At 67.1% G+C, this 40,477-nt stretch carries 37 protein-coding genes and 1 tRNA gene; 23 read left to right on the plus strand and 15 right to left on the minus strand.

What is annotated here, in order from left to right; genetic code table 11:
* Both AC3WRI_RS25935 and AC3WRI_RS25940 read right to left on the minus strand, forming a co-directional pair.
* On the minus strand, positions 1-489 hold a 489-nt coding region (locus AC3WRI_RS25935; protein WP_492294344.1), incomplete at its 3' end, for a single-stranded DNA-binding protein.
* A 182-nt stretch (positions 490-671) separates the two neighbouring features.
* Positions 672-1,922, minus strand: a complete 1,251-nt coding sequence (locus AC3WRI_RS25940; protein WP_492294346.1) for an MFS transporter — start codon at positions 1,920-1,922, stop codon at positions 672-674.
* Between the two features lie 366 nt (positions 1,923-2,288).
* Here AC3WRI_RS25940 and uvrA point away from each other — a divergent pair, with 366 nt between their 5' ends.
* The gene (uvrA, locus tag AC3WRI_RS25945; RefSeq protein ID WP_010814400.1) at positions 2,289-5,150 is read left to right on the plus strand and encodes an excinuclease ABC subunit UvrA; all 2,862 of its coding nucleotides are present in this window, start codon (positions 2,289-2,291) and stop codon (positions 5,148-5,150) included.
* Between the two features lie 125 nt (positions 5,151-5,275).
* Here uvrA and AC3WRI_RS25950 read toward each other — a convergent pair whose 3' ends face one another.
* Positions 5,276-5,869: a histidine phosphatase family protein gene (locus AC3WRI_RS25950; protein ID WP_010814399.1), complete on the minus strand. Its 594-nt coding sequence runs from the start codon at positions 5,867-5,869 to the stop codon at positions 5,276-5,278.
* 142 nt (positions 5,870-6,011) lie between these two features.
* Here AC3WRI_RS25950 and AC3WRI_RS25955 point away from each other — a divergent pair, with 142 nt between their 5' ends.
* On the plus strand, positions 6,012-6,497 hold the full coding sequence (locus AC3WRI_RS25955; RefSeq protein WP_010814398.1) for an adenosine-specific kinase: 486 nt from the start codon (positions 6,012-6,014) through the stop codon (positions 6,495-6,497).
* 9 nt (positions 6,498-6,506) lie between these two features.
* Here AC3WRI_RS25955 and AC3WRI_RS25960 read toward each other — a convergent pair whose 3' ends face one another.
* From AC3WRI_RS25960 to AC3WRI_RS25970, 3 genes are all read right to left on the minus strand, one after another.
* Positions 6,507-8,186: a Na/Pi cotransporter family protein gene (locus AC3WRI_RS25960; RefSeq protein ID WP_010814397.1), complete on the minus strand. Its 1,680-nt coding sequence runs from the start codon at positions 8,184-8,186 to the stop codon at positions 6,507-6,509.
* A gap of 169 nt (positions 8,187-8,355) precedes the next feature.
* Complete coding sequence (locus AC3WRI_RS25965; RefSeq protein WP_492294348.1) at positions 8,356-8,967, minus strand: LysE family translocator; 612 nt, start codon at positions 8,965-8,967, stop codon at positions 8,356-8,358.
* A gap of 43 nt (positions 8,968-9,010) precedes the next feature.
* The gene (locus AC3WRI_RS25970; protein ID WP_011614490.1) at positions 9,011-9,583 is read right to left on the minus strand and encodes an adenine phosphoribosyltransferase; all 573 of its coding nucleotides are present in this window, start codon (positions 9,581-9,583) and stop codon (positions 9,011-9,013) included.
* A 216-nt stretch (positions 9,584-9,799) separates the two neighbouring features.
* Here AC3WRI_RS25970 and AC3WRI_RS25975 point away from each other — a divergent pair, with 216 nt between their 5' ends.
* A complete protein-coding gene (locus AC3WRI_RS25975; protein WP_010814394.1) occupies positions 9,800-10,378 on the plus strand; it encodes a DJ-1/PfpI family protein in 579 nt (192 codons plus the stop codon).
* Positions 10,379-10,478: 100 nt separating this feature from the next.
* Positions 10,479-10,853: a ribbon-helix-helix domain-containing protein gene (locus tag AC3WRI_RS25980; protein WP_010814393.1), complete on the plus strand. Its 375-nt coding sequence runs from the start codon at positions 10,479-10,481 to the stop codon at positions 10,851-10,853.
* An 18-nt stretch (positions 10,854-10,871) separates the two neighbouring features.
* Here AC3WRI_RS25980 and AC3WRI_RS25985 read toward each other — a convergent pair whose 3' ends face one another.
* Positions 10,872-12,851, minus strand: coding sequence for a monovalent cation:proton antiporter family protein (locus AC3WRI_RS25985; protein WP_010814392.1), 1,980 nt, complete (start codon positions 12,849-12,851; stop codon positions 10,872-10,874).
* Between the two features lie 141 nt (positions 12,852-12,992).
* Here AC3WRI_RS25985 and AC3WRI_RS25990 point away from each other — a divergent pair, with 141 nt between their 5' ends.
* From AC3WRI_RS25990 to AC3WRI_RS26040, 11 genes are all read left to right on the plus strand, one after another.
* Positions 12,993-13,976, plus strand: coding sequence for a KpsF/GutQ family sugar-phosphate isomerase (locus AC3WRI_RS25990; protein ID WP_010814391.1), 984 nt, complete (start codon positions 12,993-12,995; stop codon positions 13,974-13,976).
* Between the two features lie 43 nt (positions 13,977-14,019).
* Positions 14,020-14,649, plus strand: a complete 630-nt coding sequence (gene lptC, locus AC3WRI_RS25995) for an LPS export ABC transporter periplasmic protein LptC (protein ID WP_010814390.1) — start codon at positions 14,020-14,022, stop codon at positions 14,647-14,649.
* A 67-nt stretch (positions 14,650-14,716) separates the two neighbouring features.
* Positions 14,717-15,367 carry a lipopolysaccharide transport periplasmic protein LptA gene (gene lptA, locus AC3WRI_RS26000; protein ID WP_011614488.1) on the plus strand — a complete coding sequence of 217 codons (651 nt, stop codon included), beginning with the start codon at positions 14,717-14,719 and terminating at the stop codon, positions 15,365-15,367.
* Positions 15,368-15,435: 68 nt separating this feature from the next.
* Positions 15,436-16,236 (plus strand): LPS export ABC transporter ATP-binding protein, encoded by an 801-nt coding sequence (gene lptB / locus AC3WRI_RS26005; protein ID WP_010814388.1) that lies wholly within the window; start codon positions 15,436-15,438, stop codon positions 16,234-16,236.
* A gap of 134 nt (positions 16,237-16,370) precedes the next feature.
* Entirely contained in the window at positions 16,371-17,852 is a 1,482-nt protein-coding gene (locus AC3WRI_RS26010) for an RNA polymerase factor sigma-54 (protein ID WP_058697913.1), read from the plus strand.
* A 48-nt stretch (positions 17,853-17,900) separates the two neighbouring features.
* Positions 17,901-18,251 (plus strand): ribosome hibernation-promoting factor, HPF/YfiA family, encoded by a 351-nt coding sequence (hpf, locus tag AC3WRI_RS26015; protein WP_010814386.1) that lies wholly within the window; start codon positions 17,901-17,903, stop codon positions 18,249-18,251.
* 456 nt (positions 18,252-18,707) lie between these two features.
* A complete protein-coding gene (gene ptsN / locus AC3WRI_RS26020; RefSeq protein WP_010814385.1) occupies positions 18,708-19,163 on the plus strand; it encodes a PTS IIA-like nitrogen regulatory protein PtsN in 456 nt (151 codons plus the stop codon).
* Between the two features lie 81 nt (positions 19,164-19,244).
* On the plus strand, positions 19,245-20,216 hold the full coding sequence (gene hprK, locus AC3WRI_RS26025; RefSeq protein ID WP_010814384.1) for an HPr(Ser) kinase/phosphatase: 972 nt from the start codon (positions 19,245-19,247) through the stop codon (positions 20,214-20,216).
* A 162-nt stretch (positions 20,217-20,378) separates the two neighbouring features.
* Positions 20,379-20,771: a PsiF family protein gene (locus tag AC3WRI_RS26030; RefSeq protein WP_010814383.1), complete on the plus strand. Its 393-nt coding sequence runs from the start codon at positions 20,379-20,381 to the stop codon at positions 20,769-20,771.
* A gap of 118 nt (positions 20,772-20,889) precedes the next feature.
* Positions 20,890-21,774, plus strand: coding sequence for an RNase adapter RapZ (gene rapZ, locus AC3WRI_RS26035; RefSeq protein WP_010814382.1), 885 nt, complete (start codon positions 20,890-20,892; stop codon positions 21,772-21,774).
* Between the two features lie 91 nt (positions 21,775-21,865).
* Positions 21,866-22,525, plus strand: coding sequence for an LON peptidase substrate-binding domain-containing protein (locus tag AC3WRI_RS26040; protein WP_010814381.1), 660 nt, complete (start codon positions 21,866-21,868; stop codon positions 22,523-22,525).
* 4 nt (positions 22,526-22,529) lie between these two features.
* Here the strand turns inward: AC3WRI_RS26040 and mutY are convergent, their stop codons facing one another.
* The 3 genes from mutY to mutM form a co-directional block, all read right to left on the minus strand.
* A complete protein-coding gene (gene mutY / locus AC3WRI_RS26045; RefSeq protein ID WP_492294350.1) occupies positions 22,530-23,708 on the minus strand; it encodes an A/G-specific adenine glycosylase in 1,179 nt (392 codons plus the stop codon).
* A 92-nt stretch (positions 23,709-23,800) separates the two neighbouring features.
* Positions 23,801-25,753, minus strand: a complete 1,953-nt coding sequence (locus tag AC3WRI_RS26050) for a dynamin family protein (protein ID WP_492294351.1) — start codon at positions 25,751-25,753, stop codon at positions 23,801-23,803.
* 278 nt (positions 25,754-26,031) lie between these two features.
* The gene (gene mutM / locus AC3WRI_RS26055; RefSeq protein ID WP_492294353.1) at positions 26,032-26,910 is read right to left on the minus strand and encodes a bifunctional DNA-formamidopyrimidine glycosylase/DNA-(apurinic or apyrimidinic site) lyase; all 879 of its coding nucleotides are present in this window, start codon (positions 26,908-26,910) and stop codon (positions 26,032-26,034) included.
* Positions 26,911-27,064: 154 nt separating this feature from the next.
* Between mutM and AC3WRI_RS26060 the strand changes: the two genes are divergently transcribed.
* The 8 genes from AC3WRI_RS26060 (at position 27,065) to AC3WRI_RS26095 (ending at position 35,323) form a co-directional block, all read left to right on the plus strand.
* The gene (locus AC3WRI_RS26060; protein WP_010814377.1) at positions 27,065-29,020 is read left to right on the plus strand and encodes a tetratricopeptide repeat protein; all 1,956 of its coding nucleotides are present in this window, start codon (positions 27,065-27,067) and stop codon (positions 29,018-29,020) included.
* Between the two features lie 93 nt (positions 29,021-29,113).
* The gene (lolB, locus tag AC3WRI_RS26065) at positions 29,114-29,707 is read left to right on the plus strand and encodes a lipoprotein insertase outer membrane protein LolB (RefSeq protein ID WP_010814376.1); all 594 of its coding nucleotides are present in this window, start codon (positions 29,114-29,116) and stop codon (positions 29,705-29,707) included.
* 8 nt (positions 29,708-29,715) lie between these two features.
* Positions 29,716-30,594 carry a 4-(cytidine 5'-diphospho)-2-C-methyl-D-erythritol kinase gene (ispE, locus tag AC3WRI_RS26070; protein WP_010814375.1) on the plus strand — a complete coding sequence of 293 codons (879 nt, stop codon included), beginning with the start codon at positions 29,716-29,718 and terminating at the stop codon, positions 30,592-30,594.
* 59 nt (positions 30,595-30,653) lie between these two features.
* Positions 30,654-30,730: transfer RNA gene (locus AC3WRI_RS26075), tRNA-Gln, on the plus strand.
* Positions 30,731-30,824: 94 nt separating this feature from the next.
* Positions 30,825-31,778 (plus strand): ribose-phosphate pyrophosphokinase, encoded by a 954-nt coding sequence (locus tag AC3WRI_RS26080; RefSeq protein WP_010814374.1) that lies wholly within the window; start codon positions 30,825-30,827, stop codon positions 31,776-31,778.
* A gap of 132 nt (positions 31,779-31,910) precedes the next feature.
* On the plus strand, positions 31,911-32,528 hold the full coding sequence (locus AC3WRI_RS26085) for a 50S ribosomal protein L25/general stress protein Ctc (protein ID WP_492294355.1): 618 nt from the start codon (positions 31,911-31,913) through the stop codon (positions 32,526-32,528).
* 151 nt (positions 32,529-32,679) lie between these two features.
* On the plus strand, positions 32,680-33,276 hold the full coding sequence (pth, locus tag AC3WRI_RS26090; protein WP_010814372.1) for an aminoacyl-tRNA hydrolase: 597 nt from the start codon (positions 32,680-32,682) through the stop codon (positions 33,274-33,276).
* Positions 33,277-33,472: 196 nt separating this feature from the next.
* Positions 33,473-35,323 carry a PhoX family protein gene (locus tag AC3WRI_RS26095; RefSeq protein ID WP_010814371.1) on the plus strand — a complete coding sequence of 617 codons (1,851 nt, stop codon included), beginning with the start codon at positions 33,473-33,475 and terminating at the stop codon, positions 35,321-35,323.
* A gap of 102 nt (positions 35,324-35,425) precedes the next feature.
* Here AC3WRI_RS26095 and AC3WRI_RS26100 read toward each other — a convergent pair whose 3' ends face one another.
* From AC3WRI_RS26100 to AC3WRI_RS26120, 5 genes are all read right to left on the minus strand, one after another.
* Positions 35,426-35,686: a YfhL family 4Fe-4S dicluster ferredoxin gene (locus AC3WRI_RS26100; RefSeq protein ID WP_010814370.1), complete on the minus strand. Its 261-nt coding sequence runs from the start codon at positions 35,684-35,686 to the stop codon at positions 35,426-35,428.
* Between the two features lie 68 nt (positions 35,687-35,754).
* Entirely contained in the window at positions 35,755-36,240 is a 486-nt protein-coding gene (gene coaD, locus AC3WRI_RS26105) for a pantetheine-phosphate adenylyltransferase (RefSeq protein WP_010814369.1), read from the minus strand.
* 240 nt (positions 36,241-36,480) lie between these two features.
* The gene (gene rsmD / locus AC3WRI_RS26110; protein ID WP_492294357.1) at positions 36,481-37,011 is read right to left on the minus strand and encodes a 16S rRNA (guanine(966)-N(2))-methyltransferase RsmD; all 531 of its coding nucleotides are present in this window, start codon (positions 37,009-37,011) and stop codon (positions 36,481-36,483) included.
* A 245-nt stretch (positions 37,012-37,256) separates the two neighbouring features.
* A complete protein-coding gene (locus AC3WRI_RS26115) occupies positions 37,257-38,639 on the minus strand; it encodes a M16 family metallopeptidase (protein ID WP_010814798.1) in 1,383 nt (460 codons plus the stop codon).
* Positions 38,640-38,648: 9 nt separating this feature from the next.
* Positions 38,649-40,196: a M16 family metallopeptidase gene (locus tag AC3WRI_RS26120; RefSeq protein ID WP_010814799.1), complete on the minus strand. Its 1,548-nt coding sequence runs from the start codon at positions 40,194-40,196 to the stop codon at positions 38,649-38,651.
* Positions 40,197-40,477 lie beyond the last annotated feature (281 nt).

Here is a 40,477-nt window from a genome sequence, read left to right on the forward strand (position 1 = left end):
GCGCGCAGCGCCACCGCTCTGGCCGCCGCCCTGGCCGCCGCGGCCACCGCCGTAGCCGCCGCCCGACGCTTCGCGGCTGTAGCCACCACCGCCACCACCGCCGCCTGCGCCGCCACCGTAGCCGCCTTCGTCACCGCCACCGCCACCACCACCCTGGCGCGAGCCCAGCATCTGCATCTGGTCGGCAACGATTTCAGTGGAGTACTTGTCCTGGCCCGACTGGTCCTGCCACTTGCGGGTGCGGATGCGGCCTTCGATATAGACCGACGATCCCTTGCGCAGGTACTGGCCGGCGATTTCGGCGATCTTGCCGAAGAACGAGACGCGGTGCCATTCGGTGGCCTCCTTCATCTCGCCGCTCTGCTTGTCCTTGTAGCGATCGGTGGTCGCCAGGCGGATATTGGTCACGGCGTCGCCGCTGGGCAGGTAGCGGGTTTCCGGGTCTGCGCCGAGGTTGCCGACGAGAATGACTTTGTTGACCGATGCCATGAAATGTTCTCCAAAAGCCACGCGCCGTGTTGAAAAGCGTGGCAATACGATGACGGTAAAGCGGATGTAGTGTGACGCGATACTGCGGTGACGTAAACGAACATCGCGCCCCCGGCCAGACGTCGGGTGGCGCGATCATGCTAGGCCTTTTCCAGGCCGGATTCTTTACGATGTGATGCGGATCAGGCCGGCGTTGCCGGTGCAGCTTCCTGCCCGCGCGCCGGCGGCGCCTTCATGCTCCAGGCGATTATAAGCCAGAGCAACAGCACCACCGCGCAACCGACGAACACGGCGCTGCGCCCCTCGTGCTTGAGCAGCCAGCCACCGGCCGCGCCGCCCAGGAACAGGCCCAGCGCCTGCGTGGTGTTGTAGACGCCCAGCGCCGCCCCGCGCGCGGCCGCGGCGTAGCGCGACACCAGCGAAGGCTGCATCGCTTCCAGCACGTTGAACGCGACGAAGAAGAGCAGCAGCACGCCGACGATGGCCCACAGCCCGTGCACGGCGGCAAACAGCAGCTGCACCGCGGTCATCAGCGCGACCGCGCCCAGCAGCACCGGGCGCACGCGGCCGTAGCGCTCGGCCGCCATCATCGGGCCCAGCATCAGCACGAAGGACACCAGCACCACCGGCAGGTAGACCTTCCAGTGCTGGTCCAGCGGCATGCCGGCATCGGCCAGCATGGCGGGCACCACCATGAACATGGCCACCTGGGAAGCGTGCAGCGCCAGCACGCCGACGTTCAGGCGCGCCAGGTCGGCGTTGAGCAGCACCTTGCGGAACGGCAGGCGCACCGGATGCGGCGGCGGCGGGGTCGGCACCAGGAACAGCGTCACGCCGATGGCCGCCAGCCCCAGCACCGACATCAGCCCGAAGATGCCGGACATGCCGATGCTGTGCAGCAGCGGCGAGGCAATCACCAGCGACAGCGCGAAGGTCAGGCCGATGCTGCCGCCCACCATCGCCATCGCCTTGGTGCGATGCCGTTCGCGCGTCAGGTCGGCGATGCAGGCAGTGATGGCCGCGGAGATCGCGCCCGTGCCCTGCAGCGCGCGGCCGGCGATGATGCCGCTGAGCGTGTCGGAAAAGGCGGCCACCAGCCCGCCGGCGATGAACAGCAGCAGCCCGGCCACCATCACCGGCTTGCGCCCGATGCGGTCGGACAGCCAGCCCAGCGGGATGTGCAGGAATGCCTGCATCAGGCCATAGATGCCCATGGCCAGGCCCACGCGCTGGGCGTCGTGCCCGTCGGGCAGGCTGTGCGCGTATTCGGCAAAGACGGGCAGGATCAGGAACAGGCCCAGCATGCGCAGCGCGAAGATGCTGGCCAGCGACACGGCGGCGCGCAGCTCGGCGCGGGTCATGCGTTCGCGGGCGGGGGCCTGGGATGCGTCAGCGGCACCCGCACCCGGGGAAGAAGACTGGATCGACGGCATTGCGATCGTGGGATCGTGGAATCTGTCAGGCTGGCTGCCGGTGCATCGCAATGGCAGTTTCGATCGGGATCGCGGGGGGAAGTTGCCGCCCGGAACCCGGGGCCGGCGGCGGCTTCGCCGGGCGCCTGCATGGCGCGGGCCACCCCGGAAACCGAAGTTGGGTATATTAACAGGTTTGCTCCTTCGCGCTTCCCGGGTCACCTGGCCATGCCAGCTGGCCCCCGGGCGTGTGCCCGGGCGCGCATTCCGGCCGTCGCCAGCGGTCGGAAGTGCCAAATACGGTACTTGTTTCTGGGTTTTGCGATTCCTTCAGACAGCCTTGCCAACCCCGGCAGGGCGGCCTGTCTGGCGACGACTTTTCGGCATATGGAAGAAATCAAGATCCGTGGGGCGCGTACCCACAACCTGAAGAACATCAATCTCGACCTGCCGCGCAACCGGCTGATCGTGATCACCGGCCTGTCGGGCTCGGGCAAGTCCTCGCTTGCCTTCGACACGCTCTATGCCGAGGGCCAGCGCCGCTACGTGGAGTCTCTGTCCGCCTATGCCCGCCAGTTCCTGCAGCTGATGGAAAAGCCGGACGTGGACCTGATCGAAGGCCTGTCGCCGGCGATCTCGATCGAGCAGAAGGCCACCAGCCACAACCCGCGTTCGACTGTCGGCACCGTCACCGAGATCCACGACTACCTGCGCCTGCTGTACGCCCGCGCCGGCACGCCCTACTGCCCCGACCACAACCTGCCGCTGCAAGCGCAGAGCGTGTCGCAGATGGTGGACGCCGCGCTGGCGCTGCCCGAGGACACCAAGCTGATGATCCTGGCGCCAGTGGTGGCCGACCGCAAGGGCGAGCATTCGGACCTGTTCGACAGCATGCAGGCGCAGGGCTTCGTGCGCTTTCGCATCCGCTCGGGCGGCGGCACCGCGCACGAGGCCGAGGCCAAGGTCTATGAGGTCGATGCGCTGCCGAAACTGAAGAAGACCGAGAAGCACACCATTGAAGTGGTGGTGGACCGCGTCAAGGTGCGCGCCGACATCAAGCAGCGCCTGGCCGAATCGTTCGAGACCGCGTTGCGCCTGGCCGATGGCCGCGCGCTTGCGCTGGAACTCGACAGCGGCAAGGAGCATATGTTCAGCTCCAAGTTTGCCTGCCCGATCTGCTCGTACTCGCTGCAGGAGCTGGAGCCGCGGCTGTTCTCGTTCAACAACCCGATGGGCGCCTGCCCTAGCTGCGACGGGCTGGGCCAGATCACCTTCTTCGATCCCAAGCGCGTGGTGGCCTTCCCCAACCTGTCGCTGGCCTCGGGCGCGATCAAGGGCTGGGACCGCCGCAACCAGTTCTACTTCCAGATGCTGCAAGGCCTGGCAGCGTACTACGACTTCGACACCGAGACCCCGTTCGAGGAGTTGCCGGAAAACGTGCAGCAGTCGGTGCTGCACGGCTCGGGCGAGCAGGAAATCCCGTTCACCTATATCAACGAACGCGGCCGCACCACCGTGCGCGAGCATGTGTTCGAAGGGATCATCCCCAACCTGGAGCGCCGCTACCGCGAAACCGATTCGGTCGCCGTGCGCGAGGAACTGGCCAAGTACCAGAACAACCAGCCCTGCCCCGCCTGCCAAGGCACCCGCCTGCGCACCGAGGCGCGCCACGTCAAGCTGGGCGAGGGCGAGCAGGCACGCGCGATCTTCGAGATCAACGGCTGGCCGCTGCGCGACGCGCTGACCTACTTCCTGACGCTGGACATGCACGGCGCCAAACGCGAGATCGGCGACAAGATCATCAAGGAGATCTCGGCGCGGCTGAACTTCCTGAACAACGTCGGGCTGGACTACCTGTCACTGGAGCGCAGCGCCGATACGCTGTCGGGCGGCGAGGCCCAGCGCATCCGGCTGGCGTCGCAGATCGGCTCGGGTCTGACCGGCGTGATGTATGTGCTGGACGAGCCCTCGATCGGCCTGCACCAGCGCGACAACGACCGTCTGATCGGCACGCTCAAGCACCTGCGCGACATCGGCAACTCGGTGCTGGTGGTCGAGCACGACGAGGACATGATCCGCGCCTGCGATTACGTGGTCGACATCGGCCCGGGCGCCGGCGTGCACGGCGGCATGATCGTGGCCGAGGGCACGCCGCGGCAGATCGAGGAGTCGCCGGCATCGCTGACCGGCCAGTACCTGTCCGGCCAGCGCCGCATCGAGGTGCCGAAGGAGCGCGCCGCGCCCGACGATGAGCGCCTGCTGCGCATCGTCAACGCCAGCGGCAACAACCTGCGCAACGTCACCGCCGAAGTGCCGGTGGGCCTGCTGACCTGCATCACCGGCGTGTCCGGCTCGGGCAAGTCGACGCTGATCAACGACACGCTCTACCATGCGGTGGCGCGCCACCTGTACGGCTCGACGCCGGAGCCGGCGCCGCACGACCGCATCGAGGGGCTCGAGCATTTCGACAAGGTCATCAACGTCGACCAGAGCCCGATCGGACGCACGCCGCGTTCCAATCCGGCCACCTATACGGGCCTGTTCACGCCCATCCGCGAACTGTTCGCCGGCGTGCCGTCGGCAAAGGAGCGCGGCTACGACCCGGGCCGCTTCTCGTTCAACGTCAAGGGCGGGCGCTGCGAATCGTGCCAGGGCGACGGCGTGCTCAAGGTCGAGATGCACTTCCTGCCCGACGTCTATGTGCCGTGCGATGTCTGCCACGGCAAGCGCTACAACCGCGAGACGCTGGAAGTCCTGTACAAGGGCAAGAACATCTCCGAGGTGCTGGACCTGACCGTCGAGCAGGCGCACGAGTTCTTCAGCGCGGTGCCGGTGGTGCGGCGCAAGCTGCAGACGCTGCTGGACGTGGGCCTGGGCTATATCCGGCTGGGCCAGTCGGCGACCACGCTGTCGGGCGGCGAGGCGCAGCGCGTCAAGCTGTCGCTGGAGCTGTCCAAGCGCGACACCGGGCGCACGCTCTATATCCTGGACGAGCCCACCACCGGGCTGCACTTCCACGATATCGAGCTGCTGCTCAAGGTCATCCACAAGCTGCGCGACCAGGGCAATACCGTGGTCATCATCGAACACAACCTCGATGTCATCAAGACCGCGGACTGGCTGATCGACATGGGGCCGGAAGGCGGCGCCGGTGGCGGCCAGGTGATCGCGCGCGGCACGCCGGAGGATGTGGCCAGGAGCAAGGCGAGCTTTACGGGCAAGTATCTGAAGCCATTGCTGGAGCGGTAAGGCCTTAGGAATTTTCGGATACAGGCCCGGGAAGAATTGTCGCGACTCGCTTACGCAAGCGATTGCACAAGTTGAGGTGTATCAAGATGAGGTGAGCTTGCCGCTGCTGAGGCGGGCCTGCCCCTTCAGTCCAGCCCGGCGTTGGGCAGCACCCGCGCGCGGCGCGGCGCTCCGCCCGGCTGCAGTTCGATCGCGACGCCGCCACCGCTGTCTGCGCCGTGGCCGCTCAGCGCGGTGATCACCACCTGGTGCGTGACCAGCAGGTAAGGCCCGCCGCGCGGATCGAGCCCGTCGATAAAGCGCGAAAGCTGCGCGGTCTGCGCTTCCCGGCGCTGTGCATCCGCGCCAAAAAATGAATTGAGCAATGGCTGGACCCGCACCGGACCCAGGTCGATCAGGCGGGCGGTGTCCTGGCAGCGGCACCAGGCGCTGCTGTAGACCCGCGTCGGCCGGAAGCCCGCCGCCTTCCAGCTGCTACCGAGCCTCGCCGCCTGCTGCCGGCCGTTCGCGTCCAGGTTGCGCTGGGTCGAACAGTCGTCCAGCTTGAAGCCCGGCGGATCGCCGACCCCCGGCGCACTCGCATGCCGCAGCACGACGACGACATTGGGGCGCTTCAGTTCACTGACGGCGATTTCGCCCTGTGATGCCGGAACGACCTGGGCGGCGGCCACGCACGGCGCCATGGCAAGCCATGCGAGGAAGAGGCGAAGAAGCGGCATCGGCGTCTCCGGTGACGGGCCAGTCCATCCGGTATAGCAGGTACGCGTGCCATGCGAGGATCCCTGCCCGCTTGCATTCACCACCCCGCGCCCTACCATGAACCGGATGGCGGCAAGCCGCGCCGCCATTCTGGAGCCAGCCATGGAACTGACGGTCGTACCGGTCACCAAGCCGGAAGCCACCAACTTCATCTTCGGCCATTCGCATTTCATCAAGACCGTGGAAGACCTGCACGAGGCGCTGGTCGGCACGGTGCCGGGCATCCTCTTCGGGCTGGCGTTCTGCGAGGCCTCGGGCAAGCGCCTGGTGCGTTGGTCGGGCACAGATGAAGACCTGATCGACCTGGCCTGCGAGAACGCCCGCGCCATCGGCGCCGGGCATACCTTCGTGATCTTCCTCGGCGACGGGTTCTTTCCGGTCAACGTGCTGGCCGCGGTGCGGGCAGTGCCGGAGGTGTGCCGCATCTTCTGCGCAACGGCCAACCCGACCGAGGTGATCATCGCCCAGACCGATGCCGGACGCGGCGTGGTGGGCGTGATCGATGGTGCCTCGCCGCTGGGGATCGAGACCGATGCCGATGTGGCCGAGCGCAAGGCGCTGTTGCGGAAGTTCGGCTACAAGCTCTAGCGTCGCCGCTCAGTGCTGCGCTGCCTGCACCGCCGGCACCGCCGGCACATCGTCTTCCTTCATCCGGCTGCGGTTGAGCACCCCAGCCTGCTCCAGCACCGGATAAGCCGTCGCACAGAACAGCGAATTCAGCCGTTTGAGCTCGCTGATCACATCCAGGTGCAATGAGCTGGTCTCGATGCTCTCGGCGGTCTGCACCGCCACGCGCTGCAGGTGGGTGCGCGCGTACTTGCGCTCCAGCTCGCGGAAGTTCGCTTTTTCCGCCATCAGCGCCTGGGCGCTCTTGAGGTCGCCGTTGAGAAACACCGACAGGCCCAGCCGCAGATTGGCGACCAGGCGCGCGTGCATCTCGGCGATTTCCTGCATTCCCGCCTCCGAGAACATCAGGTTGTGGGCGATCTTCTTGTCCTTGGTATCGAGCAGGATGCGCTCGATGATGTCGCCCGCGTGTTCCAGGTTGATGGTGAGCGAGATGATCTCGGTCCAGCGCTGGCCGTCGCGCTCGTCCAGCGCTTCCAGGCTGATGCGCGTCAGGTAGAGCTTGATCGCGGTGTAGAGGTCATCCACCTCGTTGTCGATGCGGCAGGTGGCGTCGGCCAGCTTGGCGTCGTTGGTGCGCAGCACGCGCAGCATGTTGTCCAGCATCTGCTCGACGCGGTCGCCGATGCGCAGCACTTCGCGCGCGGCGTTGGCCAGCGCCAGCGTTGGCGTGGACAGCGCGGCCGTATCGAGGTGGCGCGGCGTGACCTGGCTGTCGCCGGTGTTGCGCCCGGGCAGTACCTTCTCGCACAGCCGCGCCAGCGGCGCGGTGGCGCCCAGCAGCAGCACCGCCAGCGCGACGTTGAACAGCAGATGGAAATTGACGATCAGCCGTTGCGGGTCATGGTCCAGCAGCGCCAGCAGCTCCTCGGCCTGGCCCAGCAGCGGCAGCGCCACCAGACAGCCCAGCAGGCGCGACAGCAGGTTGCCCAGCGTCACGCGTTTGCCCGGCTGGTTGTTGCCCGAGGTGGTCAGCAGCGCCGAGATGCCCGAACCCAGGTTGGCCCCCAGCACCAGCGCCAGCGCCACGTGGATCGACACCACGCCGGCCGAGGCCAGCGCGCCGCAGAACAGCACCACGGCCAGGCTGGAATAGCACAGGATGGTCAGGAAGGCGCCGACCAGCATGTCCAGCCCCGCGTCGCCGGTCAGCGAGGCGAACAAGACCTTGACGCCGGCAGCCTGCACCACGGGACGGGTGGCGATGGAGATCAGCTCGAGCGCCAGCGTGATCAGGCCCAGGCCGATCAGCACGCGGCCGACGTGGCCGGCCCTGCTGCCCTTCCAGGTCAGATGGCAGATCACGCCGACAAAGATCAGCAGCGGCGACAGCCAGGACAGGTCCAGCGAGAACACCTGCACCATCAGCGCGGTGCCGACGTTGGCGCCGAGCATGATGGCCAGCGCCGGTGCCACGGCGATCAGGCCCTGGCCGACGAAGGAGCTGACGATGACCGCGGTGGCATTGCTGCTCTGGACCAGCCCGGTGACGCCGAGCCCGGCAAGGAAGGCGGTGAAGCGGTTGGAGACGCTGGTCGACAGGACATGGCGCAGGTTCGCGCCGTAGACGCGCAGGATGCCGACCTTGACGATGTTGGTGCCCCAGACGAGCAGGGCAACGCCTGATAGCAGGTGAAGGAGTACGCCCATGGTGCGCCTTTGTGTGACCAGTGCCGACAAAACCCTGGAGGCTAGGCCCGGTCATCGTGTAGTTGTCAATGAGGCATTATGCGCCCGTCACCCGACAGCGGCAACGGCATGGGCGCGGCGCGCGGACAATGGGCAACACCGGCGCGCGGATGCGCGCCAGCGGCGCCGCTCAGGGCAGCGCGACCTTGATCCCCAGCCCGACGAAGATCGCCCCGGCGGCGCGGTCCAGCCAGCGGCCGGTGGCCGGGCGGCGGCGCAGCCAGGCGCCCAGCCAGCCCGCGCACAGCCCGAACAGCGAGAACACCACCGCCGTCTGCAGCATGAAGACCACGCCCAGCAGCAGGAACTGCAGCCCCGGGTGCGCGGCATCGGCGCGCACGAACTGCGGCAGGAACACCAGGAAGAACAGCGTCACCTTGGGATTCATGATGTTGCCGAGCACGCTCTGGCGGAACACGCGCGCGAGCGGCACCGCATCGACATCACCGCCCTGCGCCACCCCGCCCTTTGCGCGCAGCGCCTGGATGCCGATCCAGATCAGGTAGGCCGCGCCCGCATACTTGATCAGCTGGAACGCCAGCGGCGACGAGCGCAGCACCGCGGCCAGCCCCACCGCCGCAATCACGGTGTGGAACAGGCACCCGACCGAAAAGCCCAGTGCCGCGACCAGCCCCGCGCGCCGGCCCTGCGCCATGCCGCGCGCCAGCACCTGCAGGTTGTCGGGCCCCGGGGCCACAGTCACGGCAATCGAAGTCAGCAGGAACAGCAACAGGTCAGGCATGGGGTCTCCTTGCGTGGAAATCTTGCGGGCCGGTCAGCGTGGCTCAGTGCCCTTCGAACTTGCACACGGTGAACAGCGGCAGCCCGCCGTCCTGCAGCAGCTTCGAGCCGCCCAGTTCGGGCAGGTCGACGATGGCGGCGCCCTCCACCACCGTCGCGCCCAGGCGCTCCAGCAGCTTGAGTCCGGCCATCATGGTACCGCCGGTGGCGATCAGGTCGTCGACCAGCAGCACGCGGTCGCCGGACTTGCAGGCGTCTGCATGGATCTCGACGGTGGCGCTGCCGTATTCCAGCTCGTACTCCTCGGCCACGGTCTGGAACGGCAGCTTGCCCTTCTTGCGGATCGGCACAAAGCCCAGGTTCAGCTCATACGCGACGATCGCGCCCAGGATAAAGCCGCGCGCGTCGATGCCCGCCACCAGGTCGAGCTGCGCATCCATGTAGCGGTGCACGAAGACATCGATCAGCACGCGCAGCGTCTTGGGGTTCTGCAGCAGCGGGGTGATGTCGCGGAACATCACGCCCGGCATGGGCCAGTCCGGCACCGTACGGATGCGCTCGCGCAGGTAGCCGGTGACGTCGCCGAGCTCGGGGGACTGGATGATGGAGTCTGCCATAGGGGTCTGGAAACGGTAGGCGCGCAGCGTGGCGCGCCAATCAGAAAGAGGGGTCGCAGTGGGTCGCGGCAGGATGGCCGCCGGCGCGGTAACCAGTTACCACCCGCGCCATCGGGGCGGCCAGCACAATGGCCCTGCCGGCCCGCTTGGCTGGCCAGGGGCCGGGCTGCCGCGTCCGGCACCCGCCGGACACCCGTAACCATACAGGAGAGCGCGATGGCAAAGAAGATTCTGATGCTGGTGGGCGACTACGCCGAAGACTACGAAACCATGGTGCCGTTCCAGGCACTGCAGATGGTCGGCCACACCGTGCATGCGGCCTGCCCGGACAAGCAGGCGGGCGACGCCTGCGCCACCGCTATCCATGACTTCGAGGGCGACCAAACCTACACCGAGAAGCGCGGCCACAACTTCACCCTCAATGCGAGCTTTGCCGAGATCGACCCCGCCGGTTACGACGCACTGGTCATCCCCGGCGGCCGCGCGCCGGAATACCTGCGCCTGAACGCGCGCGTGCTGGAGATCGTGCGCCACTTCGCCCAGGCGGACAAGCCGATCGCCGCGGTCTGCCACGGCGCCCAGCTGCTGGCCGCGGCAGGCGTGCTCGAAGGCAAGACCTGCTCCGCCTACCCGGCCTGTGCGCCCGAGGTGAAGCTGGCCGGCGGCACCTATGCCGATATTCCCGTCGACCAGGCCCATACCGACGGCAACCTCGTCACGGCCCCGGCCTGGCCCGCGCATCCGGCCTGGCTGGCGCAGTTCCTTGCCGTGCTGGGCACGCGGATCGTACATTAGAGCTTTCCGCACGCGGCGCCCCCACGCGTGAAGGCACGGCCCGCCCCATCCGCGAGCCGTGCACATGCCCGCAGGCTGCGCCGCCCGCACGGGAGCATCCATGTGTGAAATCTTTATCCGCGCCAATCCGGCGTCGTACCAAAGCCAGTCGCGCTCGCTGCGCCTGCATGGCGTGGCCACCAGCATCCGGCTGGAGAGCCTGTTCTGGGAGGTGCTGGAAGAACTGGCGCGGCGCGACGACATGACCGTCAACCAGCTGATCACGCGCCTGCACGATGAACTGACCGAACATCGCGGCAGCGAGGCGGTGGCCGGCAATTTCTCGTCCTTCCTGCGCGTGTGCTGCCTGCGTTACCTGATGCTGCAGGGCGAAGGCCGCATCCCGGCCGATGCCAGCGTGCCGATCCGCTCGCTGGACGCACGCGCCGTGCTCGACAACCTGCCGGAATCCTGGGTCGAGGCGCGTCCGCACTGACGCGCACGACGCCCTGGCTCAGCCGTTCAGGATGCGAGTTTCCGCAGCCTCCAGCGCCTCGGGCGGGCCGCGCAGCACCACGATATCGCCCGGCTCCAGCACGGTCTCGGGCTCCGGATCGAAGGCGCGGATGCCGCGCCGGCGCACTGCGGTCACCTCCACGCCGATCCGCTCCAGCCCCAGCACGCCAAGACGCCGCCCCACCGCCGTGGATTGCGGCCCGAGCGACACGGAATGCAGCCGTACCGAATCGCGCTCGACCATGTCCTCATCATCGTCGCGGCCGTGGAAATAGCCGCGCAGCAGGCTGTAGCGCGCGTCGCGCGCCTCCTGCACGCCGCGCAGCACATGCCGCATCGGCACGCCCAGCAGCACCAGCGCGTGCGAGGCCAGCATCAGGCTGCCCTCGATGATCTCGGGCACCACCTCGGTGGCGCCGGCCTTCTGCAGCGTATCGAGCTCTGAATCGTCCACCGTGCGCACGATCACCGGCAGCGCCGGCGCCAGTTCCTGCACGTGGTGCAGCACCTTGAGCGCCGATGGGGTGTTGGCATAGGTGACGATCAGGGCGGCGGCGCGGTGGATGCCGGCGGCGATCAGCGCCTCGCGCCGGCCCGCGTCGCCGTAGACCACGGTATCGCCGGCCGCGGCGGCCTCGCGCACGCGATCGGGGTCCAGGTCCAGCGCCACGTAGTTGATGCCCTCGCGCTCCAGCATGTGCGCCAGGTTCTGCCCGCTGCGGCCGAAGCCGCAGATGATCGCGTGCTTCTCGGTCTGCAGGCTCTGCGCGGCAATGCGGGTCATGTTCAGCGACTGCATCAGCCATTCGTTGGCGGCAAAGCGCAGCACGATGGCGTCGCTGTACTGGATCAGGAATGGCGCGGCCAGCATCGACAGCAGCATCGATGCCAGGATCACCTGGATAAGCACCGGGTCGACCAGGTTCAGGCCGTCGATCTGGTTCAGCAGCACGAAACCGAATTCGCCGGCCTGCGCCAGCCCCAGCCCGGTGCGGATCGCCACCCCCTGGCGCGAGCCGAAGACCCGCGCCAGCAGCGCGATCAGCACCAGCTTGAACAGCACCGGCACCACCAGCAGCGCCAGCACCAGCCATACGTGGTCGAGCACCACGCGGATATTGAGCAGCATGCCGATGGTGACGAAGAACAGTCCCAGCAGCACGTCGCGGAACGGCTTGATGTCCTCTTCCACCTGGTGGCGGTAGGGCGTCTCGGAGATCAGCATGCCCGCCATGAAGGCGCCCAGCGCCATCGACAGGCCCAGCCGCTCGGTCAGCGCCGCCATGCCCAGCGTCACCAGCAGCAGGTTCAGCATGAACAGTTCCTGCGAGCGGCGCGCCGCCACCACGTGGAACCAGCGGCTCATCAGGCGCTGGCCCAGGAAGAAGATGACGCCCAGGGCCACCACGATCTTGACCGTGGCCAGGCCCAGCGCCACCATCAGGTCGCCCGGATCGCGCGACAGCGCCGGGATCACGATCAGCAGCGGCACCACCGCCAGATCCTGGAACAGCAGGATGCTGATGATATTGCGGCCCTGCTCGCTCTCAAGCTCCATGCGCTCGGACAGCATCTTGGAGACGATCGCGGTGGAAGACATCGCCAGCGCCCCGCCCAGCGCCACCGACGCCTGCCAGGACAGCGGGAACAGCCAGTTGAAAGCCCAGCTGGCCGGCACCACCGCCAGCATCGACAGCACCACCTGCGAGCCGCCCAGGCCGAACACCAGCCGCTTCATCGAGCGCAGCTTGGTCAGGTTGAACTCCAGCCCGATCGAGAACATCAGGAAGACCACGCCGAATTCGGCCAGGTACTTGGTCTGCGCGGTGTCGCTGGCCAGCCCCAGCGCATGGGGGCCGATCAGGATGCCGACGGCCAGGTAGCCGAGCATCGGCGGCAGCTGCAGCATGCGGAATGCGACCACGCCGAAGACGGCGGCGGCCAGCAGCACCAGGGTCAGTTCCAGCGGAGAATGCATCAGGCGGTCTGGGTGACCGGCTAGGCGCGCGTCCGACCCGGCACGGGCACCCAGCCGGCAAAATACGGCGAGCACGGCAAGCACGACGTGCGCCATGGGTCGGGCCAGGCGCCATCGCATTCGTTGGTATACTTCGTCGCCATGATAGCCAATTTCGATGCGGATCGAGCACTCAGGCTCGCCCGCGACACTCTCCAGACCGAAGCCGATGCGGTTTCCGCACTTTCCGGACGCCTGAACGGCGACTTTGCCCGTGCCGTGCTGCTGATCCTGCAATGCACCGGGCGCGTGGTCGTCTCGGGCATCGGCAAGTCCGGCCATATCGGGCGCAAGGTCGCGGCCACGCTGGCCTCTACCGGCACGCCGGCGTTCTTCGTGCACCCGGCCGAAGCCAGCCACGGCGACCTGGGCATGGTCACGCGCGACGACGTGCTGATCGCCTTCTCCAATTCGGGCGAGACCGGCGAGCTGCTGTCGATCATCCCGATCGTCAAGCGCATCGGCGCGCGGCTGATCTCGGTCACCGGCAACCCCGACTCCAACCTGGCCAAGCTGGCCGACGTCCACCTGGACGCGGCGGTCGAGAAAGAAGCCTGCCCGCTGAACCTGGCGCCGACGGCCAGCACCACCGCGGCGCTGGCGCTGGGCGATGCGCTGGCAGTGGCGGTTCTCGATGCGCGCGGCTTTGGCGAGGAAGACTTCGCGCGCTCGCACCCCGGCGGCGCGCTCGGGCGCAAGCTGCTGACCCATGTGCGCGACGTGATGCGCACCGGCAACGCCGTGCCCGAGGTGCGTGAAAACACCCCGCTGGCCCAGGCGCTGATGGAAATCACCCGCAAGGGCATGGCCATGACCGCCGTGGTGGACCCGGACGGACACGCCATCGGCGTCTTCACCGACGGCGACCTGCGCCGCCTTCTGGAAACCCCGCGCGACTGGAAGACCGTTCCCATCGGCGACGTCATGCACCGCAACCCGCACGTGGTCAACGAGAACCAGCTCGCCGTCGAAGCGGTGCAGGTGATGGAGGCCAACCGCATCAACCAGCTGCTGGTGGTGGATGACGACGGCCGCCTGACCGGCGCGCTGCATATCCACGACCTGACCCGCGCCAAGGTCATCTGAGCGGGCGCGGGCCCGGCACAACCGGCACAACGCCAAGGACACCATGCAGGCACTCCTCGCCTCCCTCAGCGGCATCGTCATGCGGCTGCTGCCGCTGCTGCTGATGGCCTTCGTGGCGGGCAGCACGTTCTGGCTGGTCCAGATCAACTCCCCCAAGGAAGACCCGGCCGCGCAAAGCGCCAAGAAGCATGAGCCCGACTACTTCATGGACCGCTTCTCGGCCACTGAGCTGGCGCCGGACGGCAGCACCAAAATCCGCTTTACCGGCGAGCGCATGGTCCATTTCGAGGATGACCAGACCTACGAGGTGACCCGGCCCGCCATGCGCGCGTATGAGCCGGACCGCCCGCCGGTCACCGCCCGCGCCGATATGGGCCGCATGAACGCCGAGGGTTCGGTGATCGACCTGTACGGCAACGGCTTCGTCATGCGCCAGCAGGGCGTGGACGTGTCCAAGGACCCGCAGCTGACCGCCGCATCCAGTTATTTCCAGCTGCTGGTCAATGACGACATCGTCAAGACCGACAAGCCGGTCAAGCTGACGCGCGGCCCGTCGGTGATGACCGCCAACGGCCTGATCTTCAACAACGTCACGCGCGAAGTACAATTGCTCGGCAATGTACGCGGCACCATCATCACCGGGCCGACCCCTGGCCGCGCGCCGGGGTCCTGAGCCCCGGCCCGGGGGCCGCACCAACCCGCACCAACGTACCCAGACGCCCTCAAGCAACCCTGCCAACATGACTGCTTCCCTGACGACATCGTCCCGTCGACGCACCGCCCCGGCCCTGCTCGCCCTGGCCATGGCCTTCGGCCTGCTGGCCCAGCCCGCCCTGGCCGAGCGCGCGGACCGCGACAAGCCGATGGTGCTGGAGGCGGACAACGCCAGCTATGACGACGTCAAGCAGATCTATACGCTGACCGGCAATGTGGTGCTGACCAAGGGCACCATGATCCTGAAGTCCGACGCCGCCGAACTGCGCACCGATCCCGAGGGCTACCAGTTCGCGGTGGCCACCGCCAAGCCGGGCAAGCAGGCCTACATCCGGCAGAAGCGCGAAGGCGTCGACGAATACATCGACGGCTGGGGCGACCGCATCGAGTACGACGGCAAGCAGGAGTACTCCAAGCTGATCGGCAATGCCCGCATGGCGCGCCTGCAGGGCGCCAAGCAGGTCGACGAGATCCGCGGCGCGGTGCTGACCTACGACAGCCGCAAGGAGTTCTACACGGCTGCCGGCGGCGGTAGCGGCGATGCCGCGGCCGCCAATCCGTCCGGCCGCGTGCGCGCGGTGCTGTCGCCGCGCCAGGACCAGAAGGCCGGCGCCACGGGCAGCGGCGGCTCGCCGCTGGACCTGAAGCCGGCGCCCGCGCCTGCCAACAAACCCTGACGCCTGGCGCCGGCTGCGTGCATCGCATGCGGCCGGCGCCAGAAACGCCTGAACGCCAGACTGTGCCAATGACCGATACCGCAACCATCGCCGACAAGCCTTCCGTCGAAGCCTCCACCGTCCTTGCCGGCGGCAGCACGCTGGTCGTGCGCCACCTGAAGAAACGCTATGGCTCGCGCACGGTGGTCAAGGACGTCTCGCTCGACGTGAAGAGCGGCGAGGTGGTCGGCCTGCTCGGGCCCAACGGCGCGGGCAAGACCACCTCCTTCTACATGATCGTGGGCCTGGTGGCGCTGGACGAAGGCGATATCGTGCTCGACGGCGACCACATCAGCGGCCTGCCGATCCACGAGCGCGCGCGCATGGGGCTGTCGTACCTGCCGCAGGAAGCCTCGGTATTCCGCAAGCTCAACGTCGAAGAGAACATCCGCGCGGTGCTGGAGCTGCAGGTGAGCAACGGCAAGCCCCTGCCCAAGGCCGAGATCGAGCGCCGCCTGGATTCGCTGCTCGACGACCTGCAGATCGCGCACCTGCGCAACAACCCGGCGCTGTCGCTGTCGGGCGGCGAGCGCCGCCGCGTGGAAATCGCGCGCGCGCTGGCGTCGTCGCCGCGCTTCATCCTGCTGGACGAACCCTTCGCCGGCGTGGACCCGATCGCCGTGGGCGAGATCCAGCGCATCGTCAGCTTCCTCAAGGCACGCAATATCGGCGTGCTGATCACCGACCACAACGTGCGCGAGACGCTCGGCATCTGCGACCACGCCTACATCATCAGCGAAGGCACGGTGCTGGCCGCGGGCCAGCCCGAGGAAATCATCGCCAATGACGCAGTGCGGCGCGTCTACCTGGGCGAGAACTTCCGCATGTGATGCAGCGGCCTGCCATGGAGCGGCAGGCCTATTCGCGGGCGCACGTGGGCCTGCCACAGCCAGCAGCGATCAGACCGCATAAGCGATAGCAATTTCCGTTCCAACAACGGAAAGATGCGCATAGAATAGGTCGCATGAAACCGTCGCTACAGCTCCGCCTTTCCCAGCATCTGGCCCTGACCCCGCAACTGCAGCAGTCGATCCGGCTGCTGCAGCTTTCCACATTGGAACTGCAGCAAGAGGTCGAACAGGCACTGACGGAAAACCCTCTGCTCGAACGCGAGAACGACTGGATCGAAAGCCCGCTGCGCGTGGCGGCCGACGGCTCGGTCAACCTGCAGAGCGCACCGGCGCCCGCGCCGGCAGAGCCGCAGGGCAATGGCGAGGCCCGCGCCGACGGCGCGGCTGACGACGACAGCTATGGCGACAGCGGCAACGGCGACGACTATGGCAGCAGCGACTGGAGCCTGGACGACTTTGCCCGCCGCCCCCAGGGCGACGAGGACGAAAAAACGCCGATGCAGCTGCGCGAAGCCGAGCCCACGCTGCGCGAGTACCTGATGGAACAGCTCACGCCGCTGAAGATCTCGGCGCGCGACAAGGGCCTGGCCATCTTCCTGATCGAATCGCTCGACGACGATGGCTACCTGAGCGCATCGCTTGAGGAGATCTGCACGGAGTTGCCGGAAGAACTCGAGTTCGAGATCGAGGAGGTCCACGCCATCCTCACGCTGCTGCAGAGCTTCGACCCGCCCGGCGTGGGCGCGCGCAACGCCGCCGAGTGCCTGGCCCTGCAGTTGCGGCGCCTGACGCACCCGCAGCGCGAACTGGCCCTGAACATCGTGACCAACCACCTGGAGTTGCTCGCAGTACGCGACTACACGCGGCTGAAGAAGGCGCTGCAGGTGGATGAAGCGGCGCTGAAGTCCGCACACGAACTGATCCGCTCGCTGGCGCCCTACCCCGGCCATGCATACAGCCGCCCGGAGGCGGACTTCGTGGTGCCGGACGTGTTCGTGCGCAAGGGTGGCGGCGGCTGGATCGCGCAGCTCAATCCGGATGTGATGCCGAGGCTGCGCATCAATGACATGTATGCGCAAATCCTGCGTGGCGCAAAGGGTGAGTCCGGCACCGCCGGGCTGCAGCAGAAGCTGCAGGAGGCGCGCTGGCTGATCAAGAACATCCAGCAGAGGTTCGACACAATCCTGCGTGTCTCACAGGCCATTGTCGAGCGTCAAAAGAACTTTTTCAGCCACGGCGAAATCGCCATGCGCCCCTTGGTTTTGCGGGAGATTGCCGATACACTGGGTTTACACGAGTCAACCATCTCCCGGGTGACGACCAATAAATATATGGCAACGCCGATGGGTACTTTCGAACTGAAGTACTTCTTCGGCAGCCACGTGTCCACCGAAACCGGTGGCGCGGCTTCGTCAACGGCCATCCGCGCCTTGATCAAGCAACTGATAGGAGCCGAAGACCCGAGGAATCCCCTTTCCGACAGTCGCATTGCCGAACTGCTGGGCGAACAAGGCTTCGTTGTCGCACGCCGCACCGTTGCCAAGTATCGCGAAGCCCTGAAGATCCCCGCAGTCAATCTCCGCAAGTCTTTGTAGCCGAGCCCACCGCCTGCCTGGTGAGGCTCTTTCAGAAGGAGAAGCGCTATGAACTTCAAGATCAGTGGACACCACCTGGACATCACGCCCCCTCTGCGTGAGTACGTGGAAACGAAGCTGGAGCGAATCGTCAGGCATTTCGATCAAGTCATTGGCGTTAGTGTGCTGCTCTCTGTCGACAACCATAAGGAAAAGGACCGGCGTCAGTACGCGGAAATCAATCTACATCTCAAGGGCAAGGACATCTTTGTCGAAGCGCATCACGAAGACCTGTATGCAGCGATCGACGCACTCGTCGACAAGCTGGACCGTCAGGTGATCCGCTACAAGGATCGCGTGCAAGGCCACGACCGCGAAGCGGTCAAGTACCAGATGGCCGCAGCGCAAATGCAGCAATGACCGTGCCCGGCAGCCCCGCAGCGGGCTGCTGAATCAGGATTGAACAGGCAAGCCGCGCCAAGAAGCGCGGCTTTTTTGCGCCCTCGCGTTCCCGGTTGCCGCCGGCATGCCGCGCCCGCACTGGCGGCGCGCCCCGGCTGTGGCGCCGGAGCCGATGCTTTTCACCCGAATGAGCAAGGGTGTTCGCAAGCGCTGCGCCAAGGTGTATGCTGCGCCATACAAAGAGAGGGAATCCTGGCCGTGCCCCGCACCGGTGCACCGGCTCCCCGCCGCGGAGGCACCATTGCATCACCATGTATCTTTCTGCACCGGCTTGCCCCGTTGCGCTGCACAATGCGGGAGTAGTCGCTGCTCTATAATGGGCCGGACGCCTCCGGCCAGGCCAACGGCAGGCCGGAGCCAGCCCACTGCCCGGCGGAACGGTCCGCCCGCTAACTGAAATCCTGCGCATCGCCCATGAATCGTTTGGCCAAATTGCTGCCACCCGGCAACATCACCCTCGACGTCAGCGTCACCAGCAAGAAGCGTGTGTTCGAGCAGGCCGGGCTCCTCTTCGAGAACAACCATGGTGTGGCGCGCGCCATCGTGACGGACAACCTGTTCGCGCGCGAGTCGCTTGGATCCACCGGCCTGGGCGCCGGCGTGGCAATCCCGCACGGCCGCATCAAGGGCCTGAAGCAGCCGCTGGCCGCGTTCATGCGCCTGGCCGAACCAATTCCGTTCGAATCGCCCGATGGCAAGCCGGTATCGCTGCTGATCTTCCTGCTGGTGCCCGAACAGGCTACGCAGCAGCACCTGGAAATCCTGTCCGAAATCGCGCAACTGCTTTCCGACCGCGACATGCGTGAAGGGCTGGCCACGCTGCCCACGCCCGATGCCGTCCATCAGTTGCTGATCGCATGGCATCCCTGATCCCCTGATCCCTCAAGCGGGCCGGCACCAGACCGGGCAGGCGCCAAGGCGCTTCGCAAACCGCCCCACCAGTCATACCGCATGGAACTCACCGGCGTCACCTCCCAGTCCATCTTCGACGACAACGCAGCCGACATCAAACTCTCGTGGGTGGCCGGCCTGGAAGGTGCGGATCGCGCCTTCGATGTGGAGTTCGCCCGCGAAGCCACCTCCGCCGCCGACCTGGTGGGCCACCTGAATCTGATCCACCCCAACCGCATCCAGGTGCTCGGCAAGCCCGAGATCACTTATTACCAGCGGCTGGACGACGAGACCCGCAAGCGCCAGATGGGCGAGCTGATCCTGCTGGAGCCGCCCTTCCTGGTGATCGCCGACGGCATGGAGCCGCCGCCCGACCTGGAACTGCGCTGCACGCGCTCGTCCACGCCGCTGTTCACCACGCCGGTGTCGTCGGCCGCGGTGATCGACCACCTGCGCCTGTACCTGTCGCGTATCTCCGCGCCGCGCGTGACCATGCACGGGGTATTCCTCGACATCCTGGGCATGGGCGTGCTGATCATGGGCGAATCGGGCCTGGGCAAGAGCGAACTGGGCCTGGAACTGATCTCGCGCGGCCACGGGCTGGTGGCCGATGATGCCGTGGACTTCGTGCGCCTGGGGCCGGATTTCATTGAAGGCCGCTGCCCGCCGCTGCTGCAGAACCTGCTTGAAGTACGCGGTCTGGGCCTGCTCGACATCAAGACCATCTTCGGTGAGACCGCGGTGCGCCGGAAGATGAAGATCAAGCTGGTGGTGCAGTTGGTGCGTCGCAATGACGGCGAGTTCGAGCGGCTGCCGCTCGATTCGCAATACCTCGACGTGCTGGGCCTGCCGATCCACATGGTCAAGATCCAGGTGGCGGCCGGGCGCAACCTGGCCGTGCTGGTCGAGGCCGCGGTGCGCAACACCATCCTGCGCCTGCGCGGCATCGATACGCTGCGCGACTTCATGGACCGGCAGCGCGCCGCGATGCAGGCCGATGCAGTATCGCGCGGCCAGGGCCGCTTGCTCTGAGCGCCGGCGTTTTCATTTGCTTACAACGGCGTTGACGCAGAACGTCAACGTTCTTCAGGCATGCTCCGTTTTGTGCTGTAATGGGCATCGCGCCCGTTACGGAAGCTGCAACGCCGGCAATGGCGCGCGGCCATGAAGTTTTCCACACCCAGGAGAGCAAGCATGAAGAAATTGATCGCGATGTGCGCGCTGGTCACCCCGATGATCGCCGCCAGCGCTTTTGCACAGACCACCGCCACGCCGGCAACCCCCGCGACGCCAGCCAAGCCGGCGGCCACCGCACCGGCAACGCCGGCCATGCCTGCCACGCCCGCCACCCCGGCTACCCCGGACAAGCCCGCAGCCAACGCCCAGCAGGACAAGATGAAGGCCTGCAATACGCAAGCCGCCGGCAAGAAGGGCGACGAACGCAAGGCGTTCATGAAGGAATGCCTGTCCAAGGGCGCGTCCAAGACCCAGCAGGAGAAGATGGCCTCCTGCAGCAAGTCGGGCAAGGGCAAGAAGGGCGACGAATACAAGGCCTACATGAAGGAATGCCTGTCCAAGGCAGCCTGAGCCGCAACCAGCGCCGCAAGCTGACGACAAAAGCATGGCGAACCGCGAGGTTCGCCATGTTTGCTTTTGCGCGTGGTGTCATGACGCCTTCATCACGTGATGCTATGCTTCAGTTGCTATGCGCATCATCCTCATCACCGGCATATCCGGTTCCGGCAAGTCCGTCGCACTGAACGTGCTCGAAGACGCAGGCTACTACTGCGTGGACAACCTGCCGGCTCAGTTCATCCCGGAACTGACCCGCTATCTCGACAGCCAGGGCTATACGCACCTGGGCGTCGCCACTGACATCCGCAGCCGCGAGTCGCTCGACCAGTTGCCCGACACCGTGCGCGCGCTGGCCGCTGAGCACCAGGTCGAGGTGGTGTTCCTGACCGCCAGCACCGACGCACTGGTGCAGCGCTACTCCGAGACGCGCCGCCGCCACCCGCTCTCGGTCCGTACCGACGGCGTGCCGGGCCCGGGCGGTGAACCCGCCTTCAACGACACCGCGCTGATGGAAGCGATCGAGATGGAGCGTGCGCTGCTGAGCCCGCTGGCCGAGGCCGCGCACCGCATCGACACCAGCAATGTGCGCACCAATACGCTGCGCAGCTGGATCAAGGAGCTGATCCGCGACGACAGCCAGCGGCTGACGCTGCTATTCGAGTCGTTCGGCTTCAAGCACGGCGTGCCCAGCGATGCGGACATGGTGTTCGACGTGCGCTCGCTGCCCAACCCCTATTACGACCTGGCCTTGCGCCCGCTGACGGGGCGCGACACGCCGGTGATCGACTTCCTGCAGGCCCAGCCAATGGTGCTGGCGATGGCCGAGGATATCCGCGCCTACGTGGAAAAGTGGCTGCCGAGTTTCATTGCCGACAACCGCAGCTACCTGACTGTGGCGATCGGCTGCACCGGCGGCCAGCATCGCTCGGTCTATATTGCGGAAAGGCTTGCCAACTACTTCCGGGCGCATGGTAATGTGCTGGTGAGACACCGAGAGCTCGCACCGGCGGGCTGACGCAGGCGGGACTGCCCACTGGCATCATTGGCATCTGCGCGCCGCGTTGGCCGGCTGGCCCATTGCTGCGCGATACCCAAGCTGGCACTGCATGTCCTCGACCGACCTCTACCGTCCCACGGCATCAGAAGATCCGCCGCGGACGCTCGACAACCTGCCGCTGTTCCCGTTGCACACCGTGCTGTTTCCCGGTGGACGGCTGCCATTGCGCGTGTTCGAGGCGCGCTATGTCGACATGGTGCGCAACTGCCTGCGCGACAACACTCCCTTCGGCGTTTGCCTGATCGAAAGCGGCGAGGAAGTGGCCCGGCCGGACCAGCCCACCGTGCCGGAACTGATCGGCTGCCTGGCGGAGATCGTCGACTGCAACATGGAACAGCTGGGCGTGCTCTTGATCCGTGCGCGCGGCCGCGAGCGCTTCCATATCGTCAGCCATGACACCCGCGACGACGGCCTGCTGGTTGCGCGCGCCGAGGTGCTTCCTCCCGACATCATCGACTGCAAGCTGGAGCTGCTGGGCGAATGCCTGGATGCGCTGCGGCGCATTGTCACGCGGCTCCATGCCGAGCAACCCGACCGCCTGCCATTCGACGAGCCCTACCTGTGGGACGACCCGAGCTGGGTCGCCAACCGGCTGTGCGAGTTGCTGCCGGTGCCGCTCAAGGCCAAGCAGATGCTGATGGCGTTGCCCGATGCCGGCATGCGCATCGAGATCGTGCACCGCTACATGCGCCAGAACCACATGCTCTAGGCGCTCAGAACAGCCCGCCGCGGGCCTGGTCCTCCAGCAGCCTGCGCACCGGCGCGGGCGTACCCACCGCATCGAGATCGTCAAGCGAGATCCAGCGCTGCGCGGCTTCCGCAGCGCCGTCCTGCGCCATCAGGCTTGCGCCGTCCGCGCTCACATCGACCCGGATGGCACGGATCAGCAGGCGGAAGTGCGTGAACACATGGGTCAGCTCGCCGGTCAGTGCGGCGCGCGCGGGCTTGCCGAAGGCGCGGGCATAGTCGAGCGCCGCCGCCTCGGCGGCTTCCGTGTCGAAGGGCACGCTGTCGACCGGCATCTCCGGCAGGCTCCACAAGCCGCCCCAGATGCCGCTGCCGGGGCGCAGGCGCAGCAGCACTTCGCGCTGGCGCCGCACCAGCAGCATTACCGTGCTGCGCTCGGGGATGGCCGCGCGCGGCTTGGGCGTGGGCAGCACGCCGGTGAGCCCGTCGCGGCGCGCCACGCAGTCGGCCGACAGCGGGCACGCGCCGGCATCGGCCAGGCAGGCCGGCTTGCCGCGCGAGCACACCGTGGCGCCCAGGTCCATCAGCCCTTGCGTATAGGCGATCATGTCCTCGGCCTGGCGCGGGCCTGGCGCCGGCAAGGCCCGCTCGGCCAGCTGCCACATGCGCGTTTCCACCACGCGCTCGCCCGGATGGCCGTGGATGCCGAAGCAGCGCGCGAACACGCGCTTGACGTTGCCATCCAGGATTGGAGAACGCACGCCGGCGCTGAACGCGGCGATTGCCGCGGCGGTGGAGCGGCCGATGCCGGGCAATGTGGCCAGCACCGCGGGATCGGTCGGGAAACGGCCACCATGCTCGCTCACCACCTGCATAGCGCAGCGGTGCAGGTTGCGTGCGCGCGAGTAATAGCCCAGCCCCGCCCATAGCGCCATGACCTGGTCGGCAGGCGCCGCCGCCAGCGCCTGCACCGTGGGCAGCTGCGAGACAAAGCGCTGGAAGTAGTCGATCACCGCGCTCACCTGGGTCTGCTGCAGCATGATCTCCGACAGCCAGATGCGGTACGGGTCGCGCGTGTTCTGCCACGGCAGGTCGTGCCGGCCATGCTGGCGCTGCCAGTCGACCACGCTGGCGCCGAAGTCGGGCGGCACGCAGATATCGGCGGGGATGGCGGGAACGGCGCGAGGGGCTGGTTTGCGGGGCATCTGGGTGAAACGTTCTGAAGCGCGGGGCGCGCGGCGCACCAAAGGAAAAGGCGCCGCTAAGTGCGGCGCCACATGATATACCGGCTTCAGGATCAGGCCACCGCAAGGCTCGCGCTGTCGGCTGCAGCCGTCGGCCGCAGCAGCCGCTGCGCGTAGCCCTCGATACGGCCGCTGCGCTCGTCCAGGCCGTTGAGCACTTCCTCGAGTTCGGCAATGCGGCTTTCCAGCGTGTCGGTGGCCTCATGGATGCGCTCGATCGAATCGACGCGCCGGCGCAGCTGCTTCTGGTGCTCGCGCACCTGCGCTTCCAGTGGCGTCATCACCGACTTGAGCCAGACCTCGATATCGCGGTTCAGGTCACGGAAGTTCTCCAGCACGCGGCTGGCCATGGTGCTGAAGGCGCTCTGTACCAGCTGCGGGCGCGAGCGCGTCAGCATGCTGACCGTGCCGAAGTGCGCATGCACCAGGCGCAGTGTTTCCTCGAGCTCGGCCACGTAGCGCTCGGCAGTGAACTGCATCGGCGCGGGCAGCGTGAAGCCGTGCTCGGCGTTGAAGCGCCGGTACATGCTTTCGATCAGTTGGTGCAGCTGGCCGATCTTGTTGTCGGCATCGGTCACCAGCCTGGTCAGCTGCGCAAACAGCGCGTCCATGTCTTCGCGCAGTCCGCGCGAGAAGAAGCGCTCTTTCATCTGCTCGCGCGCGCTGCGCATGGTAAGGCGCACGTCGCGCAGCTGCAGGCTCTTGATGATGTCGGCGCTGTGGCGGCCGAAGACCAGGCGCAGCGCCTGGAACTTGCTGATGCTCTGCTCGAACTCTTCCTTCTCGCCCTGCACGCGCATCAGCATGTGCTTGACCATCGCATGGTTCTTGCCGCGCAGGCCGCGCAGCTCGAACAGCTGCTCGACGATATCGCGGCGGCGGGTCTGCAGCAGCTGCTGCGCGGCGCGCGCCATGTCCTGCACCAGCCGGTGCGCCTGGTCTGAAACGATCTCGCGCCGGCGCGGGATCAGCTGGTCGGACAGCACGTGCTCGAACTCGGGCAGGCCGCTGCGCGCCAGCAGCTCGTCGTCGTGCGTGACCTTGGCCACCAGGCCCTTCTGCGCCGATACCGGATAGACGCGCGACTGCTCAATGCCCAGCACCTGCGCGGTGGTGGACACCTGCCGCGCAATCTCCTGCGCGATCTCGCCCGGCTCGCGCAGCGGATCCCACAGCCCGTCGATCTTGTTGAGCACCGCCAGGCAGCCGCGCCGATGGCCGGCGCCGACATGGCTGCGCCACAGCTCCAGGTCGCTCTTGGTGACACCCGCATCGGCGGCCAGCACGAACACCACCACATGGGCGTCGGGGATCAGCCGCAGCGTCAGCTCGGGCTCGGTGCCGATCGCGTTCAGGCCCGGCGTGTCCAGGATCACCAGGCCCTGGCGCAGCAGCGGGTGCGGGAAATTGATGACGGCGTGGCGCCAGCGCGAGATCTCGACCATGCCCTCGGCATCGACCGCGTAGGCGGCATCGGGATCGTTCTCGTGGTACAGGCCCAGCGCCTCGGCCTGCGCGGGCGGCACGCGCACGGTCTGCACCACGTGCTGGAACGCAGCCAGCATGCCCTCGGGCGAAGACGGGTCCAGCGGCACCGAATGCCAGTGCGAAGCCGAGGTGCCGGCCTCCAGGAAATCGGCGGTAGAGGCCTCCTGCAGGCGTGTCTCGATCGGCAGCAGCCGGATGCATGGCGGCTCGGCCTCGTCATAGCGCAGCTCGGTCGGGCACATCGTGGTGCGCCCCGCCGACGACGGCAGGATGCGGCGCCCGTAGTCGGCGAAGAAGATGGCGTTGATCAACTCGCTCTTGCCGCGCGAGAACTCGGCAATGAAGGCGACCTTGAGGCGGTCGCTGCGCAGCACGCTCTGGATGCGCTGCACGCGGTCATCGGCCTGGGCGTCGTACAGGTCGTGCTGCTGCAGCCAGGACTGGAATTCGGCCAGTGACTGGAGGACCCCGGTTCTCCAGGCGCCGTATTGTTCGAATTGGTGGGCGAGCGTTGTCATGGAGCTGTTCGGCTGACTTGGTTTTACCTCGGGGCACGCCGCTTTCGCGCTGCGCCCGTGTTCGCACAATGCCGGCCCGACCACGGTCTACCTGCAGGCGGCGGGCCATTTTGTAACTTTTTATGACTGCGCACACGATACAGGTTTCCACGACGGTTTTGTGGAATTCACGCCCCTCCGTAATGGCTTGCACAAGGAGTGTTGCGCCGACCCATCGACAATCGCCGGCGGCGCGCATTGTGCGCCACACGGCGCCTGCCCGGGGTGGCCGCCAAGGCTCAGCGCTGGCAGTTCGGGCAGTAGAAGGTCGAGCGCTGGCCCTGCACGATCTGGCGCACCGGCGTGGCGCAGACCCGGCATGGCTGGCCGGCGCGGTCGTAGACCAGGCAATCCAGCTGGAAATAGCCGCTGGCGCCGTCGCTGCCGACAAAGTCGCGCAGCGTGCTGCCCCCGCGCTCGATTGCCTGTGCCAGAGTCTCGCGCACCGCCTGCGCCAGGCGGTCGCAGCGCGCGCGGCTCAGGCGCCCGGCCGGGGTGGTCGGACGGATGCCGGCGCGGAACAGGCTTTCGGACGCATAGATATTGCCCACGCCGACCACGATGCCGCCGGCCAGCAGCACGGTCTTGATGGCGGCGCTGCGCCCGCGCGTGTGGCGGTGCAGCCAGGCGCCGTCGAAGGCAGGATCGAAGGGCTCGATGCCGAGCGTGCGCAGCAGCGGGTGCGACGGCAGTTCAGCCTCGGGCAGCGTGCTCCACAGGATGGCGCCGAAGCGGCGCGGATCGCGGAAACGCAACACGATGGTTCCCGGTTTGGTGCCCAGCGCGGCGCCGGGCCCGGGGGCCAGCACCAGGTCAAGGTGGTCGTGCGCGCCAGGCGGCGGCGCCTCGGGCAGCACCCGCAGCGTCCCGGTCATGCCCAGGTGGACCAGCAGCCAGCCGGCCGGCTCGCCCGCCGCCTCGCTCACGCATTCCAGCAGCAGGTATTTGCCGCGGCGCTCGATCCGGCGCACCACGCGCTGGGCCAGCCGCATTTCCAGTTGCGGATCGACCGGCCAGCGCAGGCCGCGGTGGCGCACCGTGACCGCGGCGATGCGCCGTCCCACCACATGCGGCAGCAAGCCGCGCCGGGTCACCTCGACCTCGGGCAATTCTGGCATCGAACCTCTCCGTTGGTTACCGCTCAAAACTCCAGCGGCGCCTGCGGGCACCGGCCTGCGGCGCCAAGCAGCGCATTGTAGCGGCAGGCTACAATGCCCTTTATCAATGCGCTTTCTCTCATCCCTCGCCAGCGCGCGCCGGAGCAATCACTACATGTCGGACCTCATGCCGGACCTGATGCCGGACTCCACATTGCAAGCCACCGCGGGCGGCCTCCCGATCGCTTTTCCAGGCGCCGTTTCCCGCACAGCGCGCACGGCTGGCGCCCTGGCCCGGTTTTTCCAGGCGCCCCGCCGCCATGCGCGTGCGCTGGCCGCCTCGGCATTGCTGGCCCTGGCCGCCGGCACCAGCCACGCCGCGCCGCCTGCGGGCGCCATGCCATTGCCATCGGCACTGCAGCTGGCCGCGGCCGAAAGCGAGCGCCCCGCCGCCGCCAGGTCCGCACGCAGCGCGCTGCCGTCGCTGGAGCTGACCGACGACATCGTCTATATGGTGCTGGCCGCGGAGATTTCCATGCAACGCGGCCTGGTCGGCCCGGCCTACCGGACCTACATGGAACTGGCCCGGCAGACCCGCGACCCGCGCTTCGCGCAGCGCGCCACCGAGATCGCCTTCAATGCGCGCATCCCGCAGCAGGCACTGGACTCCGCGCGCCTGTGGAAGGAGATTTCTCCGACTTCGCCCGCGGCAGCGCAGGTGCTGTCGACGCTGCTGGTGCTCAACGGCCGCTGGGACGATGCCCGGCCCCTGCTGCAGCAACAGCTGGCGGCGGTGCCGGCCAGCCAGCGAGGCGAGGCCATCCTGCAGCTGCAGCAGCAGCTGTCGCGCACCAGCGATGCGGCCGGCGCGGCCACACTGCTGCAGGACCTGACCAAGAATGACGCCAAGCTGCCGGAAACGCAGCTGGCACTGGCGCGCGCCAGGGAAGTCGCCGGCGACGAGCCGGGCGCGCTCGCCGCGCTCGACCAGGCATTGCGGCTGCGCCCGGGCTATGAAGCGGCCGCGCTGATGGCGGCCGAGCTGCGCGCCGAGAAGCAGCCCGACGAAGCCGTCGCGATCCTGAAGCGCTTCCTCGACAAGTCGCCCGATTCGGTCAACGGCCATATCACGCTGGCGCGGCTGTACCTGCTGCGCAACGACATGCAGTCGGCCCGGCAGGAGTTCGAGACCCTGCGCAAGGTAGCCCCGGGCGACCCGCGCGTGCCGCTGGCATTGGGCCTGACCAGCCTGCAGGCCAAGAGCTACGGCGAGGCCGAGCAGTACCTGAAGGAATACCTGCAGCTGGTCGAGAAGCAGCCCACCGCCAACCCCGACATTGCCTACCAGTACCTGGCGCAGATCGCCGAGGAGCGCAAGGACTACGCCGGCGCCATCCGGTGGCTGGACCGCATCGAGGACATCCGGCTGGCGCCCGCGGCGACCGCCAAGCGCGCACAGCTGCTGGCGCGCATGGGCAAGCTCGACGACGCCCAGGCGCTCTTCGGCGAGATGCTCACCGACGCCGAGGACATCTCCGATCCTGGCCAGCGCGCGCAGCGCATGACCGCCATCCGCCAGGCCGAGGTGGCCACGCTGATGGAAAGCAAAGCCTATGACCGCGCCCGCAAGCTGCTCAACGACCGCATTACGGCCGAGCCCGACAACGCCGACTGGATCTACGAGCTGGCCATGCTCGACGAGCGCCAGAAGCGTTACGACAGCATGGAGAAGGGCCTGCGCAAGGTGATTGCGCTGCAGCCGCAGCAGAAGCAGGGCTACAACGCGCTGGGCTACTCGCTGGCGGACCGCAACGAGCGGCTGCCCGAGGCGCTCAAGCTGCTGGAGCGCGCCTCCGAGCTGGGGCCGGACGATCCGTACATCATGGACAGCCTGGCCTGGGTCAAATTCCGCATGGGCGACCTGCGCCCGGCGGCCGACCTGCTGCGCAATGCCTATTCCAAGGCGCCCGAGGCCGAGATCGGCGCGCACCTGGGCGAGGTGCTGTGGCAGCTCGGCGAGCATGACGAAGCGCGCAAGACCTGGACCGAGGCCGTCCGCATCGACCCCGAGAACGAGACCCTGGTCGACACGCTGCGCCGCTACAAGGTCAACGTGCAAGTGTCCAAGTAACCCCGCCCGCCGCGACCCGCAGCCCGGGTCCGCGGCGCCGGATTTCCGTCAGCCGGTGGACGCCGCCGCGCCGCCGTTCTCACGACCAAGCCCATGAACCGATCCCGACGCCTGGCGCTCTTCTGCCTTGGCGCCCCGCTGCTGCTGCAGGCGTGTGCCAGCGTGGCACCGTCGCGCAGCTTTGATGGCGACCAGGCCGCCGCCAGCCAGCAATACACCGGCCGCTTCTCCGCCAACTACGTGCGCTACGGGCGCGACGAAGGCGTGCAGGGAAGCTTCCGCTGGGAAGAGCAGGGCCGCAACGTGCGGCTGGACCTGGTGTCCCCGCTCGGCCAGACCCTGGCCGTGGTCACCGCCACACCGTCCGGCGCCACGCTCGACCTGCCCAACCAGCCGCCGCGCAACGCGCCAGAGGTCGACACCCTGATGGAGGAAGCGCTCGGCTTTGCGCTGCCAGTGGCCGGCATGCGCGACTGGCTGCACGGCCGCGCCACGCAGGGCGCGCCCGCGCGCACCACGCGCGACGAGCAGGGCCGGCTGGCCACGCTGGCGCAGAACGGCTGGACCGTGCGCTACGTCGCCTGGCAGGACGCAGCCGCCCAGGTGCCGCGCCGCATCGACCTGGCGCGCGACGCCGGCAGCAATCCGCTGTCGGTGCGCCTCGTGATCGATCCCCGGACGCCGTGAACCACGCCATGCATCGCAGCCAGCCCCTGCCCCCGCCCGAACTGCGCGACTGCCCCGCGCCGGCCAAGCTCAACCTGTTCCTGCACGTGACCGGCCGCCGCGCCGACGGCTACCACACGCTGCAGACCGTGTTCCAGCTGGTCGACTGGTGCGACACGCTGCATTTCCGCCGGCGCGACGACGGCGTGGTCGCACGCGTCACCGACGTGCCCGGCGTGCCGGCCGAGACCGACCTGGTGGTGCGCGCCGCGCGCGCGTTACAGGCGGCCACCGGTGCCACGTTCGGGGCCGACATAGCCATCGACAAGGTGCTGCCGATGGGCGGCGGCATCGGCGGCGGCTCGTCCGATGCCGCCACCACGCTGCTGGCGCTGAATCACCTGTGGGGACTGGGCCTTGCGCGTGCCGAACTGATGCGCATCGGGCTGGCGCTGGGCGCCGACGTGCCAGTATTCGTGTTGGGCCAGAACGCCTTTGCACAGGGCATCGGCGAGGACCTGACGCCAGTCGAGCTGCCCGAGAGCTGGTTCGTGGTCATCCACCCGAAACAGCATGTCCCCACCGCTGAAATTTTTTCGGACGAGTGCTTGACAAGGGATACGCCGCTCTCCATAATTGCGGTCTTCGCTGCTCGCACAAACAAATTCGATTTCGGTCGCAACGACCTGGAACCGATAGCAACAGCGAAGTTCGGCGAAGTCGCCCGAGCCCTGGCATGGCTGAAGCAACACAATCAGCATGCCAGGATGACCGGTTCCGGAGCCTGCGTGTTTGCGCGTTTTCCCGACGCAACAACAGCGCAGCAGGTTTTGGAAAGGTTGCCTCCCGAATGGGACGGCAGGTGTGTGCGCAGTCTGGCACGTCATCCGCTCGCAGCGCTCGCGTAGCAAGTTTTCGTTCGGCGCGGTACGGCAGTCTGGTACCACGAAGAACGGCCCGGTTGTGTAGGGGAGTCGCCAAGTTGGTCAAGGCACCGGATTTTGATTCCGGCATTCGAAGGTTCGAATCCTTCTTCCCCTGCCATTACATTCCTATAGTGTCCTTACGGACTCTCTGTATCAGTCACCGGCTTTGCCGGTGACGCCAAGCTCCCCCAGCAGCAAGACAGGTGCCCCGAATGAGCAGCGAAGGCTTGATGGTATTTACCGGCAACGCCAACCCCAAACTCGCGGAGGCTGTCGTACAGCACCTCGGCATTCCCCTGGGCAAGGCGTTGGTTGGCCGTTTCTCCGACGGCGAAGTTCAAGTTGATATCCAGGAAAACGTTCGCGGCAAGCACGTCATCGTGCTGCAGTCCACCTGCGCGCCGACCAACGACAACCTGATGGAGCTGATGGTGATGGTCGACGCGCTCAAGCGCGCCTCGGCACGCAGCATCACCGCCGCCATGCCCTACTTCGGCTATGCCCGCCAGGACCGCCGCCCGCGTTCGGCGCGCGTCGCGATCTCGGCCAAGGTCGTGGCCAACATGCTGGAAGTCGCCGGTGTCGAGCGCGTGCTGACGATGGACCTGCACGCTGACCAGATCCAGGGCTTCTTCGATATTCCCGTCGACAACATCTACGCTTCGCCGGTACTGCTGGGCGACCTGCGCGAGAAGAACTACGGCGACCTGCTGGTGGTGTCGCCGGACGTCGGCGGCGTGGTCCGTGCCCGCGCGCTGGCCAAGGAACTGAACTGCGACCTGGCGATCATCGACAAGCGTCGTCCCAAGGCCAACGTGGCCGAGGTGATGAACATCATCGGTGAAGTCGACGGCCGCAACTGCGTCATCATGGATGACATGATCGACACCGGCGGCACGCTGTGCAAGGCCGCCCAGGTGCTGAAGGAGCGCGGCGCGCTGAAGGTCTTCGCCTACTGCACGCACCCGGTGCTGTCGGGTGGCGCGGCCGCCCGCATCGCGGACTCGGCGCTGGACGAAGTGGTGGTGTGCGACACCATCCCGTTGTCCGAAGAAGCCGCCAAGTGCACCAAGATCCGCCAGCTCTCGACCGCCCCGCTGCTGGCCGAGACCTTCACCCGCATCGTCAAGGGCGACTCGATCATGTCGCTGTTTGCGGGTTCCTGATAGAATTTAAGGTTTTACTGCGTTGATCGCCGTTTTTCGGCGATCAACGTGACTTGATCGGCGCATCATTTGCTGTTTGCGCCGCAACGAGGCTGTCTGGTCGCGGACGGCCTTCTTACTTTTGGAGTCATCATGAAAGTTGTCGCTTTCGAGCGTAGCGTACAGGGAACGGGTGCGAGCCGCCGCCTGCGCAATTCGGGCAAGACCCCCGGCATCATCTACGGCGGCGCCGCCGAGCCGAAGATGATCGAACTGGATCACAACGCGCTGTGGCACGCCCTGAAGAAGGAAGCGTTCCACTCGTCGATCCTGGAACTGGAAATCGCTGGCAAGTCGGAACAGGCCCTGCTGCGCGCATTCCAGATGCACCCGTTCAAGCCGCTGGTGCTGCACGTAGATTTCCAGCGCGTGTCGGCCAACGACAAGATCCACGTCAAGGTGCCGCTGCACTTCATGAACCAGGAAACCGCTCCTGGCGTGAAGCTGGGCCACGGCATCGTCAACCACATCCTGAACGACCTGGAAGTTTCGTGCCTGCCGGCCGACCTGCCCGAGTTCATCGAAGTGGACCTGGCCGCCGTCGAGCTGAACCAGACCGTCCACCTGTCGGACATCAAGCTGCCGAAGGGCGTGACCGTGATCACCCACGGTGACGACAACCCGGCCGTCGCCAGCATCTCGCAACCGGCTGGAGCCGTGTCGGAAGCTGCCGAAGGCGGCGAAGCCGCTGGCGAAACGCCGGCTGCCTAAGCTGCAGCAGCGGTCGCGGCCTGCCGGCCGCGCCACGAAGAAACCGCCGCTTCTTGCGGCGGTTTTTTTTCGCCCGGCAGCCGTCTGCCGGTTTTTCGGTATCCTTGGCGCTTGTGGCGCAGCCTTGCGCGCCAACGACCCAGTCAAACGCATGATCAAGCTTATCGTCGGCCTCGGCAATCCCGGTGCGGAGTACGAGGCCACCCGACACAACGCCGGCTTCTGGCTGGTGGACCAGCTGGCCCGCATGGGCGGCGCCACGATGCGCGTGGAAGGCCGCTTCCACGGCCTGGCCGCGCGTGCGCGGCTGTGGGACCAGGACATCTGGCTGCTCAAGCCGTCGACCTTCATGAACCGCTCCGGCCTGGCCGTGGTGTCGCTCGCGCGCTTCTACAAGGTCCTTCCCGACGAGATCGTGGTCGCGCACGACGAGATGGACCTGCCGGCGGGCGCGGCCAAGCTCAAGCGCGGCGGCGGCGCGGGCGGCCACAACGGGCTCAAGGACATCTCGGCCCACCTGTCCACGCAGGACTACTGGCGCCTGCGCCTGGGCGTGGGCCATCCGCGCAACGCGCCCGGCGGCGCCGGCGCGGGCCGCGAGGACGTGGTCAACTTCGTGCTCAAGCCACCGCGGCGCGAGGAGCAGGAAGCCATCGATGCCGCCATCGACCGCTGCATCGAGCCGCTCGGCCTGCTGGCACGCGGCGATGCTGAACGCGCCATGGCGCAGCTGCATACCACGCGCTGACAAATACGCATATTCCTGCGACAAGCGTATGAAAACGGGCCGCATCTGCGGCCCGTCGTGGTTTGGCGGCCCAAGACTGCTGTTGCAGACAATATGTCATCAAAGTGCCATGGGCGGCACATACATTCCGTGGTTTCCAATCGCGTCGGTATCGCATGGTGGCCGATGCGCATGACAACCCACAGGAGGAAAGCCCATGTCGTACCTGACCGATCAAGCGCGGGCCGCCAGTCGCGCTGCCAAGCCCGACGCTGACGTGCCCGGCCAGATGCTCGAAGACATCGTAGCCGCCAACCCGGCCCGCCGCCGGGTGCTGCGCGGCGGCCTGGGCCTGTCGCTGGCCTCGGCGTTCGGCAGCGGCCTGCTGGCCGCCTGTGGCGGCGATGACGATCCCGCACCGGCACCGGCCCCCGCACCTGCTCCGGCCCCAGCGCCCGCCGCGGCCGCCCCGAGCTACGACGTCACCTTCGAGCCGGTCGCCAAGTCGACCGCGGATGCCGTGGTCGTGCCCAATGGCTACAGCGTCGACGTGCTGTTCTCCGCCGGCGACCCGGTCGAAGCCGGTGCCACCGGCTATGCCGGCGCGTTCCAGTCCTCGGCCGAAACCGAGCGCCAGGCCGGCGGCAACCACGACGGCATGCACTACTTCGCGCTGCCGGGTGTCGATCCGCAGAAGGGCGGCCTGCTCGCCATCAACCACGAGCTGCCGGACTACAAGATCCTGTTCGCGGGCGGCACCTATGACGCCGCCACGGCCAGCCCCGAGCAGAAGCGCATCGCGCTGTCGGCGGTCGGCATCTCGGTGATCGAAGTGGAACTGGCAGCCAGCGGCAAGTGGCAGGTCAAGCGCGACTCGATCTACAACAAGCGCTACACCGGCAACACGCTGTACCGCGTGGGCGGCCCGGCTGCTTCGGTGGTGGGATCGACCGTAGTCGGCATGCTCAACAACTGCTCGAGCGGCCATACCCCGTGGGGCACCTACCTGACCTGCGAAGAGAGCACGGACAACTACATCGACCCGACCCAGGCCGAGAACGGCTACGGCTGGGTGGTGGAAGTCGATCCGTACGGCACGCTGGGCTCGCCGGCCAAGCGCACCGCGATGGGCCGCTTCGACCATGAGAACGTCGCCTTCCTGACCGACGCCAGCAACAACGTCGCCTTCTATATGGGCGACGACGGCACGCCGGGCTGCATCTACAAATTTATCCCGAGCAAGGCCTTCGATCCGAACAACCGCGCCGCCAATGCCAACCTGCTGGACAGCGGCACGCTCTACGTGGCCAGGTTCAACGCCGACGGCAGCGGCCAGTGGATCGAGCTGACGCAGGGCAAGAACGGCCTGACCGTGGGCGCTTCGGATCCGGGCAACTGGACCCAGTCGGCCGTCTCGCCGGCGCCGACCACGGTCGACTTCGCCAGCCAGGCCGACGTGCTGATCAACACCAAGTCGGCCGCGCGCGTGGCCGGTGGCACGCTGATGGACCGCCCCGAGTGGATCACGGCCGCACCGGACAAAACCCTGTACTGCACGCTGACCAACAACAGCGGCCGCCAGCAGACCGACGCCGCCAACCCGCGCAAGAACAACCTGCACGGCCATATCGTCAAGTGGAACGAAGCCGGAAATTCGCCGCTGGCGACCACGTTCACGTGGAGCATCCTGCTGCAGGCCGGCGACCCGTCGCTGGCCACCGACAACCTGAAGGGCAACATCAACGGCGACACGTTCTCGAGCCCCGACGGCCTGCGCGTCGACCCGCAGGGCCGGCTGTGGGTGCAGACCGACTCCAGCACCAGCGCCACCTACACCAGCACGTTCGGCAACAACAGCATGTACTACATCTCGCCGACGGGTCAGTCCAAGCGCTTCCTGGTCGGCCCGACCGGCTGCGAAATCACCGGCATCGCCTACACGCCGGACCTGACCACCTGCTTCATCAACATCCAGCACCCCACCGGCGCGTGGCCGGACGCGGCCAAGCCGCCGCGCTCGTCCACCATCGTGGTGCGCCGTAGCGACGGCAAGCCGATCGGTGCGTGACCGCGCAGTGCAGTAGGTAGTACCAGCAGTAACTGGGGAAAAGTTAAACCCCCGTCACCTTGCGGTGCCGGGGGCTTTTTTTTGCCTGGCTGAAGCTGCGGGTCAGGCCGCGTGCTTGGCGGCCGTCAGCAGCCGGTAGCGCTGCATCAGGACCTCATGCGTTTCGACGCGGTTCGGATCCTTGGGGATACAGGCGACCGGGCAGACCTGCTGGCATTGCGGCTCGTCGAAGTGCCCGACACACTCGGTGCACTTGTTGGGGTCGATTTCATAGATCTCGGGCCCCATCGAAATGGCTTCGTTCGGGCACTCGGGTTCACAAACGTCGCAGTTGATGCAGTCGTCAGTGATCATCAGCGCCATGGTGTTTCCTTCCTGCGGACACGCCCGCGCCCGACTGGCCGCGACTCGACGTATCTGTGTCTGCTATTTTATTCCGGTTTGCCGATTTTCTCTTGCAGCCAGCGTTCCACCGACGGGAACACGAACTTGCTGACATCGCCGCCCAGCACCGCGATCTCACGCACGAAGGTGCCGGAGATGAACTGGTACTGGTCCGACGGCGTCAGGAACATGGTTTCCACGTCGGGCAGCAGGTAGCGGTTCATGCCTGCCATCTGGAATTCGTACTCGAAGTCGGACACCGCGCGCAGGCCGCGCACGATCACGCGCGCATTGTTGTTGCGCACAAAGTCCTTGAGCAGGCCGGAAAAGCCTTCGACGCGCACATTGGGATAATGCCCGAGCACTTCACGGGCAATGCCGATGCGCTCTTCGAGCGAAAAGAACGGGCGCTTGTTGGGGCTGTGCGCCACGCCGACCACCAGTTCGTCGAAGATGTTCGACGCACGGCGGACCAGATCCTCGTGTCCCCGGGTCATTGGATCGAACGTGCCGGGATAGACCGCGATGACCATACTTCCTCCTTGATCTGCCCGCTGCCGGCCTTGGGCCGCCTCTTGCGCCGGCCGGACCGGCGTGGGTGCTGCGTCGCGAGCGTTGTAACAGCGGCGTAGTGTAACCCCAAATGCGCCACTTGGAAGCCGCCCGGCGCACCGTTTTGCCGCAGCGCAGCTATGAAGCCGTTTCCCATTGAGGAAGGGGACCTTCCTCATTGCAGAACAGGCCTACCCGGACCATCGCCCCAGACTGGTGCATCAGGCAGCGCCGTTGCCCGGCACGCGATGCTGCAGCAGGTGGAAATGCACCGCGCCGGCGCGCGCGTGGCGCACGATTTCAAGCGACGCCGGCACCGGCGCGTCGGCACCGGTCAGCGCATGGTCGGTCTCGACATAGACTGCGCCGCCGGGCCGCGACAGCCTCGCCGCGTGCTCCAGCGCCGGCCCGACCCAGTCCTCGGCGAAGGGCGGATCCAGGAAGACCACGTCGAAGCTGGCATCGGGCAGTTGCGCGGCAATGGCAAAGGCATCGCCCTGCATCACGCGCACCTGAGCCGCGTCGAGCCGGTACTGGTTGTCGCGCAGCTGCTTGGCCACGCGCGCATTGGACTCGACCAGCGTGACCGCGGCGGCGCCGCGCGAGGCGGCCTCGAAGCCGAGCGCGCCGGAGCCGGCGAACAGGTCCAGGCATTCCAGCCCGGACAGGTCCTGGCCGAGCCAGTTGAAGAGCGTCTCGCGCACGCGGTCGGGCGTGGGGCGCAGGCCCTGGGCATCGGGAACGGGCAGCAAGGTGCGCTTCCAGCGGCCGCCGATGATGCGGACCTGGGACGGCTCCTGGCGCGGTGCCTGGCGTGGCGCCGCGGAAACGGGGGAACGCCCGCCGCTGGCAGCGGCAGGAGAGGCGGGTCGCCCGCCGATGGGGGGGCGACGGCAATCGGGAACGCGAATTCATCCCGTGATTGTAGAGCCTGCGGGCCGGTTCGCCGCACGCGCCGGAGCCCCGGCGCGCATGACGGGCCCAAGCGGTGCCGGCATCACTGCCTGGCGGCAGTCGCAGGCGCCGCGACCGGGCCGCCGACGATTACCGTCGCCATATTGTCCGGGCGCACATGGCGCTGGAAAGCGGCCCTGACCTGCTCACGCGTGACCTTGCCAATCTGGGCGGTCCAGGTGTCCAGGTAATCCAGCGGCAGCCCGTACCAGCCGATATTGGCGACGTTGGTCAGCAGCTTGCGGTTGTTGTCGATGCGCAGCGGGAAACCGTTGATGAGGTTGTCCTTGGCCGCGCGCAGCTCTTTCTCGGTCGGGCCCTCGGCGACAAAGCGCGCCAGCACCTGGCGCACCAGCGCCAGCGCTTCGTCGGTCTGCGCCTTCTTGGTCTGCAGGCTGATGCCGAACGGACCCGGCTGCTTGGACGGCGCGAAGTAGCTGTCCACGCCGTAGGTCAGGCCGCGCTTCTCGCGCACCTCGTCAGTCAGGCGCGAGCTGAAGCCGCCGCCGCCCAGCACGTAGTTGCCCACCAGCAGCGCGAAGTAATCGGGGTCGCCGCGGGCAATGGCCGGCTGGCCGATGGCCACGCTGGACTGCTGTGCCGGATGCGGCATGCGCTGCTCGCTCGGGGCGATGTTCAGGCGCACCTGCGGCATGGCCGGCGCCGCGCTGCCGGGCGGCAGCCCGCGCGTGAGCTGCTCGGCAATGGCTTCGGCCTGCTTGCGGTCGACCGCGCCGATCAGCGTCACGACCGCGCGCTGCGCGCCGTAGTTGTCGCGCCAGAACCTGACGATGTCGTCGCGCGTGATCGACGCCACGCTGTCCGGGGTCGCGGCCACGCCATAGGGGTGGTCAGGGTACATGGCCTTGGCCAGCGCCTTGTCGGCGATCACGCCGGGCTTGGCGTCGGCTTCGCGGATGGCGGTGATCAGGCGCTGCTTCTCGCGCCCGACCACAGCGTCCGGGTAGGTCGGCGCCTTGATCAGTTGCGCGGCCAGCGCGACCGACTGGTCCAGCTCCGGCTGGGCGGTCAGCGTGCGCAGCCCGATGCCGCCGCGGTCGCCGCCGGCGGCGCCGCCAAAGGCGGCGCCGGTATCGGCAAAGCCATCGGCGATCTTCGCTTCATCGCGCGCCGGCTGGCCTTCCAGCGCCGCGGCGCCCTTGTCCAGCAGCGCGGCGGTCAGCGTGGCCAGCCCGGCCTTGCCCGGCGGGTCATAGCGACTGCCGGCGTCGAAGTCGATATTGACGTCGAGCATCGGGATCGACGGGCTATGCACAAAGAACACCCTGGCGCCGGTTGACGCGGTCCAGTGCTCGATCGGGATCGCGGCCTGCGCCAGTTGCGCAGCGAGCAGGACCACGGCGCCCAATGCGGCGCCGGCCAGTTTGCGCAGCGCACGCTGCGGGGTGGTGACGGACTGAGTCATCGCCTTTCCTCAGTGGCGCAGGCCCGACGGGGCCTGGGACTTGGGCTTGTTCGGATCGATCGGCTGCGGCACCAGCGTGGCCACGGTCAGGTTGTCGTCGTTGAAATACTTCGCGGCGACGGCCTGCACCTGCGCCGGCGTGACGGCCTTGATCTTGTCGAGCATGCGGTCGATCTGGCGCCAGGAGATATCCGAGATCTCGGACACGCCGATTTCCATGCCCTGCCCGAACACCGAATCACGCTTGTAGATCTGGCCGGCCACCACCTGCGCCTTGACGCGCTTGAGCTCCTCCGGCGACACGCCCTCCTTGGCGATGCGCTGGACCTCGGCGCGCAGCGCGCGCTCGATCTCGTCGGTGTTGTGGCCTGTGGCGGGCGTGCCGTCGAGCACGAACAGCGACTCGCCGCGGTTGATGCTGTCATAGCCGACGTTGACGTCGTCGGCCAGGCGCTGCTCGCGCACCAGTTCGCGCGTCAGTCGTGCGTTGTCGTAGCCGTTAAGCACGGCCGCCAGCACCTCCAGCGCGTAGGGGTCGACGTCCTTCTCGATATCGCGCAGGCGCGGCACCTTGTAGGCCATCACCATGTACTGGTTCTCGGCCGGCGCCTTGACCCAGATGCGCTTGATGCCCTTTTGCGCCGGCTCTTCCTGGTCCTTGCGCAGCGGCAGCGTACGCGGCTTGAGCTTGCCGTAATAGCGCTCGGCCAGGGCGCGCACTTCCTCGGCCTTGACGTCGCCGGTGACAATCACCATGGCGTTGTTGGGCACGTACCAGTGGCGGTACCACTCCTTGACGTCGTCCACGCGCATATTGACCAGGTCGTCCATCCAGCCGATCACCGGGTGGCGGTACGCGGCGGCGGTGTAGACCGTGGCCAGCAACTGCTCATAGACGGTGCCGCGCGCGGAGTCATCGGTGCGCAGGCGGCGTTCTTCCATCACCACCTTCATCTCGCGTTCGAACTCGTCCTTGGTGATGACGAGGTTGGCCATGCGGTCGGCCTCCAGCTCCATCATCCTCGGCAGGTACTGCTTGCCGATCTGCTGGTAGTACATGGTGAAGTCGCGGTTGGTCATGGCGTTCTCACGCCCGCCCAGCGCGGCCACCTGCTTGGAGAACTCGCCCACGCCGACCTTGGGCGTGCCCTTGAACATCATGTGCTCGAGCATGTGCGCCACGCCGGTGGTGCCGCTGACCTCGTCGATGCCGCCCACGCGGTACCAGATCTGGTGCGCCACCGTGGGCGCGCGGTGGTCTTCCTTGACGATCAGCCGCAGCCCGTTGGACAGGCGGTATTCGGTCGTGCCATGCGCGGTCGCGCCGGCCGGGGCGGTCTGCGTGCCGGGCATCGGCGAAGCCACCACGCCCTGCGCCCCTGCCGGCATCGACCACGGCAGCAAGGCCAGCAGCAGCGTGGGAATGACTCGCCGCGCGAGACGCGCGGCGCGGGCGGGAAGCGGTTTGGAGGAAGGTGAAAGGCGTTGGAAGCGCGTTGCGACGCAGGCTTTGGTGCCTTGTGCGCCCGCAGCGGCCAGGACAGCGCAATGGTTCATGCGACCCCGTCTGCTAGAATTTTGCCGATCGACTCACGTGCGCAAGACTGCGCGCATGAATCTGCCATGTAGCGAACTATACGCAATCGCCGGCCGGGACCACAACGCTTTCTCCCCAGCCATCGCGATGCCTGCGTAACCCATTGATTTATAACCGGTTGCCTGCTGGCATTTGGCTGCCGCCAGGGTATCGGCCCCGGTATTGACTCCATTCCCCAATGTTTAGTTTCTGGAAGAAGCGCAAGGCCGAGCCCGCGCCCGCCGAGGCGCCAGCCCCGGCC

This window comes from Cupriavidus sp. FW305-27, from assembly GCF_058787995.1.

Coding starts and splice junctions, on each gene's coding strand:
- AC3WRI_RS25965 (WP_492294348.1), bottom strand. CDS start 8,967: ATGCCTGACCTGTTGCTGTTCCTGCTGACTTCGATTGCCGTGACTGTG.
- lolB (WP_010814376.1), top strand. CDS start 29,114: ATGAACCGATCCCGACGCCTGGCGCTCTTCTGCCTTGGCGCCCCGCTG.
- AC3WRI_RS26080 (WP_010814374.1), top strand. CDS start 30,825: ATGAGCAGCGAAGGCTTGATGGTATTTACCGGCAACGCCAACCCCAAA.
- pth (WP_010814372.1), top strand. CDS start 32,680: ATGATCAAGCTTATCGTCGGCCTCGGCAATCCCGGTGCGGAGTACGAG.
- AC3WRI_RS25985 (WP_010814392.1), bottom strand. CDS start 12,851: ATGCATTCTCCGCTGGAACTGACCCTGGTGCTGCTGGCCGCCGCCGTC.
- hprK (WP_010814384.1), top strand. CDS start 19,245: ATGGAACTCACCGGCGTCACCTCCCAGTCCATCTTCGACGACAACGCA.
- AC3WRI_RS26100 (WP_010814370.1), bottom strand. CDS start 35,686: ATGGCGCTGATGATCACTGACGACTGCATCAACTGCGACGTTTGTGAA.
- mutY (WP_492294350.1), bottom strand. CDS start 23,708: ATGCCCCGCAAACCAGCCCCTCGCGCCGTTCCCGCCATCCCCGCCGAT.
- AC3WRI_RS25960 (WP_010814397.1), bottom strand. CDS start 8,186: ATGGGCGTACTCCTTCACCTGCTATCAGGCGTTGCCCTGCTCGTCTGG.
- AC3WRI_RS26030 (WP_010814383.1), top strand. CDS start 20,379: ATGAAGAAATTGATCGCGATGTGCGCGCTGGTCACCCCGATGATCGCC.
- mutM (WP_492294353.1), bottom strand. CDS start 26,910: ATGCCAGAATTGCCCGAGGTCGAGGTGACCCGGCGCGGCTTGCTGCCG.
- AC3WRI_RS26085 (WP_492294355.1), top strand. CDS start 31,911: ATGAAAGTTGTCGCTTTCGAGCGTAGCGTACAGGGAACGGGTGCGAGC.
- ispE (WP_010814375.1), top strand. CDS start 29,716: ATGCATCGCAGCCAGCCCCTGCCCCCGCCCGAACTGCGCGACTGCCCC.
- AC3WRI_RS26115 (WP_010814798.1), bottom strand. CDS start 38,639: ATGACTCAGTCCGTCACCACCCCGCAGCGTGCGCTGCGCAAACTGGCC.
- AC3WRI_RS26040 (WP_010814381.1), top strand. CDS start 21,866: ATGTCCTCGACCGACCTCTACCGTCCCACGGCATCAGAAGATCCGCCG.
- AC3WRI_RS25950 (WP_010814399.1), bottom strand. CDS start 5,869: ATGCCGCTTCTTCGCCTCTTCCTCGCATGGCTTGCCATGGCGCCGTGC.
- AC3WRI_RS26010 (WP_058697913.1), top strand. CDS start 16,371: ATGAAACCGTCGCTACAGCTCCGCCTTTCCCAGCATCTGGCCCTGACC.
- AC3WRI_RS25970 (WP_011614490.1), bottom strand. CDS start 9,583: ATGGCAGACTCCATCATCCAGTCCCCCGAGCTCGGCGACGTCACCGGC.
- AC3WRI_RS25940 (WP_492294346.1), bottom strand. CDS start 1,922: ATGCCGTCGATCCAGTCTTCTTCCCCGGGTGCGGGTGCCGCTGACGCA.
- lptA (WP_011614488.1), top strand. CDS start 14,717: ATGACTGCTTCCCTGACGACATCGTCCCGTCGACGCACCGCCCCGGCC.
- ptsN (WP_010814385.1), top strand. CDS start 18,708: ATGAATCGTTTGGCCAAATTGCTGCCACCCGGCAACATCACCCTCGAC.
- AC3WRI_RS26050 (WP_492294351.1), bottom strand. CDS start 25,753: ATGACAACGCTCGCCCACCAATTCGAACAATACGGCGCCTGGAGAACC.
- AC3WRI_RS26060 (WP_010814377.1), top strand. CDS start 27,065: ATGTCGGACCTCATGCCGGACCTGATGCCGGACTCCACATTGCAAGCC.
- uvrA (WP_010814400.1), top strand. CDS start 2,289: ATGGAAGAAATCAAGATCCGTGGGGCGCGTACCCACAACCTGAAGAAC.
- AC3WRI_RS26120 (WP_010814799.1), bottom strand. CDS start 40,196: ATGAACCATTGCGCTGTCCTGGCCGCTGCGGGCGCACAAGGCACCAAA.
- lptB (WP_010814388.1), top strand. CDS start 15,436: ATGACCGATACCGCAACCATCGCCGACAAGCCTTCCGTCGAAGCCTCC.
- AC3WRI_RS26095 (WP_010814371.1), top strand. CDS start 33,473: ATGTCGTACCTGACCGATCAAGCGCGGGCCGCCAGTCGCGCTGCCAAG.
- lptC (WP_010814390.1), top strand. CDS start 14,020: ATGCAGGCACTCCTCGCCTCCCTCAGCGGCATCGTCATGCGGCTGCTG.
- AC3WRI_RS25955 (WP_010814398.1), top strand. CDS start 6,012: ATGGAACTGACGGTCGTACCGGTCACCAAGCCGGAAGCCACCAACTTC.
- AC3WRI_RS25980 (WP_010814393.1), top strand. CDS start 10,479: ATGTGTGAAATCTTTATCCGCGCCAATCCGGCGTCGTACCAAAGCCAG.
- AC3WRI_RS25975 (WP_010814394.1), top strand. CDS start 9,800: ATGGCAAAGAAGATTCTGATGCTGGTGGGCGACTACGCCGAAGACTAC.
- rapZ (WP_010814382.1), top strand. CDS start 20,890: ATGCGCATCATCCTCATCACCGGCATATCCGGTTCCGGCAAGTCCGTC.
- hpf (WP_010814386.1), top strand. CDS start 17,901: ATGAACTTCAAGATCAGTGGACACCACCTGGACATCACGCCCCCTCTG.
- AC3WRI_RS25990 (WP_010814391.1), top strand. CDS start 12,993: ATGATAGCCAATTTCGATGCGGATCGAGCACTCAGGCTCGCCCGCGAC.
- coaD (WP_010814369.1), bottom strand. CDS start 36,240: ATGGTCATCGCGGTCTATCCCGGCACGTTCGATCCAATGACCCGGGGA.